Here is a 56,835-nt window from a genome sequence, read left to right as displayed (position 1 = left end):
ACGAACAGGTGCTTCCCGTCCCCGGTGCGGGAAAGCCTGCGCATCCGCAGGGCTTTGCCGTCGACGGTCATCGGGCCTCCTTCCGCGGCACGGCCGAGATGTGCTCGAACACATCGGAAGTCTGCTCGGGCTGATCTTCGGAAATCAAATACCAACCGGTGATAACTCGGCGGTTATCGGTTTTTGAGAATATCGCCAGGTGGTGTTCGGGTGATTCTTGATCGCTCTCTCAGGTTCCCGTGCCATATTTTGCGCACCGTAGCGGCGAAAGGAGCAGCGGTGACTTCCGAGGTTCGGGTCGCGCTCGCCTACCACGGCGGCCGCGGGCACACCGCGCGGCTGGCGGAGGCGGTGGAAACCGGCGCCAAGGCGGTCGAAGGCGTCCTGGTGGACCCGGTCGACGTCGGCCGGATCGCCCGCGAGGACTGGTTCCGGCTCGACGACGCCGACGCGATCGTCTTCGGCGCGCCCACTTACATGGGGACGGCGTCGGCGGCGTTCCACACCTTCGCCGAAGCCACCAGCCGGCGCTGGTTCACCGGTCGCTGGACCGGGAAGCTCGCCGCCGGGTTCACGAACTCGGGGTCCAAGGCGGGCGACAAATCGAGCACTTTGTCCTATTTCGCCACTTTGGCCGCGCAGCACGGGATGCTGTGGGTCAGCCTGGGCCTGCTGCCCGGCTGGAACTCCGCCAAGGGCGGCCCGGACGACCTCAACCGGCTGGGCTTCCACCTCGGCGCGGCCGCCCAGTCCAACCTCGACGAGCAGCCCGCCGCCATGCACGAATCCGATCTCGCGACGGCCGAGCACCTGGGGGGCCGCGTGGCCCGGTACGCGCTGCAGTTCGCCCGGGGCCGGGAGCACATGTCGTGACCGGCTCCTCCGCCGTCTCCGGCGGCGAGGCGACGCGGGTCGCGCGAGGGCGGCTGATGCTGCTCGTGGCGCTGGTTTCCCACACCCTGGTCCTGCTCGACAGCACGATCATGAACGTCGCCATCGACGTCCTGGCCGACCCGGTCCGCGGGGTCGGCGCCGGCACCGGGGAACTCGCCTGGGCGGTCAGCGCGTACCCGATGGTGTTCGCCGCGGTGACGCTGACCGGGGGCGCGCTCGCCGACCGGTTCGGTGCGTCCCGCGTGCTGCTGCCGGGACTCGCCCTGCTCGGCGCCGCGTCGGTGGCGGCGGCGCTGTCCGCGAACGGCGTGGCCCTGATCGCGGCCCGCGCCGTGATGGGCGCGGGGGGCGGGCTGATCGCGCCGGCGACGCTGACCCTCGTCACCGCCGGGCTCCCGCCCGCGCGGCGGGCCAGGGCCGTGGCCCTGTGGTCGTCCGCGGCCGGGGTGGCCGTCGCGATCGGGCCGGTGCTCGGCGGGCTGCTGCTGGTCCACTTCGCCTGGCCGGCCGTCTTCCTGGTGAACGTCCCGCTCGTGCTGGTTCTGCTGCTGCTGGGCGCGTTCCTGCCGGCGCTCCCGGTGCCCGGCCGGCTGCGGCCGCTCGACCTCCCGGGCGCGGCGCTGTCCGGGCTCGGGCTCGCGGCGCTGGTCGGCGGGATCGTCCAATGTGGACGCGAAGTCACCGGGCCCGCGTTGCTCGCGCTGGCCGTGGGGGTCGCGCTGCTCGCGGTGTTCGTGGTGCACCAGCTGCGCGCCCGGCACCCGGCGTTCGACGTCCGGCTGCTGCTGAAACGCGGGTTCGGCACCGGCATCCTGGGGTTGCTGCTGAGTTTCGCCGGGCTCGCCGGGCAGTTGTTCTACTGCGCGTTCTACCTCCAGGGCGTGCACCGCCTGACCCCCGGTGAAGCCGGGTTCGTCATGTTCGCGGCGGCGGTCGGCATCGTGACGGGCAACCGCGTGTGTTCGGCCGCGGTGGAGCGGTTCGGCGCCCGCGCGACCGTCTCGACCGGTCTCGTCGCCGCGTCGCTGACCTACGCCGCCTACCTGTTCTTCGACGAGCACACGGCCATCGCGCCCGTCGTCGCCGTGTTGTTCGTCCAGGGGTTCGGCACCGGGCTCGCGTTCGCCCCGCTGACCTCGGGACTGGTCGGCGGGCTGCCGGACGACCGCGCCGGCGCCGGGGCGGCGCTGGCCACCGTCACCCGGCCGCTCGGCAGCACCATCGGCGTCGCCGTGCTCGGCACCGTGCTGACGCTGGCCTACCGCACGTCGATCGCCCCCGCGCTGAGCGGCGTGGCGGGCCCGGCCGCCGAGCAGGCGCGCGGCTCGGCCGAGGGCGCCAGGGCGGCCGCGGCGGCCCTGTCCCGCCCGGACCTCACCGCGGCGGCGGACGCGGCGTACGTCCACGCCATGCACGTCACGGCCGGGTGGGCGACCGCGGTCTCCCTCGCCGGCTGCGCCGTCGTCGCCCCGGGCCTGCGCCGGATCGGGCGGCGATGGACCTGACCCTGCGGCACCTCGCGCTCGTGGTGGCGGTCGCCGACGCGGGCGGCATCCGGCGCGCGGCGATGGCCATCGGGGTCGCCCAGCCGGGCGTGACCGCGCAGCTGAAACGCATCGAACAGGACCTCGGCGCGAAGCTGTTCGAGCGCCGCGCGGGCGGGGTGGTGCCGACGCCGCTCGGCACGCAGTTCATCGCCGAGGCCCGGGACCTGCTGGCCCGCTTCGACGAGCTCGTCGCCAGCGCCCGCGCGCTCGGCCGCGGTGTCGACCCGAGCACGACGGTGCGCATCGGCGCCACCGACAGCAGGCACCTCCCGCGGATCACGACCGCGCTGGCGGAGCTGCTCCCGGGCTGCGACCACGAAACCCGCGTGGGCGGCGAAGCCGAAGAGCTGCTCACGGCGGCCGAAGAAGGCCGGCTCGACGTCGTCGTGCTCACCGAGCACGCGCACCGGCCCCGGCCGCGGCTGGGCGGCCTCCTCGACCACGATCTGGGCCGCGAGCCGCTCTTCGTGGCGCTGGCCGCCGGGCACCGGCTGGCCCGGCGGCGCTCGGTCGTGCTCTCCGACCTGGTGGGGGAGGCCTGGGCGGCGCCGGTCGAACAGTCCGCGGACGAGTGGCGCAGCCTGGAGGAGGCCTGTTCGCGGGCCGGGTTCAGCCCGCGGTTGCGGCACCGCGGGCTCGACCGCGCGAGCACCGAGACGCTGGTCCGGCTCGGCCGCGCCGTGGCGGTCCTGTCACCGCACGAGCCGCCCGGGGACGGGGTGGTCCTGGTGCGGCTGGCCGATCCGGGGTTGTGGCGCGGGACGCGGCTGCTCTGGCTGCCGGACTCCCCGCTCGCGACGGTGGCGGCGCGGCTGCCGGCCGCGCTGCGCCCGGGCGCGGAACCGGCCGCGGCCGCCGGTTGACCCTCATGTCGGGAACGGACCGGCCATGAGGAGGTATGGAAAGTTTCCGGTTTGTGCTAGTAGTTGAAAGTAGAACAACATCCTGGGGTGCACGGCCGCGACGAGGAGGGCGGGCCCCGCCCTCCGTGGCGCTCCGGGATCGGCACCCGCCTCCGGCGGGGCCTCGGAGCCGAGGAGGAATTCCATGGGCGTCCGTCCCGGCCCTGCGTCCGTGCTCGAGCAGCGGCCGCCGAACACGGTGATCCGCGTGCTGCTGATCACCGGTGACCCGGAGGTCGCGGCTCGGCTCGACGACACGCTCGGCGCCGCGGACTGCGCGGTGGAACGGGCCACCGACGCCCGGGGCGGGCTGGACCGGGCGCTGTCGAGGGAGTTCGACGTCATCGTGCTGGACTGGCAGCTCCAGTCCGGACGTGGTCTGGACCTCATGAAGAGGATGCGCCGGGCGCGGGTGCTGACCCCGGTGATCATGCTGACGGCGGACGGCCAGGTCCGCGACCGCGTGGGGTGCCTGCAGGCGGGCGCGGACGACTGCGTGGACAGCCTGACCGAGGCCGAGGAGCTGCTGGCGCGGCTCCGCGCGTTGCACCGGCGGAGCCCGTACCGCACGGGAACGGTGCACCTGGGAGCGGCACGGGTCGACGTGGCCCGCCGGGTGGTGATCCGCGAGGACGGAACCCGCGTGAGCCTGACGGGGCAGGAGTGCGCGGTGATCGCGGTGCTGGGCGCCGAGCCGGGCCGCGTGGTCTCCCGGGCCCGCCTGCACGCGCTCGTCTTCCCGGACCGGCAGTCGAAGTCTATTGTGGACACCTACGTCTACCACCTGCGCCGGAAGCTGGGCCGCGAAGTGGTCAGCACGGTCCACAGCGTCGGGTACCGCCTGGGCCACGTCCCGTTCGGCTGAGACGTCGCCCGGCCGGCCGCGGCGCCGGCGGAACCGTGGTTCCGCCGGCGCCGTCCCCGGTCGGCCGTCAGTAGTGGTAGCACCGGCCCGGGACGTCGTTCGAGGTGAACCGCATCGCGTTGCGGGTGTTCTTGCCGTAGCCGCCGTCCGGGGTGGTGCCGATGTTCGACTGCACGCCCTTGAGGGCGGCCTCCGTCCTCGGCCCGAAACTGCCGTCGACGGAGAGGTTGCCCACCAGCTCGGACGAGTAGGGACTCGCCAGGTGAACGGTCGGGTAGCAGGTCTTCAGCGTGTACTGCAGGCCTCGCACGACCGCGGAGTTGGCCGCCTGGGTCCTGCTGATGAGACAGGTGACGTCCCCGCTGCCGGTCGCCGGCACGGAGAGGTTGTTGCCCCCACGGTTCACGTTGACCATGGTGGTGCACAGCGGTGTCGCCGCGGACGCGACGCCGGACGGCACCAGCGTGAGCGCCATCGCGGCGAGCAGCGTGGTGACGCCCGCCGCGATCTTTCCGAACACACCGGATCGGTTGGTCATGAGCTTTTCCTCCCTCAGTTGAACACGCTCGCCGCGCCCGGGCAGACGTTCAGCCAGTGCGTGGTGTCCTGCACGAGTGCGTTGTCGTGGTCCCGGATCGCCTGGCGGTGCAGCTGGTCGACGAAGGTGCGCATGTCGTGCCCGGTGATCGGGCCCGCCTGACCGTCGCGGCCAAGGCCCTCCCCGGACTGGTAGGTCCGGACGCCTTCCCTCGTCGACGGGCCGAATTCGCCGTCCTCGCCGCTCCCGCCGACGCTGATCCCGGCGTAGGTGTGCACGACGTGCTGCGCGCACCGGACCGCGGTGCCCGTGTCGCCGTAGTCGACCTGGCCGTTGTGGTTGTCGTCGCCCGCCAGTGCCACCGTCGTCGCCACCCCCAGTGACGCGACGACCGCGGCCGCGATCGTGGTGCCGCGGGCGATCGTTCTCCGAATCATGTCGTTTCCTCCCCTTTTTCGGTTGGTCACGATCCGTTGGTCAGCGCACCGCCGCCACCACCGCCGCCCCCCGTTTTGAGGCAGCTCAGGAAGTAGGAGCCGTAGAGGCCGGCGATCACCTTGGTCTTGGCGACGAGACGGCTGCTGTTGCTCAGAATCCCCACTTCGATGCCGTTCGCGGCATCGTGGACCCGGCAGGTGGTCGTTCCGCCGTCCGGCGCGAAAACCGTCATCTTGACGGCGTGTTGCGAGCTGTTCGCCGGAATCGCCCTCGTCGAGCAGCCGATTCCGGACGCGGGGATGGTGCAGCTGGTGGTCTCGGCCGCCGCCGGTCCGGCGCCGAGCACCAGCCCGAGCAGAACGGTCGCTCCGGTGAAGACGACGGCCAGTGGTTTCCTTGCCCCGCAGGACATTCCTTGACTCCTCTCTTCGGTGACCCGTGAGCTGGGAGTCTGCTCCGGTCACCTTGACGGCGGCTTGACACGGGCGTGCCGGGAGCGGGCATCATGCGGCGGGGAGGAAGATGGATTTCCGGTTGCTGGGCCCTCTGCGCGTCCGCAGGGGGACCGAGGAGCTCGATCTGGGGCGCCGTGCCCAACGCCTGGTGCTCGGCGTGCTGCTGCTCGAAGCCGGCGAACCGGTGTCCTTCGCCCGGCTGGAAGACGTTCTCTGGGGTGACTCCCTGCCGCCGAACGGCCGGGCGATGGTGCAGACCCACGTCTCGCGCCTGCGCCGCCTGCTCGACCCCCGGCGGGACGGCCGGGGCGACTGCCGGATCGTGACGCTGGGGCCGGCCTACCTCCTGGAGACCGACGCCGAAACCATCGACGTCCACCGGTTCCGCGCGACGGCGGCCCGCGGGCTGGCGTCGGCCGACCCCGAGGAGAAGGCGGGCCTGCTCCGCGCCGCGCTCGACCTCTGGCGTGGCCCGCTCCTCGCCGACGTGATCGACGAGGAGCTCCGGTACCGGCTCGGCGCCGGGCTGGACGAACTGCGCCTGACGGCCTGGGAGGCACTGGCGGAGGCCGATCTGGCCGCCGGGCGGCATCGCCAGGCGACGGCCACCCTGGCCGACCTGGTGGCCCGGTACCCGACCCGCGAGTCGCTGGTCTCCTCGCTCATGCTCGCCCTCTACCGGGACGGCCGGGGCGCGGAAGCGCTCACCGTCTACCACGACACGCGCACGGCGCTCGCCGACCGGCTCGGCGCGGACCCCAGTTCGCCCCTGCAGCAGCTGTATCACGCCATCCTGCGGGCGGACCCCGGCCTGGTCGTGGCCGGGCGCCCGAACTCCGCGGAACGGGTGGTGCCGCGGCAGCTGCCCGCGGCGGCGCGGCCGTTCGTCGGGCGCGCCGGCGAACTCGCGGCGCTCGACGACGCCTTCGGGGCCCACCGCGCGTCGGTCGTCGTGCTGGCCGGCATGGCCGGCGCCGGCAAGACCGCACTGGCCCTGGACTGGGCGCACCGCAGGCGGGACAGCTTCCCGGACGGCCAGCTCTACCTGAACCTCAACGGTTTCGCCGACCTGCCGGCGACCTCGCCGTCCGACGCGCTGGCGCGGTTCCTCGGCGCCCTCGGTGTTCCCGTCGCGGACCTGCCGAAGTCGGCGGACGAGGCCGGGGCGTTGTTCCGCACGCTCGTGGCGGACCGGCGCATGCTGGTGGTCCTCGACGACGCCGCGAGCGCGGACCAGGTGCGTTCGCTGCTCCCCGGTGGCCGGGAGTGCTTCACGCTGGTGACCAGCCGGGGAACCCTGAACGGGCTCGTCGCCGTCGACGGTGCGCGGCGGATCACGGTGGGCTCGCTCGGCACGCACGAGTCGTGCGTGCTGCTGAGTGAGATCGCCGGTGCCGGCCGGGTCGCGGCCGGGCACCCGGCCGCGCTCGAGATCACCCGGTTGTGCGCCCGGTTACCCCTCGCCGTGCGGATCGCCGGGGCCACGCTGGCCGAGAACGGCAAGCTGTCCGTCACCGGGTACGCCGCCGAACTGGGGACGGACCGCAGGCTCGCCGCGTTGCAGGTGGCCGACGACCCCGACGCGGCCGTGCGGGTGGCGCTGGACCGGTCCTACGCCAACCTGCGTCCGCCGGTGCGCCGGCTCCACGCGTTGCTCGGTCTTTCGCCGGGGCCGGACATCTCCCTGCCGGCCGTCGCCGCCCTCGCCGGGCTGCCGCGGCCGCCCGCCGCGCAGCGGCTGGCCCAGCTCACCGACGCGCACCTCGTGGTCGGCTCCGGCGCCGGGCGCTACGCGATGCACGACCTCGTCCGGCTCTATGCCCGCGAGCGGGCCGTCACCCACGTGACGAGGGCGGACCGGGACGCCGCCGCCGTCCGCGTCCTGACCTGGTACCGGGACGCCGCGAACGCGGCGGATCGGGTCCTCCGCCCCCGCGAGCGGCCCAACTTCGAGTCGGCCACCCGGCCCATCGCGCCGGCCGACGAGGCGGCCGCGCTGGACTGGCTCGGGCGGGAGGAGAAGAACCTCGTCGCCGCCGTGACCTTCGCCGAGCGGGACCACCCCGGACTCGCCTGGCAGATCGCCGCGGCCCTGTACGGGTGGCTGTACCGCCGCTATCCCCGCACCGGCTGGATCGAGCTCTACCGGCGCGCCGCCGACGCCGCCGTGCGCGCCGGCGACCCCGCCGGGGAAGCCCTCATCGTCGGCCGGCTCGCCATCGCGCACGGTCTGCTCGGGCAGGTGGACGACGCCGTGGCCGCGTGCCGGCGAGCCTACGAACTGCGCCGGTCCCTCGGCGACCGGCTGGGCGCGGCCACCGCCCTGCTGAACCTGGCCGCGGTCCACCTCAACGACCGGCGCCCCGGGGAAGCGATCCGGGTCCTGCACCAGGCGACCGGCGAAGCGCGGGGAGCGGCGGACTGCGGCCACTTCACCACGATGGTCCACAGCAACCTGGCCGAGGCCTACCAGCTCGCCGGCCGGCCCGACGAGGCGCGACAGTACTTCCGGCGCGCCCTGGAGGCCGGCAGCCGGGACACCAACCCGCGCGACCAGGCCCAGATCCTGATCGACTTCGCCGCGTTCAGCGCCGAGCGCGACAACCTGAGGTCGGCCCTCGACCTCGCCGAGCGCGGCAGAGACCTCGCCACGGCCACCGGTGACGAGGTGCTGGTCGCGGAAGCACGGGAACAGCTGGGCTCGGTCCACCTGGCCCTCGCCGAAACCGGCCCGGCCCTCGAACACCTCTACGCCGCACTGGCCACCTACGACCGGCTCGGGCACCGCGGAGCCGCCGAACTCCGTGACCACATCACGAAAATCCATTCGACAACCCCGCACGACCCGTGACCCCGGAGCCGTCAGCCCACTTCGAGCCGGACGCCCCAGGTGCTGAGGACGACGCTGATCGGGGCGTAGACGAGCGTGTTGTAGCAGTGCGGCACGGAAATGTCGGGGTTGGTGGCGCCGCACGTGACGGCCCCGGCCCCGGCGAGGATGACGCCGCGGGCCTGCACCCCGCCGGTCACCGTGGCGAAGACGGCTCCGCCGCTGTCCCCGCCGGCGACCATGACCGTGCCCGCGGCCGCCTTCGCCTCGATGTAGAAGTTGCCGCTGGCGCCCGGTGACGTGACGGTGTCGTCGGTGACCTTGCCGCAGTGCTGGCCCGAGGTGGCGCCGGACGTGCAGACGGTGTTGTCGACGTAGTTGCGCGCCCAGCCCTTCACCAGCGCCAGCGTCGCGCTGTTCCAGCCGCCGGTGTAGATCCGCGGGGTGGTGGCGGGAGAGGCGGACGGGTCGATCAGCTGCGAGTCGATGTCGGCGATACCGCTGACCGAAGCCCCGCCGGGCGCGATGACCTGCCCGGCGCCGTCGGTCACCACGGCGTTGGCGCTTTCGTCGCAGTGGTGCGCGCTGAGCAACCGGCCGGCCGAGCCGGACAGCACCGCGAAGGCGGTGGAGCAGGCCGAACCGGCCTGGTAGACACGGATGCCGCCCTTCCACGGCGGCGTGTCGTTGTACCGCGCGGCGGTTTTTTCCGCTGGTGCCCGGGTTTCGAAGGTGACGCTGGTCCCCGCGACGGTGGCGGCGGCACTCCGGTCCGTGGCGCTCAAGGGTGCGAACGTCCCGGGCACGCGAGCCCGGACCCCGGAGCCGTCCGCGTTGACGGCCACGGAGTGCAGCCCGATCCGCCGCCCGAGCGAGCTGTCGGCCAGCCGCCGCGCGGCGGCCATGGCTTCCACCCGGGAGTACCGGGCCCCTTCGACCAGCCGGACCGAGACCCCCAGCGGCCGACCGGCAACGTAAGCACGAGCGGCCTCGGGCGCGACGCCCTTCCAGTGAACGGTGACGACGCGCTGGTCTTCGTCGACGGCGAGACCGGCCAGCCCGGTCTTCGCACCGAGGTCGTCGAGCTGCCCGGCGACGACGTTGACGGCCTCGTTCGAGGGCAACTGCGCCGGCGCACCCGCCGATCCGGCTGCTTCGGCGGCTCCTGCCGCTCCGGGAGCGACGATGACGAGCAGCAGGCTGACGGCCGCACCGACCTTGCCGCGCAGCTTCCACGGGCGCGGTCCGGCGTTCCGAGTCGTTGGCATGACGGGACTTCCTCCCCGAAGGCGCCACCTCGACGGCAACGCACGGTCAGCCAGTGTGCCGCTCGCGGCCCGGCCCGGCCAGGGCCGACGGAGAAGACCCGTGGCGGTTTCCGGTTTTGGCCAGTGGCCGGGGGAGTGCCGGCCACCAGCCGGTTCACGTCACTCGACCAACACCGAGTCGAGGTGTGCGCCCAGATCTCCGCCGGGGTCAGGGCGACCTCCAGGTCGCTCTGCAGCTTGCGGGTCAACGCCACGGCGAGCGGGGAATCCAAGCCGACTCCGGTGAACTTCGCGTGGGCGGGCACCGCGGACGGCTCGGTGCCCAGCAGGGCCGCCAGGGCGTGGACCACCGCTTCGCCCGGCACCTGCGTGCTCGCCGGACCCGGCTTTTCGGCGCGGACCCGTGACGCGGGCGAAGCTCCGGTGACCGCGGCGGGCCAGCTGTCCAGCTCGGCCGGCAGGGGCGCCGACCACGCGTGCGGGAACGCCCGGAACAGCAGATCCGGCTGGGCGGTCGAAGACGCCGGTGTTGATCCGCTGGTGCCGGTGGCCGCGTCGTCGCCCCGGAAAGGGTGATGTGCGCAAGGAAACCCGTTGCCCGCCCGCGATCGGAGCTACGGTGATCGGGACTTCGCCGTGCCCGGCCAACGAGACGGCGGATCGCGAAGAGTTTTCGCGCATCGCATTCTGCCTGCGGGGACCATTTCCGGTGCCGCGGAAACCGGTGGAGACGGGGCGCCGCCGAGGTACCCGTTCACGTGAACGTGGGCGCCGGGCGGCGCTCAGGCATAGTCGTTACGACTCAAGGCCCCCCGGCTCGGCGGTGCGTCAGGCGCTGCCCGGGTGCCACGGTCCGGCGGGCCCCGACGGCGGGTACGGCGTGCCGTTCGGAACCTGGCGCTTGCCCGCGGCGAGCTTGACGAAACCGACAACCGCGTTGGCGATGAGCGCGACGAGCAGGAACGGGATCGCGGCCAGCTGGCTCACCCGGAACCCCGTCGCTTCCGAGATCAGCTGCCCGATCACCGGCGCGGCCACCAGGGCGAGCACGGCGAGCCCGGCGGTCACCCCGGCGACGACACCGCGTCCTTCACGGAGCTTCCGGATCAGCGCGGCCGTCGCCCCGGCCGCCGCGCCGGTGCCGAGCCCCTCGAGGGCCCGGCCGACCATCAGGAGCCCACCGGCGTCGGCGAAGGCGGCCAGCAGGACGCCGAGGAACAGGAAGCCGAGCGCGGGGATGGTCACCGCGATGGGGAAGCGGGCGCCGAGCAGGAGCCCGACGGGCAGGGCGAGCGCCGTCCCGGCCAGGTAGGAGACCAGGAGCAGGCTCTGGCCGGACAGGTGGAGGGCGCGCTGGACGTCCGACATGCCGTCGAACCGGTAGACCACGGTCAGCATGAACAGCCCGATCAGCGCGGCGAACCCCGGTCCGAACACGTGCCACCAGACAGGCGCGGCACCAGGACGAGTGACAGGCGGCGGCGACGGCGTCACGTACATGCGGTCACCGTATCGCCTCGCGGAACGGCCCGTCCGGCGTTCGTGGCGTCAACTCGCGCTTTCGTCCCGGAAACCGCGCCGGTTTGCCTTCTTCGCCCGGTTTCCGCACGTGGACATCGAGCACCAGCGGCGGGTGCCCGGCCGGCTGCTGTCGACGAACAACGCTCCGCAGCCGGTGCAGGTGCGGATCGGGTGGGCGCCGCCGAGGGTTTCGATGGCGTTCACCGCGATCAAGGCCAGGGCCGCGGGCACCGGCCGGTCGGCCGGGAACGCCCAGGTGGTCCGGCCGCGGTCCAGGACCCGGGTCGCGCGGCTGCGGGCGGCCCACCGGTTCAACGTCGCTTCGTCGCGCCCGTCGGGGACCGTGCCCGCGGCGACGGCGAGGCCCGCGCGGTGAATCGCCTCGCGCAGCTCGCGGGCCTGCGCCGAGATCCCGGGTTCGCCGGCCGGGGGAGTGCCGGTGAGCAGACCCGTGACTTCGAGCCACCGCAGCAGCTCGGGGTCCGTGGCGATCCGGTCCACCGGCCGCACCGTGGCGGTGAAGGCGAAACAGAGGGGGAGCGAAGCGCGGACCGTCAGTGGGCGGCCTTCCGGCCGTGGACGAACCAGACCGCTTCGACCGGGACGTCGCCCCGGTTGGTCAGGCGGTGCGGCGTCGTGGAGTCGAACGCGATCGAGTCGCCCGCGTGCAGCTCGTAGGTCTCGAACGCGAGCGCGACCTCGAGCGTGCCGCTGATGATGTAGCCGTACTCGATGCCGGAGTGGCGGGTCAGCTTTTCGTCGGGGACGGAGCTGCCGCCCACCTCGTAGCGCACGCGGAGGAAGTCGACGGAACTGTCGTGGATCGGGGACAGCTGCTCCCAGACGACCCCGGTGTCCAGCACCAGCTGACGGCGTTCGCCGGGACGCAGCATCGGGCTCGCCTGGTCCGACTGCTCCTCGCTGAGTTTCGCCAAGGCGCCGTGGAAACTGTGCTTTTCCGGGGCGGCCACCGGCGCCGCGGCGGCCCCGGCGCTGTTGAACAGCTCGTCGATGGAGACGTTGAGAGCACTGCACATCGCGTACAACGTCGCCACCGACGGCTGCGACTTGTTGTTTTCGATCTGGGAGACGAACGCGGCGGAGACGCCGAGGTCGCGCGCGAACTGCCGCAGCGACAGCCCGGCCGCCTGCCGCCGGACCCGCAGCTGTTCACCGATGTTGGCGGCCACCGGGTGGTCCGCCTCCGCCCCGTTCTTCCCCGTCACGCCGTGCTCCTCACCCCGTCGGTCTGTGCTGTTCACTGTAGCTTGACGCGGTCCGGGGTCAAGCCGCCGGGCCGCCGGTGAGCCGGTCCCGGACGAACTCCAGCTCGCGGACCACGTAGTCGGTGATGTCGCCCGTCTTGAGGTCTTCGGGCAGCACGTCCCACGTGTAGGTCTCGATCTCCAGGTGCGACGACTGCGGCCGCGCCCGGTGCCGGTCCAGCGCCTGTTCGACGGCGAACCGCGTGGTGCGGAACGGGCCCAGGTCGTCCAGGAAGACCGGGACGTGGAAGTGGGTGCGCCACTCGCGCGCCCCGCCGGGCTCCCGCTGCCACGCGGCGATCGCGTCGGTGAGGTTGAGGTACCGCTTCAGGGTGCCGTCGCGCAGCTCCGACGTCTGGCTCAGGTAGATGGTGTGGGTGAAGCGTTCGAGCTCGCGGACGACGTCGCCGGTCACCTCGGGCACCCAGAGCGCGGCGGCCTGCTGGAGCTTGAAGATCGGCACGCCGGCCTCGGCGAGCAGGTCGAGGGAGGCCGGGATGTCGTCGAACTCGACGGCCTGGTGGCCGATGTCGAAGACGATCCCGACGTGCCGGCGCAACGCCCCGTACGCGTCCGCCAGCGGCAGGTCCGCGAGCTCGGCGAGCGTCTCGGCGCCGGTGCGGGAGTACAGCCGCGAAGTGAAGTAGCGGACGGTCTCCTCGATGGTCTCGAGGAAGCAGAACGGTTCCGGCTCGAGGGCGAGCTTCACGCGGCGCCCGGTGCGGCGCTCGAGCCGGACGAGGTGGGCGACCACCCGCAGGACGTTGCGGGTGAACAGGTCCACGTAGGGTTCGCCGGTGACCTTGGGCCGGTACGCCAGCGGCACCGTCTGGATCGTCGGCTCGACCCCGTCCGCGGCGAGGTCGGCGAGGACGTCGGCCACCCGTGTCGTGTAGGTGACGCGTTCCTCCGTGCTCCAGTCCGGCTCGTACACGTCCTCCATCACCGAGCGGCCCTTGAACGGCCCGTGCGGGAACGCGTTCACCGTGTAGACGTACAAGTCGTTCTCGGCCAGGTACCGCTTCACCTTCTCCCGCGCGGCGACGTCGCCCGCGAGCTGGTCGGCGGAGGCGCCGGACAGGCGCAGCGACACCCCGAACGGCGCGTCCGGCGACACCCGGCGCTTCACCTCCGGCAGGTAGGCCGCGAGGCTGGTGCTCATCTCGTCCCACGTGTCGCCGGGATGGACGAGCGTCGAATACGTCAGGTGGCCCAGACGGGAACCGAGGTCCATGGGACTCCTCCCAGGTCGTTTGCTGGCAGTGAACAGTCCGTCCGAGGTGCCTGTCAAGCTTAAAAGAGTCTTGACCTCGCGGTTTCGGAAATTTCGAAGCTCGGTCTTGACTCCGGGAGGTCCGCACAGTTCACTGTCGCTGTACAACGGCGTCGGACGGGGTTAACCCTGGCGACCAGACGCCCGTCCGCGCCCGGCTCCCGGCTGCGCGGGCCTCGGTCAGCACGAGGAGAAGAGCATGCGCGCCGCGGTTTTCCACGACAAGCACGACATCCGGGTCGAGGACGTGCCCGAACCCGCCGGGGTCGGGCCGCACGAGGTGCGCGTCCGGCCGGCCCTGTGCGGGATCTGCGGCACCGACCTGCACGAGTACGCCGCCGGGCCGATCGTCATCCCCACCAGCCCGCACCCGCTCTCGCACGCGGCCGCCCCTCAGGTCCTCGGGCACGAGTTCTCCGGGCAGGTACTGGAAGTCGGCGCCGAGGTCACCGGCATCCGGGCCGGCGACCGGGTCGCGGTGATGCCGCTGATCTACTGTGGACAGTGCTACTACTGCCGGCGCGGGCTCAACCACCTCTGCCCGGAGATGGCGTGCACCGGGCTCAGCTGGCACGGCGGCGGGATCAGCGAGCAGGTCGTGGTCCCGGACTACCAGATCGCCGTGCTGCCCGAGTCGGTCACCGACGTGCAGGGCGCGCTGGTCGAGCCGGCCGCGGTCGCCGCGTACGGCGTCGACCGCACCGGTTTCCGGCCCGGGGACACCATCCTCGTCACCGGCGCCGGGCCGATCGGCGCGCTGGCCGCGCTGTACGCGCACGCGGCCGGGGCGGCGCAGGTGATCGTGAGCGAGCCCAACGCGCGGCGGCGGGCCCTGCTCGACGCCTTCGGCATCGCCACCGTCCTCGACCCGCTGGCCGAGGACGTGCCGGAGGTGGTCCGCGCCCTCACCGGCGGGGTGGGCGCCGACGTCGCGGCCGAGTGCTCGGGCTCGGAGGCCGGGCTCGGCGCGGCGCTGGCCGGCCTCCGGTCGCACGGCACGGCGACCCAGGTGGGCCTGCACGTCCGGCCCGCGACGATCGATCCGATGGCCTTGTCCCAGCGGGACCTGAGCCTGGTCGGCACCTGGTGCTACCCGGTCTACGACTTCCCGCGCATCATCGCGCTCGTCGGCACCGGCCGCTTCCCGGTCGAACGGGTGCTGACCGAGGTGATCGACGTCGCCGACGTGGTGCCGCGCGGGTTCGACCGGTTGCTCGACCCCGACGGCGACGCCCAGAAGCTGCTGGTCAAGGTCGGCTGAACCCGCCGCGGGAAGACGTCCCGCGGCCAACCAATCCCGAGTGTCCACCCCGGATCCACTGTGGACACGATTCGTCCTGCCCGCGAACCGGTGCGAGCGAGCACCCGAGGAGCACTGCGATGAGCGACCCGACAGGGGTTTCCGTAATGGTCACCGAGCCACCCCCGGCTCCGGGCACCGCGAAGCCGTCCGGACGGCCCGGCCTGTTCCGGCGGACGACGCCGGTGCGCGCCTCGCGCGGACTGGTCACTATCCTGGTCGCGACCGCGCTGCTGTTCCTCGTCAGCCTGGTGCTGCAGCCGGAAAGCCTCGGCCGCAGCTCGCTGCAGGGCATGCTGCCCTTCGCGGCCGTGCTCGCCGTGGTCGCGCTCGGGCAGACGCTGGTCGTGCAGCAGGCCGGGATCGACCTGTCGGTGCCGGGCACGGTGTCCCTCAGCGTCATCATCGTGACCCACTACCCCAACGGGGACAACGGGAAGCTGTTCCCGGCGATCCTGCTCGCCTACGTCGCGGCGCTGGCCGCGGGACTGCTCAACGGGCTCGTCGTCAGCCGGCTGGGCATGTCCGCGATCGTGACGTCGCTGGGGACGAACGCGCTGCTCTACGCCGTGGTGCTGGGGGTGTCCGGCGGATCGCCGGCGAGCACCACGGCCGCGCTGCACGCGATGGCCACCGGCCGGTTCCTCGGCCTGCCGTACTCCGTCTGGTTCGCCGCGGTGCTCGTCGCGGTGACCGGGTTCGGGATGAAGCGCATGGTGGCCGGGCGCCGGTTCGAGGCGGTCGGCGACAACCCGGCCGCCGCCGGTCTGGCGGGGCTTCGCGTGCGGCGCCACCAGCTCGGCGCGTACGTGGGCGCGTCGCTGCTGTACGGCACCGCGGGCATCCTGCTCGCCGGGGTCGTGACGACGCCGGGGGCGTTCCAGGGCGACTCGCTGCTGCTGCCGTCGGTCGCGGCCGTGGTGCTCGGCGGGACGTCGCTGCTCGGGGGGAAGGGCAGCCCGGTCGCGAGCGCGGTCGCGGCGCTGTTCCTGAGCCAGCTCGACCAGTTCGTGCTGACCCTCGGGGTCAGCCCGGCGACGAACAACATCGTCCAGGCGGTCGCGCTCGGCGCGGGCGTCGCCGTCTACACCGTCGACTGGTCCGTCGTGCGCGGGTGGTTCCACCGCGCGCCGGCGGCCCGGACCCAGCCCTAGAAAGGTTTCCCATGGCTCCCTCGTACTTCCGCAGGACAGTGCTGTCCTGCGCGGCCGCGGCCACCCTCGTCGCCGGCGGCTGCGCGGTCGGCGAAGACGGCTCCGGCGGCAGCCCGGCCGGCCGGCCCGCGAGCGCGAACGGGCCGTCGTGGTGCGGCTCGAAGCAGGTCTCGCTCGGCCTGGCCGACGGCTTCGGCGACAACAACTGGCGCAAGGTGACCACCGCCGAGGCCAAGGCCGAGGTCGCGAAGTGCCCGAGCGTCACGTCGTTCACCTACACCGACGGCCAGGGCAACACCCAGAAGGCGATCTCCGACATCCAGGGCCTGGTGGCCAAGGGGACCCAGGCGATCGTGGTGTTCCCGGACGCGGGCCAGGCCGTGCTGCCCGCCCTGCGCAGCGCGCACAAGGCCGGCGTGGTGACCGTCCCGTACCGGGTCGACCCCGGCGGCACGCCCGGCCAGGACTACGACACGTTCGTCAGCACCAACTTCGAGCAGGCCGGCGTGCTGTGGGCCAAGTGGCTGGTGAAGGCCCTGAACGGCAAGGGGAAGGTGCTCAACCTCGGCGGCCCGCCCGCGAACTCGCAGAGCCTCGACGAGTACAAGGGCATGCAGAGCGTGCTCAAGGACCACCCGGACATCCAGTTCGTCGGCACCACGCCGTACGAGGTGACCAACTGGGACGCCGCGCAGACGCAGAAGGTGATCACCGCCGCGCTGGCGAAGAACCCGGAGATCGACGCCATCACCACCGACTTCGGCGCCGCCCTGGCCAGCTCGTTCTCCGCGTTCGCCCAGGCCGGGCGGAAGATCCCGGCGATCGCCACCGAGGACGCCAACCAGCTCGCCTGCAACTGGCAGCAGCAGAAGGACGCCGGCAACGCGTTCCCGCTGTTCACCGTCTCCTCGCAGAACGCCATGTCCCGGCTGGCGATCCAGGTCGCGGTCGCCAAGGCCACCGGTGGCGTGGCGCCGCAGGGCACCGTCTACCCGCAGTCGCCGTTCGAGGACTCGATCACCGGCCAGCCGCACCCGGTCACCTGCGACAAGGAGCTCCCGTCGGACGCCTTCGTGTCCAGTTCCCTGTCCAAGGCCGACCAGATCGCCGCCCTGAAGTAGAGGAAGCAGACCATGACCGAGGTTCCGGCGCTGAGCCTCTCCGGCGTCTCCAAGCACTACGGGCCCGTCCGGGCGCTCTCCGGCGTGTCGCTCGACGTCTTCGGCGGACGCGTGCACGCGCTGCTGGGCGAGAACGGCGCGGGCAAGTCGACGCTGATGGGCATCGCCTCCGGCGCCACCCGGCCCGACGAAGGCCGGATCACCGTCGACGGCGAACCGGTCCCCGTCCTGACCGCCGACCAGGCGAGCCGGCTCGGCATCGCGATCGTGCACCAGCACCCGGCCGTGCTGGCCGACATGACGGTCGCGGAGAACATCCGGCTCGCCGTGCCGGCGTCGCGGATGCCGGCGGGCGATCCGAAGGCGTGGATGCTCGACCTGCTGCGCCGGGTCGGCTCCGACCTGCGGCTGCAGGATCGGGTGGACGACCTCGGCGTGGCGCAGAAGCAGCTGCTGGAGCTGGCGAAGGCCATCGCGCTGGAGCCGAAGGTGCTGATCCTCGACGAGCCGACCGCGCCGCTCGGCCCCGAGCAGACGGAGATCCTCTTCGACCAGGTGCGCCGGGCGACCGCCCGCGGGACGGCGGTCGTCTACATCACCCACCGGCTGGCCGAGGTGCGGGAGATCGCCGACGAGGTGACCGTGCTGCGCGACGGCCGGGCGCGCGGCCACGCGAACGTCGCCGACCTCACCGACGACGAGATGCTCCGCATGATCGTCGGCCGGGAACTGGCGTCGACGTTCCCCGCCAAGCACCCCGATCCGGCGGGCGCGAAGGTCGCCCTGGAGGTCGACGGCCTGTCCGGTGACGGTTTCCACGACGCGCGGCTCGTCGCGCACCACGGGGAGATCGTCGGGCTCGCGGGCATCGCCGGCAACGGCCAGAGCGAGTTCCTCCGCGCGCTCGCGGGCCTGCGGCAGGCCACCGGGCGGATCGAGCTCGACGGCGAGCGGCTGCGCGGCCGCGCCCTGGTCGGGGCGACGGCGTACATGCCGGCCGACCGGCACGCCGACGGCCTGCTGCCCGCGATGTCGGTCCGGGAGAACGCCGCGGTCGGCGCGCTGCCGTCGTTCGCCCGCGCGGGAGTGGTCGCCGGCGGGCGGGAACGCGCTCGCGTGGCCGCCGAGCTGGCGAAGCTGTCGGTGAAGACGGCGTCGCCGGAGGCGAACGTGATGGCGCTCTCCGGCGGCAACCAGCAGAAGGTGGTGATGGCGCGCGCCCTGCTCGCCGCACCGCGGCTGCTGCTGGCCGACGAGCCGACCCAGGGCGTCGACGTCGGCGCCCGCTCTGAGATCTACACGATCATGCGCGACGTGGCCGCCTCGGGCGTGCCGGTGGTCGTCGTGTCCTCCGACGCGAAGGAGCTGGAAGGGCTCTGCGACCGCGTCGTGGTGTTCTCCCGCGGCCACGTCGTCGCCGAGCTGACCGGAGAGGACGTCACGGAGGAGAAGATCACCGGCGCGGTCGTCAACGCCACGACCCACCGCCAGGAGGCTCCTCCCGCGAAGGCGGCGAAGGCGACGCGGCTGCGTGACCTCGCCAAGGGTGACTACGCCCCCAGCCTGGTGCTGGCGCTGGTGATCCTCGCGCTGGGCGCGTACACCTTCGCGCACAACGTCCGGTTCCTCGCGCCGTTCAACGTCACCTCGCTGCTGACCCTGCTCACCGCGCTCGCGTTCCTCAGCCTGGGCCAGACGATCGCCATCATGACCGGCGGGATCGATCTCTCGGTCGGCCCGCTCGCCGGGCTCCTGGTGGTCATCGCCTCGTTCTTCGTGACCGACGGCCGGTCGCCGGGCGTGATCGTGCTGGCGTTCGTGATCATGCTCGCCGTGGCCGGGGTGTCCGGGCTGCTGAACGGCGTGCTCGTCCGCTTCGGCGGGTTCACCGCGGTGGCCGCGACCTTGACCCTCTACATCGGACTGCAGGGGATCTCCCTGCTGCTGCGGCCCTTCCAGGGCGGGTTCATCAGCTCCTCGGTCACCGGCGTGATCACGGCGTCCGTCGGGTTCGTGCCGATCGCGTTCGTCGTGGCGGTCGTGGTCGCCGTCGCCCTGGAGCTGGCGCTGCGTTTCACGCGGTGGGGCCGGGAGCTGCGCGCGGCCGGCTCGAACGAGGGATCGGCTCGCCGGCTCGGGCTGAAGGTCGACCGGATCCACGTGCTCGCCTACGTCGGCTGCGCGGTGCTCACGTTCTTCGGCGCGCTGCTGCTGATGGCCCAGATCGGGGTCGGCGACCCGACCCAGGGGGTGAGCTACACGCTCTCCAGCATCACCGCCGTCGTGCTCGGCGGGGCCAGCCTGGCCGGCGGGCGCGGGTCGTTCATCGGGACGCTGCTGGGCGCCACGCTCATCCAGGAGGTCCTCAACGCGACGACGTTCCTGAACCTGAACCAGAGCTGGCAGTACTTCTTCCAGGGCGTCCTGATCCTCATCGCGGCCGCGATCTACACCCGGGTGCGCCGGAGCACCCCCGCCCTCACCTGAACCGAAAAGGAAAAGAGAACGTGAGCGAATCAGCACTCGTCGTCGGGGTCACCGGGATCGCCGGGGCCGCGGTGGCAGCCCGGCTGGCCGAACGCGGCTGGGCGGTCACCGGGGTCTCCCGGAGCCCGTCCGGCCTCGCCGGGGTCCGGTCGGTCCGGGTGGATCTCCAGGACCCGGCCGCGCTGCAGGCGGCACTCGCGGACGTCGCGCCGACGCACGTGTTCCTCACCGCGTGGTCCCGCCGCCCGACCGAGGCGGAGAACATCGAGGTCAACGCGGGCATCGTGCGCGACGTCCTGGCGGCGGCCGGCGGCAGTGCCCGGCACGTCGCCCTGATGACCGGGCTCAAGCACTACCTCGGCCCGTTCGAGGCGTACGCGGCCGGCGTCACGCCGGACACGCCGTTCCACGAGGACGAGGCCCGGCTGGACGTGCCGAACTTCTACTACGCCCAGGAGGACGAGCTCTTCGCGGCCGCCGCGCGGCACGGCTTCACCTGGAGCGTGCACCGGGCGCACACCGTGATCGGGCACGCCGTGGGCAACGCCATGAACATGGGCATGACCCTCGCCGTCTACGCGGAGATCTGCCGGGAGACCGGCCGCGAGTTCCGGTTCCCCGGCTCGGAGACCCAGTGGAACGGGCTCACCGACATGACCGACGCGGGCCTGCTGGCCGAGCAGATGGTCTGGGCCGCGACCACCGACACCGCGCGGAACGAGGCGTTCAACATCGCCAACGGCGACGTCTTCCGCTGGCGGTGGATGTGGCCGCGGATCGCCGCGCTGCTCGGCGTGACCCCGGCCGGGTTCGACGGCAAGCCGGCGCCGCTGGAGCGGCAGATGCTCGACGCGGGCCCGGTGTGGCGCCGGATCGCCGAGCGGCACGGGCTGCGCGAGGCGGAGGTCGGCCGGGTCGCGTCCTGGTGGCACACCGACAGCGACCTCGGCCGGCCCGTCGAATGCTTGACCGACATGAGCAAGAGCCGCAAGGCGGGCTTCACCGGCTACACCAGCACATTGGACTCCTTCGCGCGGCTGTTCGAGACACTGCGGGCGGAGCGGATCATCCCGGCCGGAGTGCGGTCGTGACCGGCCGGCTGACCGGCCGGACGGTCCTGGTGACCGGCGCGGGCCGCGGGATCGGCGCCGCCCTCGCGCGCGGGATGGCTCGCGAGGGCGCCGCGCTCGTCGTCACCGACCGGGACGAACCCGACGCCGCCTCCGTGGCCGAGTCCATTCGCGACAGCGGGGCCCGCGCCGTCCACGCGCGGGTCGACGTCACCGACCGCGACGAGGTCCGTGCCGCGGTCGCGCTCGCCGCGGCGGAGTTCGGCCACCTGGACGCGTACTTCAACAACGCCGGGTTCAACGAACCGGAGAAGTTCCTCGACATCACCGAGCCGGTGTGGGACCGGATCCTCCGGGTGAACGCCTTCGGGGTCGTCGTGGGCAGCCAGGAGGCCGCGCGCCAGTTCATCCGGCAGGGCACCGGCGGCAAGATCGTGAACACCGCCTCCATCGCCGGCCGGCAGGGTTTCCCGAGCTTCGCGCCCTACTGCGCGAGCAAGGCCGCGGTGATCTCGCTGACCCAGGCGGGCGCGCGGGCCCTGGCGGAGCACCGCATCACCGTCAACGCGTTCGCGCCCGGGGTGGTGCGGACCCCGTTGTGGGACAAGCTCGACCGCGACCTCGAGCGGATCGGCGAAGGCGGCTCCGGGTTCGACGCGATGGCCGGCGACATCATCCTCGGCCGCCCGGCCGAACCCGAGGACCTCGTCCCCGCGGCCGTGTTCCTCGCCGGCCCGGACTCCGACTACATCACCGGGCAGGTGATCCCCGTCGAGGGCGGGATGGTCCTCGTCTGAGCGGGTCCGCACCCCTCATCGACCCCGGCGGTTTCCGCCGCAGGAAAGGAAAGCACATGCCGATCGCCACCTTCGGGACGAACGCCGTCGACTGGGAGAACCGGATCGACCTCGACCGCCTGCGCACGCAGCGGCTGCAGCGCCTGCGCGAGCAGCTCGACAAGTCGAGCCTCGGCGCCGTCCTCGCGTTCGACTTCACGAACATCCGCTACATGTCGGCCACCCACATCGGCACCTGGGCGATGGACAAGCTCATCCGGTTCGCGCTGCTGACCCGCGCCACCGACCCGATCGTGTGGGACTTCGGTTCGGCGGCCAAGCACCACCAGCTGTACAACCCGTGGCTGGCCACCACGACCGCGGAGGCCGACGCCGACCCGCACGCGCCGCACCACGGCGCCGTCCGGCCTCGCACCGAGTCCGGGGCGCGGGCCGGGATCTCGACCCTGCGCGGGGCGTTCCACCCCGACGCCGGCATCGCCGACGCCGTGGCGGCGAAGATCAAGCGCGAGCTGGAGAAGTTCGGCCTGCTGGGCGAACCGCTCGGCGTCGACGTGATCGAGCTGCCGATCCTGGCCGCCCTGCAGCGCGCGGGCGTGACCGTCACCGACGGGCAGCAGGTCTTCATGGAGGCCCGCCGGGTCAAGACGGCCGACGAGATCTCGCTGCTCACCCAGGCCTGTTCCATGGTCGACGCGGCCTACGACGACCTGTACCGGTTCCTGCGGCCCGGTGTCCGGGAGAACGAGTGCGTGGGACTCGTGTCGAAGTCGCTCTACGACCTCGGTTCGGAGTACGTCGAAGGGGTCAACGCGATTTCCGGTGAACGCTGCTCGCCGCACCCGCACGTCTTCTCCGACCGGCTGATCCGCCCCGGCGACCCCGCGTTCTTCGACATCCTGCACAGCTACCAGGGCTACCGCACCTGCTACTACCGCACGTTCGCGGTCGGCTCGGCCAGCAGCGCCCAGCGCGACGCCTACGTCCGGGCGCGTGAATACATGGACCGCGCCATCGCGCTCGTCCGCCCGGGGGCCACGACCGCGGACATCGTGTCGGTGTGGCCGACCGCCCGGGAGTTCGGCTTCCCGGACGAGGAGGCCGCGTTCGGCCTGCAGTACGGCCACGGCGTCGGGCTGTCGATCTGGGAGAAGCCGATCTTCTCCCGCCTCGTCTCGCTGGAGCACCCGGAGACCCTCGAAGTCGGGAACGTCTTCGCGCTCGAGACGTACTGGCCCTCGGCCGACGGCATCGGCGCGGCCCGGATCGAGGAGGAGCTCGTGGTGACCCCGGACGGCTGCGAGGTGATCACCAAGTTCCCGGCCGAGGAGCTGCTGGTCGCCGGGCCGCGGTACATCGCCGTGAACGGCGTGCTGCCGACCGCCCGGGAAGCGCAGTCGCACCTGAACACGGCCGCCGGCCGCGGGGAGGTCATCGCATGATCCTGCCGCTGCAGCAACACCCCTACGGCGAGCACCCCGTGGTGCTCCCGCCGCTGGAGAACCGCGAACTCGACCACGCGGCCGTGCCGCCGGACACCCGCCGCGCGCTGTACCGGCGGCTGCAGGAGCTGCGCCAGTTCGAAAAGCGCGCCTACGACCTGTTCATGCGCAACCTGGTCAAGGGCACGAGCCACCTGTCACTGGGCATGGAGGCGATTTCGGCCGGCTTCGGCGAGGTGATGCGGGCCGACGACTACACGTTCGCCACCTACCGCGGCCACGCCCACACGCTGTCCCGTGGCGTCCCGATGGCCCCGGTGCTCGCCGAGCTGATGGGCCGCTCAAGCGGCCTGCTCGGCGGCAAGGGCGGTTCGATGCACCTCACCAGCGTCGAGCACGGCATGCTCGGGTCGTACGCGATCATCGGCGCGCACCTGGTGATCGCCAACGGCGCGGCCCTGTCGGCGCAGCTGCGCGGCAGCGGCCAGGTGGCGGTGTGCTTCTTCGGGGACGGCACCACGAACATCGGCGCCTTCCACGAAGCGCTGAACTTCGCCGCGGTGTACGCGCTGCCGATCGTGTTCGTCTGCGAGAACAACCTCTACATGGAGTACACCGCGATCGCCGACATCACCGCCGTGGCGCGGCCCGCGGCCGACCGCGCGGCGGCCTACGGGCTCGAGGCCCGCACGGTGGACGGCAACGACGTCGACGCCGTCTATCTCGCCGCCCGCGAGGCGCTCGCCCACGCGCGGTCGGGCGAAGGCCCGTGCCTGCTGGAGGCGACCACCTACCGCCACGGCGGGCACTCGCGGGCCGACCCGGGGAAGTACCGGCCGGACAAGGAGGTGCAGGCGTGGCTCGAGTACGACCCGATCGGCGTCTACCGCGGCCGTCTCGCCCGCCTCGGCGTTCCGGAGTCCGAACTGGACGCGATCGACGCGGAGGTGGCCGCCGTGGTCGACGAGGCGACCGAGGTCGCGCAGAACGGTGCCGAGCCCGACGGCTCGGCGGCACTGACGGACGTGTGGGCCGACGGAGGATCGTCATGGCGGAACTGACCTACCGCGCGGCCGTCGCCCGCGGCATCGCGCAGGAGATGCGCCGCGACGAGCGGGTGCTGCTCCTGGGTGAAGACGTCGCCGGCGCGGGCGGCGTCTTCAAGACCACGCCCGGCCTGCTGGAGGAGTTCGGGCCGCGGCGGGTGATCGACACCCCGATCGCCGAGCAGGCCATCCTCGGTGCCGCGATGGGCGCGGCGATGACGGGGCTGCGGCCGGTCGCCGAGATCATGTTCTCCGACTTCTTCGCCGTCGCCTGGGACATCGTGGTGAACCAGATCGCGAAGACGCGGTACATGACCAACGGCCAGGTGACCCTGCCGCTGGTGATCAAGACCGGCAACGGCGGCAACCTGCGGTTCGGCGCGCAGCACTCGCAGTCGATCGAGAACTGGGCGATGGCGGTCCCCGGCCTGAAGGTCGTCACGCCGTCGAACCCGCGTGACGTCGTCGGGCTGATGGCCGCGGCGGTGCGCTCGGAGGACCCGGTGCTGTTCTTCGAGCACAAGGGCATGTACGCGAGCAAGGGCGAGGTGCCCGACGGCGAGATCGTCGACAGCCTCGGCACCAGCGTGGTGCGGCGGGCCGGCTCGGACGCCACCGTGGTCGCGCTGGGCCTCATGGTGCCCCGGGCGGTCGAAGCCGCCGACGCCCTGGCCGCCGAGGGGATCGACCTCGAGGTGATCGACGTGCGCTCGCTCGTCCCGCTGGACACCCGCACGATCCTCGGCTCGGTGGCGCGCACCGGCCGGTTGTTCACGGTCGAGGAGAACCCCCAGCTGCTCGGCTGGGGCGCGGAAATCGTGTCACTGGCGGCCGACGAGGTCTTCTGGGACCTCGACGCGCCCCCGGTCCGCATCACCTCCCCGCACGTGCCGCTGCCGTCGGCGGCGTCGCTGGAGGACTCGGTGATCCCCAGCGTCGACCGCATCGTGCAGACGATCCGCAAGAGGCTCGGATGACCGTGACGACGCCCTACCCCCGGCCCGCCACCCCGCGCGGCGGCCCGTGGTCCCCGGCCGTGCGGCGGCTGCTGCACGAGCGCCGCGCCGACCCCGCCCGGTTCGACATCGGCCCGCACCGGCTCACCGCGCGCATCCTGACCGCCTTGCTGGACGCGCAGCCCGCGGCCGAGCCCGCCGTGGCGGCGCCGACGGTCGTGCACGAGGTCGCGGCCGTCGTCCCCGACGTGGCGCCGGACCGCTTGGCGGCGCTGCTCGACGCCGCCGTGGCGCGGGTCTGGTCCGACGCCGGGATCAGGTCCCGGCCACGGCTCGTGGCCGGCTCGGTGCCGGGCGTCCGGACCGTCCCGGCCGCGGCGCCCGGCGAGGTCGTGCTCGCCGCCGGCGTGCCCGCCCTCGACGTCGTGCCCGTGCGCCTCGCCGACGGCGAACCGGCGCTGGCGTGGCGGACCCGGGTGCCGCTCACGCTGGCCGCGCCCGCCGGCCTCGCCGGTGGCGACCTGCTGCGGGCGGTCGCGGACCGGCTGGCCGAAGCACCCGACGAAAGGGGAGTTCGACGATGAAAGCCCTGAGGTTCACCGCCGCGGACACCCTGTCCGTCGACAACCTCGAGGTGCCGCGGATCGCCGCCGACGAGGTGCTCGTCGCGGCCCGGTCGGTCGGCATCTGCCACTCCGACATCGAGTTGCTCGAAGGTCGCTACATCATCCCGTTCAGCTACCCGATCATCCCCGGCCACGAGTGGTCGGGCGAGATCGTCGAGACCGGTGCCGCGGTGACGGACCTGGCCGTGGGCGACCGCGTCGTGGGCGAGTGCGTGATCGGCGACGACCACTTCGGCTTCTCGCTCAGCGGGGCCGCCGCGGAGTTCTTCGTGGCCAAGCCCGCCTGGCTGCACCGGCTGCCCGACTCCTTGTCCTTCACCGACGGTGCGCTCGTCGAACCGTTCAGCTGCGGGTACAACGCCCTCGTCAAAGCGGGCAACGTCAACGCGAGCGACACCGTGGTGGTGTTCGGGGCCGGGCCGATCGGCCTCGGCGTCACGGCCGGCGCCGCGGCCCTGGGCGCGCGCACCATCACGGTCGAGCCGGCGGCCGGACGCGCTGAGGCGGCGCGGAAGCTGGGCGCCGAACTGGTCCTCGACCCGGCCGTGGCCCCGATCGCCGAGCAGGTGGCCGAGGCCACCGGCGGCACGGGCGGCACCGTGGTGGTCGAGGCGACCGGCCGGACGGCGGTGATGGCCGACGCGCTCGAGGTCGCCGCCCACCGGGCCCGGGTCGTCTACGTCGGCATCGACGTCGGGGGCAGCGCGCCGGCGAAGCTGGGCCTGCTGCAGTCCAAGGAACTGAGCGTGCGGGGCATCGCCGGGTCACCCGGGGTCTGGCCGGACACGCTGAGGTTCATGAACCGCGCCGGCATCGACCTCTCCGACCTGGTGACCAGCCGGTTCCCGATCGACCGCGCGGCCGAGGCGATCACCGCCTCCCGCGACACGGCGAAGAACATCAAGGTGCACCTCGAGTTCGGGGCGGCCCGATGACCGGGACCATGCGCGCGGCCGTCTACCACGGCCGCCGGGACGTCCGGATCGAAGAAGTGCCCGTGCCGCGGGCTCGCGACGGCGAGGTGCTGCTCGCCGTCCGGCGCAGCGGGATCTGCGGATCGGACGCCACCGAGTGGGCCGCCGGCCCGAAGATGGTGCCGCTCACCCGGCGCCACCCCGGCAGCGGGCACCTCGGCCCGATGGTCATCGGCCACGAGTTCGTCGGAGAGGTCGTCGAGAGCGCGGGCGGGTTCGCGGCGGGTGAGCTGGTGGCCTCCGGTGCGGGTGTCTCCTGTGGACAGTGCGGCCGCTGCCGGGAGGGCCGCACCAACCTGTGCCGCGGGTACTACACGCTGGGGCTGAACGCGCCGGGCGGGCTCGCCGAGTACGTCGCGGTGCCGGCGGCCACTCTCCGGCGGATCCCGGCGGGGGTGTCCCTCGACCACGCCGGGCTGGCCCAGCCGCTCGCGGTCGGCCTGCACGCGGCGCGGAGGGCGGGCGTCCGGCCCGGGGACTCCGTGGTCGTCATCGGCGCCGGTGCCATCGGGTCGTTCGTCCTCGCCGGGTTGCGGCACCTGGGCGACACCGAAGTCACGGTGATCGACTTCGCCGGGGACAAGCTGGAGCGCGCCAAGCGGCTCGGAGCGGCGCGCACGGTCGACGCCGCCGACGACGTCGTCGAGGCGGTGCGCGGCGCCGACGTGGTGATCGAGGCGAGCGGCGCGCCCGGGCAGTTCGAGAACGCGGTCCGGATGGTCACCGACGGCGGCCGGGTCCTGGCCGTCGGGCTGCCCAAGCAGGCGCCGTCGGTCGACCTGTTCGGCCTGGTCCTGCGGGAGATCACGGTCGAGTCCACCGTCGCGCACGTGTGCGGCGAGGACCTGAGCCCAGCGCTGGACATCCTCGCCGCCGGAGTGCTCGGCGGCGAGCTGCTCGACTCCGTGATCGGGCTGGACGAGCTCACCGATCGCGGTCTCGCCCGGCTGGCCGCCGGGGGAGTGGACGGCAAGGTCCTCATCGATCCGGGGAGGCGCTCGTGAAGGTCGCTGTGCTGGGTCTGGGCGCCATGGGCTCCCAGCTGCTGCTGCGCCTGATCGACCAGGGCGTGGACGTCACCGGCTGGAACCGCGACCCCCGGCGGGCGGAGCGGGCCGGGATCGCCGGGCGGTACGTCGGGGCCTCGGCCCGGGAGGCCGTGACCGGGGCCCAGGTGGTGATCACCATGCTCGCCGACGGCCCGGCCGTGCGCGCGGTCCTCGGCGACGTCGCCGACGTGCTCGGCGAGGGCACGCTGGTGCTCGACATGAGCACGTCCGGCCCCGGGATCTCCCGTGAGATCGCGGAAACGCTGGCCGGGCGCCGGATCCGGTTCGCCGAGGCACCCGTGTCGGGCTCGGTCGGCGCGGCCCGGGGCGGGACGTTGACGGTGCTGTTCGGGGGCGCCGCGGAAGACCTCTCCGCGGCCGAACCGGTCCTGCGCCACCTGGGCAGGAAGACGATCCCGCTCGGACCCGTGGGCGCCGCGTCGACGTTCAAGCTCTGCCTCAACGCGCTGCTGCACACCTTCAACGCCACCCTCGGCGAGGTGCTGGGTGCCGCGACGCGCGCGGGCATCGACCTGCGGACGGCGTACGACACGATCGGCGAATCCGTGATCGCCGCGCCGTACGTGCACTACAAGCGGGACGCCTTCCTCGCGGACGGCATGCCCCCGGTGGCCTTCGCCGTCGACCTGGTGCGCAAGGACCTGGAGCTGTTCCTCGCCGCGGTCGCCGACCCGGGACGCGACGCCCCGACGGTCGGGACCGCCGCCGGGGTCGTCCGGCGTGCCCAGGAGGCGGGTCTCGGCCAGGAGGACATGGCCACCCTCGCGCGGCTGTACCGGCCGTGACGCCGTGCGATCCGTCTTGCCGCCGGCCGGGCGCCGGACATCCGGTGCCCGGCCGGCGGCGGCCCGCCCGGGGCCGGTCAGGCCTGGTCGACGGCGTGGGCGGCTCGGTAGGCGAACGCGATGATCGGCCCGAGGGTCGCGCCACCCGCCCAGTAGGCGCGCCCCGACGCGGAAGCCACGCAGTTGCCCACACCGTAGAGGCCGGGGATCGGGGCGCCGAGGTCGTCCAGCACCCGCCCGTCCGGATCGGTGCGCGGGCCGCCCTTGGTGTCCAGGGTGCCGCCCGTGACCAGCGCGGCGTAGTACGGCCCGGAGGTGCTGATCGGCCACATGGTCGGGTTGGCGCGGCCGGGCTCGTCCTTCACCGGGCCGTTGAACACCAGCTGGATCGCGGTCTCGCCGCGGGCGAAGTCCTCGTCTTTCCCTTTCGCTGCGAACGTGTTGAACCGGTCGATCGTCCCCGGCAGGTTCGCGGCGAAGTCGTCGGCGAGGGTGAAGCCGCCGGTTTCCGCGGCGAGGGACGCGAGCCGCTCGCGGATCTTCGCGGTGAGTTCGCCGAGGGTCGGTGCCGTGAGCACGTGCGTGTCGTCGACGCCCGGCGGGACGATCAGGCGGCCGTACTCGCCGCTGGCGGAGTGGTCCTGGCTGCGCTGGTCCCAGAGCTGGACGAGCACCAGGTTCGGGTAGCTCCCGGTGGCCGGGTCCCAGTGGAAGAACGTCCGTGCGGCCTCGTTGTAGGGCAGCTTCTCGTTGGTCACGCGTTCGCCGTGCCGGTTCACGAAGATCATCGAGTCGCCGGCCACCGAGAACATGCCGACCAGGTCGGGCCGCCCGACCTTCTCCAGCGGCACCGGGCACATCCAGGCGTGGTTCATGGTGCCGAGCTGGGTGCCCAGCGTCGAGGCGATGCGCAGGAAGTCGCCCTCGTTGGTGATCGCCGCGCACCCCGGGTAGGCCGGGACGCCGAGGTGCTCGCGACGCAGCCGGTCGTCGTGGGTGAAGCCGCCGGTCGCGAAGACGACGCCCTTGCGCGCGAGCACCCGCACGGTGTCCCCGGCCGCGGTCGTGGCCTCGACCCCGGCGACGCGGCCGCCGTCGAGGACGAGCCGCTGGACCCGGTGTCCCGTGCGCACGTCGACGCCGTCGCGCGCGGCCGCTCCGGACATCTGCTCGACCGCGCGCACCCCGCCGTCGGACATCGATTCCCGAGCGTCCGCGGGCACCAGCACGCGGCCGGTCGGCGCCTTGTCCTCCGGCAGCTCCGACCAGTAGTCCGGCACGTCCGGGCAGTGCCGGTAGGTCAGCGCCCCGCGGTCGGCGAGCAGCTCGGCGGCGGGGCTCGCGCTGGTGTGGATGGCGCGCACCATGGCGGCTTCCCACTCGGTCAGCCCGGCCGTCGGGCTGCCCGGGTCGTACCGGGTCGGCTGGGAGAGGCGCGCGACGTAGCGGAGGAAGTCCTCGAACCGGTCCTCGATGCCGAGGGCGCGCATGGGCTCGTTGTCCGGCACCCAGTACCAGAACGCGGCCTTGCGGGCCGTGCCGCCGAGCTCGGGCGCCTTCTCCAGCAGGACCACGTCGTTGCCGAGCCAGCGGCTGAACAACGCCGTGGGCAGGCCGCCCCCGCCACCGCCGACCACGACCACGTCGGTTTCGACGTCCGCGGACGTGAGCGGCGCGGGCCGGGCACTCTCCCGGCGGGCTACGGAATCTGTCGTCATGCCCTCACCTTGACGAGTCCGCACCCCGCGCGGTTGTCTCACAATGAGACAGCGGGGAGCAGTCCGGTGACCACAATGGAGTGACCACGGATGAGCTACGAGATCGACACGCGGGACGGCGTCGCCCGCCTTCGGCACGCCAGGGAACGCTTCCTGACCGACCGGCGCCTGCCGGCGGACCTGCCCGCGTGGTTGTCCGCGGCGTGGCGCCGGTCGTGTTTCGCCGAACTGGACGTCACCCGAGACCACGTGCCCGCCGTTCCCGTCTCGCTGGAGACCCCGCTGGTCCGCGCCGCGACCCCGGTGCTGGCCCCGCTCGCCGAAGACCTCGCCGGGCTCGGTGCCGCGCTGGTGCTCAGCGACCGGCACGCCCGCGTCGTCGGCTGCTGGGCCGGCCGGGACGCCGTCGGCGCCCACCTCGCCCGCATCGGCACCCGGCTGGGGACGGACCTGTCGGAGCGCTCCACCGGGACCAACGGGATCAGCCACGTCCTGGACACGGGCGGCCCGTGCGTGGTCGGCGGGCCCGAGCACCTCTTCGAGCTGTACCAGGACACCGTGTGCGCGGGCGCCCCCGTCACCGACCCGGTCACCCGGAAGATCACCGGCGCGGTCGCCGTGGTGTGCGGGCTCGATGCGCCGCTGCGGGTGCTGCGCGCGATCACGACCACGGCGACGGGGGCGATCGAGCGCGAGCTGGTGCACGCCGCGTCGGCGCACGAGCACCGCCTGCTCGAGGCCTACCTGCGAGCCGGGCCCGGCCGGTACCCGGTCGCCGTGCTGGACGGCCGGACCAGGCTCGTCAGCGACGCCGCCGCCGGGCTGCTGCGGCCCCGCGACCTCGACACCCTGGAGTCCTGGGCGCTCGAGGCGGCGAGGGACGGCGCGCTGCCGACCACCGAACTGACCTTCGACCACGGGGTGAAGGTCCACCTCCACCCGGCGGTACCGGGGGACAGCCGGGGCGTGCTGGTCGTCGTCGACCCGCCCCGGCCGCGTGCGGGACGCCGGAGTGCCCGGCTGTCGCTCTTCGCGGACGCGGGACTGTCCGGCAGCTCGCCCGCCTGGCGCTCGCTGGAGCGGTCCGTGGCGCGGGCCGGCGTCCGGCCGGTGCTGCTGCTCGGCGAACCGGGCGTGGGCAAGACCGAAATCGCCCGGGCGGTGCTCGGCGACCCCCTCGTCCTCGACGCGGCGGACGTCGACAGCTGGCTGGAGGAGGTCGCGAAGGCGCTCGTACGACCTGCGGTGCTGCTGCGTCACGTCGAACGCCTGCGTCGCAGCCTCGCCGCGCGGCTCGCCGCTCTCCTCACCGAGGCGCATCCCGCGCGGGTGATCGCGACGTGCACCACCGGCACCCGGCCGGCCAGCGCGGAGGCGCTGCGCACCGGCTGGTCGCCGGTCGAGATCCTGGTGCCCGGCCTGCGCGAGCGGACGGCCGACATCCCCGAACTGGCGCGGCGGTTCGGTGGCGTCCACCTCACGCAGGACGCGCGCGCGACCCTGCAGCGCCACGACTGGCCGGGCAACCTCACCGAGTTGAAGGCCGTGATCGCGGCGGCGGCCGCGGAGGCCGCCGGACCGACCGTCAGCGCGCATCACCTGCCGGGACGGCTGCGCTCGTCACCGGCGCACCCGCGCCTGACCCGGCTGGAAAAGGCCGAGCGCCTGGCCATCTCCGAGGCGTTGCGCACGGCCGACGGCAACCGCGTCCAGGCGGCGGCCCTCCTCGGCATCGGCCGCGCGACGCTCTACCGCAAGCTGCGGCGCTACGGGCTCGGCTGACCCGCGACCGGCATCGTCGTGTAGGCGATCTCCCGCCCCACGCGTTCCCAGAGCACGTCGGGGCAGTTCAGGCCCTCGGCGGAAAGCCGCCGCTTGACGACCTTGAACGTCGACGTCCGCGGCAGTTCCCGGACCGTGCGCACGTACCTCGGCACCTGTTTCGGTCCGAGATCAGGCTGGTCGGCGAGGAAACGGCCGAACCCCGCGGGGTCCAGTGGAGTGCCGTCGGTGACGATGGCGGCCATCACCCGGTCCCCGGTCACCGGGTCGGGCACCGCGTAGACGGCGGTGTCGGTGATCGCGGGGTGGCGCAGGAGGATGCGTTCGATCGGTGCGGTGCCGAGGTTTTCCCCGTCGACGCGGAGCCAGTCGCCGAGCCGCCCGGCGAAGTAGCAGAACCCCTCGGCGTCGGCGTAGGCGAGGTCGCCGGTGTGGAACCGGCCGTCGCGCAGCCGTTCCGCGTCGGCTTCGGGGTCGCGGTAGTACCCGGCGAACCAGCCGGCGCCGGTCGTGTTGACCAGTTCGCCGACGGCTTCCCCGGCGTTGACCAGGTGGCCTTCGGCGTCGAACTCGGCCGGCGGGCACCGGCGGCCGGTGTGCGGGTGCAGGATGGCCACGTCTTCGGCCGGCTTGCCGAGCGAGCCGGGCGGGGTGTCGTCGGTGCGGGCGAACCCCACGCCGCCTTCGGTGGAGCCGAACGCGTCGACAACCTTGCAGCCGAAGCGTTTCTCGAACGCGGCCAGGTCGGCGCTCGCTCCTTCGTTGCCGTAGACGAGGCGCAGGGGGTTGTCCGCGTCGTCCGGGCGCGGGGGCGTGGCGACCACATAGGACAGTGGCTTGCCGACGTAGTTGGCGTAGGTCACGCCGAACTTCCGCACGTCGGGCAGGAAGCCGGAGGCGGAGAACCGGCGGCGCAGGGCGATGCCCGCGCCCGCCGCGAGCCCGACCGCCCAGCCGGCCATGATGGCGTTGGAGTGGAACATCGGCATCGCGACGTACACGGTGTCCGATGTGGACAACCCGAAGCGCTGGGCGAGCATCGCGCCGGGAAAGGCGATCTTCCCGTGGGTGCAGCGCACGGCCTTCGGGTCGCCGCTGGTGCCGGAGGTGAAGATCAGCATGAGCAGGTCGTCCGCCGACGCGGGGACGGGATCGATCGGCTCGTTCGCCGGCGGCCACGATTCCAGGTCCCGCACGTCGAGGTCCAGTCCCGCCAGCAGGGGCCGGTACTTCCGCTCGGCGAGCACGAACTGGCAGTCGGCGAGCCGGACGTCCCGCGCGAGGGCTTCACCGCGCCGGGTGGGATTGAGCCCGACCAGCACCGCGCCGGCGAACGCGCAGGCGCCCAGGAGGATCGAGAACGCCGGTGTGTTGTCGGCCAGGACGCCGACATGCGGTGGCTTGTCCCAGTTCAACGTCTCGCGGAGGTCGGCCGCGCGGCACGCCGAAGCCCGGACGTGCTCGGCCCAGGAGTAGGTCTCGTCCTCGAACAGCAGGCCGGGACGCTCGTCCTCGGCGCGGGCCAGCAGCAGCTCGGTCACCGTCGGGACGCTCATCCACGCACCTCCAGCGCCGGGCAGAAGTGAAACACGTTCTAGTTCTACCACGGTGACCGCGACGGTGGCCACCGGCCGCTTGTTACGGCTTCCGGACTCTCGGCGACTTACAGCTTGACCGCCGCGTCGATGCGGGAAAGGCAGGCCGGACCATGGTCAGTGAAAAAATTACCGTCGCGTCGGATCCGGGCCGGCCGGGCAAACGCGATTTCCCGTCGACCGCCCCCGATTCGGTGACCACGCACAAAGCCCGGAGCGCCTGGTTCCAGGCGCGGGAAGCCTGGCCGCAGCGCGAGGCACCGGTCGAGCTGCTGGTGCGCGCCCGGGCGGAAGCCCGGGTGCCCGAGGAGGCGGCGACCGAGTGGAAGGCGGTCGGGCCGTCCGACATCGGGGGCCGGATGACCAGCGTCGTGTGCCACCCGCATGATCCGGACCGGCTGTGGGCGGGCGCGGCCGGCGGCGGCGTCTGGCGCAGCTCCGACGGCGGCAGGACCTGGTCGACCCGGTGGCACGGCGAGCCGTCGCTGAACATCGGCTCGCTCGCCGTCGACGCGCGGAATCCCGACGTCCTGTACTGCGGAACCGGGGAGGCGAACCTGTCGGCCGACTCGCACGCCGGCGTCGGGGTGTTCCAGTCCCTCGACGCGGGGGACACCTGGCAGCTGCTCGCCCCGTCGGACACCACCGGCCTGCCGAGGCGAATCGGCGCGCTGGCCGTCGACCCGTTCGACTCCCGGCACCTGGTCGCCGGCGGCGTCAGCCACGTCCGAGGCGAGGCCGCCGGTCTGTTCACCTCGACCGACGGCGGCCTGACCTGGACGCGTCAGCCGCTCGTCGGCGCGGCGCCGTACTGGTGCCACGCCGTGCGTTTCCACCCCGCGCAGCAGGGGCTGATCTTCGTGACGATCTCGGCGAACGGCTCGCCCAACGGGATCTGGCGGTCCGGCGACGGCGGGGGCAGCTGGCAGCACCTGGCCGGCGGCCTGCCCGACCCGGACCTCGCCGGCCGCACGTCGCTCGCCCTGGCGCCGTCGAATCCCCAGGTGGTCTACGCCCTGGTCGAAAGCGGCGGCAAGGTGCTCGACGTGTACCGCAGCGACAACCTGGGCGACGGGTGGAAGGCCGTCGGCGGCCCCCACTTCGCGGACGAGCGGCAGATGTCCTACGGCAACACGATCGTCGTCCACCCGGAGAACGCCGACTGGGTGCTCTGCGGCGGGGTGGACCTGCACCGGACGACCGACGCCGGCGGGAAGTGGGAGCAGGTGACCCACTGGAACGCCGAACGGGGCACCGCGCAGTACGCGCACGCCGACCACCACGCGCTGGCCATGCCCGCCGGGCGGCCCGGCCTGGTCTACGACCTCAACGACGGTGGCATGGACGTCAGCGCGGACGGCGGGACCACCTGGGAGAACCGGAGCAACGGGCTGGCCACCAACATGTTCTACGACCTCGAGGTGGCCGCGGACACCGGCGGCTTCATCGCCGGCGGGGCCCAGGACAACGGCACCCTCGCCACGCTCGACGGCACGGCCGACGGCTACTTCGAGCTCACCGGCGGCGACGGCGGCTGGGTGGTGATCGACCGCGCCGACGCGAACCACCTGTTCACCACCGCGCAGCACATGCTCGTGTTCCGGCACCGCTCGAGCGACGGCTGGAAGCGGGTGTCACCGCCGGAGGACGACCCGGTCAAGCCGTGGATGGTGTTCGTGGCGATGGATCCCGCCACCGGCACGACGCTGTTCACCGGCTCGAACCGGGTGTGGCGGACCACCGACGACGGCGACACCTGGAGCCCGGTGTCGCCGGTGCTCGACGGCAGCGACATCACCACGATCGACATCGCCCGGGCGGACAGCAGGCGGGTCTACGTCGGCACCGAGAACGGCGGCGTGTTCCGCACCGCCGACGGCGGCGCCACGTGGAGCGGAAACCTGGCGAGCACCGTGCTGCCCGGCCGGACCGTCACCCGGGTGGCCAGCCGCGCCGACAACGCGGACGTGGTCTGCGCGACGGTCGCCAACTTCGGCAACCGGCACGTCTTCCGCTCCGCGGACGGCGGGCTGACCTGGGCCGACATCGACCGCGGCGACCTGCCGGACGCGCCGCTGCTGTCCCTGGTCCTGCCCGCGGCCCACCCGGGCCGGATCTACGTCTGCGGCGACGCCGGCGTCTTCCGGTCCGACGACGAGGGCGCGACCTGGTCGAACCTGACCGGCACGCTGCCGAACGTGACGGTCGTCGACCTCGTCTACCACGAACACGACCGCACGCTGACCGCCGCGACCTACGGCCGGAGCATCTGGCAGTCGCCCGTCGACTGAAGTCAGCCGTCGTGCCGGTCGCCGAACCACTTCGCCCGTTCCGCGATCACGTCCGGGCCCTCGCCCACCCGGGGGCCCGGCGTGATCCTCGGGCGGGTGCCGGCGATCCGGAACAGCGGAAAGGAATCCACCGGCGCCGTTCCGACGTCGACCCGGCCCGCGTCGGCGGTCAGGCCCGCCGGGGCCGCGCCCTCGGGCACGGCCACCCGCACGGCCGCCGGCGGCTCGCCGACGACGTCGAGCAACCCCGCGACGACCGCGCTCTCCACGGGGTCGACGAACAGCACCTGCCGCACGGCGGGGGACAGACCGGTCGCGGACAACGGCTCGCGGCCCTCGGCCAGCCGTTCGGCGGGCAGCAGGATCGCGCGTTCCCCCGACGGCGTCCGCAGCCGCCGGGCCTCGACACCGGCCGCGCGCGCGGCCGCGTCGGCGAGCTCGAGCGGTCCGGGCTTCCGCCCGGCGGGCTCGAACGTCTCGACCGGTGCCCACTGAGGACCGGCTGCCATCGCACCTCCCAGGCGGTCGAGCGGACGCTCACGACGCCCGGGAACACCGTAACGCCCCGCGCGGGGTACCGGCCGGGTGTCCGTCAGCCCTCCGTGGCGCGCGTCCACATGCGTTCGAACTCCGCCGCGTCGATCACGGCCGGGGTCAGCGCACCCTGAACGGCGATCTCGTCGAACGACGGGAGCGGTACCTCGCTGAGCCCGGTGCGGCCGGTCGAGCGCCAGTCGTCGGCGTAGTACAGCGTGCCGTCGGGGAAGACCTCGACCTTGCGGACCTCCCAGCGGTCGTCGTCGAGTTCGCTGTAGATGTCCACCGGGGCGTCGGCGGCCTCGTGCCGCCAGCGCACGTGCAGGTAGTCCATGTCGGGTCTCCGGTTCAGCGTTGCCGCGGCGGTCGCGGGCGGGCCGCGTCGCCCCAGTCTTCCTGGCCCATGCTGCTGCCGAGGTGGGGCCCCGGCGGGTTCGGGCCGTGGCTGACGTGCGCGTCGCCGATCTCGACCGGCCGGGGGTTCGGGTGGTTCGTCGGCTGGTCGTTGTGGTGCACCACGTAGACGTCCGGCCGGTGGTCGGACTGCGAGATCGTGTACCCCTGGCTCTCCAGCGCGGACGGGCTGACCTCGATGTGGTGCGTGAAGCTCGCCCCGGAGCCCGGGTTGAGCACCAGCGCCTGGGACAGCCCTTCCTGCGACAGCTGCCCGGGCGCGATGTTGGTGAAGTAGCCACCCGATCCGTACCGGGCGTGCGAGCCGACCAGCGGGTTGTCGGGCGTGCCGTGGGTCCACGCCGAGGGCCGCACGTGGCCGCTGCCCATGATGCCGTTCATGCCGGCTTCGTTGGTGTAGTGGAAAAGGCTGCCGTTCGGGTTGTCCGGCGTGTGCGGCACCGTCGCGTGCGGGGTCGTCGGCAGCGGGTTGTCGTAGTACGGCGGGGGTGGCCGGTTGCCGGTGCGCGGTGGCCGGCTCGGCCCGCTGGTGTTGCCGTTGCCGCCACGGCCGTTGCCGCGGTTGTTCCCGCCGCCACCGCGGTTACCGCCGCCGCCTCGGTTGCCGCCGCCGGAGCCGGACGCGGCGTCGGCGCACGGCGTGAGACCCGAGGGGTCGATCCACGCCAGCGGGTTGGCCACGTACGCCTGCGGGTTCGGCCCGCCGGCCAAGCCCAGCGGGTCGACGCTGAGGTAGCGCGCGGTGCCCGGGTCGTAGTAGCGGTGGTAGTTGTAGTGCAGCCCGGTTTCGGCGTCGAAGTACTGCCCGGGGAACCGCAGCGGGGTCACGTCCGGCGTGGTGGCCAGCGGCCGGCCCCAGATCGACTGCGGCTGCTGGCGGGCGATCACGCCGTCGAGCCGCACCAGTTCCGTCGGCGTGCCGACGACGTCGGTGATGATCGCGTAGTACTGCTGGTCGAGCACCTGCCGGAAGCCGTCCGGGCCGAGCAGCCGCTCGATCTGCACCAGCGGGAGCTCGCTGCCGGGCTCGACGTCCCAGCTCAGCAGCCGCCGTTGCCGGGTCGCGGTCAGCCGGTGCTCCTCGGCCAGTGCCGCGCCGTCCCAGGTGAAGTCGGTCTGCTCGGCGACCGTGCCGTCGGCCGCGAGCCGCTGCTTCGCGACCCGCCTGCCCAGCGGGTCGTAGCGGTAGCGCCAGCGCTGCCCGTCGGGTGTCGTGACGCCGGTGAGCCGGTCCTCGGCGTTCCAGGTGAAGCGCCAGACCTGCGGCCGTCCGTCGAGCCCGGGCGCGGTGCGCTCGACGAGCCTGCCCTGCCGGTCGTGGGTGTAGCGGGCGGCGCCGGCGCCGGTGATCCGCGTGCCCGCGTACGTCCGGGGCCCGGCGAGCGCGTCGGGGACGGCGCCCGCCTGGACGCCGGTCACGTTGCCGGTGCTGTCGTAGCTGTAGCGCTCGGCGTGCGCGGGGCCGGTGACCGCGCTGATCCGGCCCACCGGGTCGAGCTCGAACGACCGCGTCCCGGCCGCGGCGTCGTGCGTCGCGACGAGCAGGCCGTCTTCGCGGTAGTCGTAGGCCCGCCGGTGCACCAGTGCGCCGCCGGGGCCCGCCACGGTCTGCGCGGCGAGCCGGCCCGCGGAGTCCCAGTGCCGGCGCAGGTCCGCGACGCCCCATTCGCGCTGGACCTCACGGCCGGCCGCGTCGCGGCGCAGGCTCATCATCTGCCCGCCGACCCGCAACCCGACCGGCGCGTCGGCCGCGTCGTAGGCCCACTCGCTGACCAGCCCCGACGGCAGCGTGCGCCGGGTCCGCCTGCCGAGCACGTCGTACTCCGACCGCACGGTGCGGCCGTTGCAGGATTCGGTCAGCACCCGCCCGAGCGCGTCGTAGGTGAAGGTGACGTCGGCGTCGGCGTTGACCGCGCGCAGGAGCCGGCCCGCCGCGTCGTAGGTCCAGCGGGTCACCTCCGCGCCGGCGCGCTGCTCCACCACCCGGCCGAGCGCGTCGCGGGTGAACTCGAGCGTCTCGCCGGCGCCGTTCGTGCGGCTGGTCAGGTTCCCCGCCGCGTCGTAGCCGTAGCGCAGCACCCGCCCGTCGAAGTCGGTCTCCTCGACCAGGTTCCCCGCCGCGTCGTGGGTGTACTCCCACCGGCGCCCCTGCTCGTTGCGGACCGAGACGAGCCGCAGCTCGGTGTCGTGCGTGAACTCCATCCGGCTGCCGTCCGGCGCGATCCGCGCGGACGGCAGGTCGAACCCCCCGACCTCGTGCAGCGTCCGCGCACCGGTGGCGTCCCGGTGCTCGCGCAGGTTGCCCTCGCCGTCGTAGGCCCAGTGCTCGGTGCCGCCGCCGGGGCGGGTCATGCGCAGCGGACGGCCTTCGACGGTCCAGGCGTAGCGGGTGGTCTCCCCGGCCGGGCCGGTTTCCGCGACCAGGCGGCCGAAGGCGTCGTACTCGAACGTCCGCACCGCGCCGGTGGGCCCGGTGATCGACTGGGTCAGGCCCCGCGCGTCGGAGACGATGGTGGTCCGCCCGCCGGCCGGGTCGACGATCGTGGCGAGGTTCCCCGCGCCGTCGTAGCCGTAGGTCGTGCGGGCGCCCGCCGGGTCGACCGACGCGACGAGCTCACCGCGCTCGCCGTACTCCCGCGTCGTGCGCGCCCCGTCGACGTCCACGGTGAGGACGGGCCGGTGCCGCTCGTCGTACCGCGCGGAGTCGCCGGTGCCGTCGGGGTAACCGACCGCGACCAGGTCGCCCGCCTCGTCGTGGGTGTAGGTCGTGGTGCCGCCGAGCTCGTCGGTGCGGGCCAGCAGCCGGTGGTGCCGGTCCCACTCGTAGCGGACCTCGTGGCCGAGCGGGTCGACCTCGCGGCTGACCTGCCCCCACTCGGTGAAGTGGTAGGTGATGACCGCGCCGAGCGAGTTCGTCGCGCGGGTGACGCGCGCGGCGGTGTCGTAGTCGAAGGTGTAGTCGAGGTACCCGCCGTCGCCTTCGGTGCGGACACAGCGGCCGGCGTGGTCGTAGTGGTAGCGGTAGGAGACGCCGTTGCGGTCCTCCCAGGAGGTGATCCGCCCGTCGGCGTCGTAGCCGAAGCGCAGCGGCCGGCCGGAGGAGTTGACCACCTCGACGAGGCGGCGGGCGTCGTCGTAGCGGTAGCGGACCAGCGGGAGGCCGGCCGGGGTGCCGTCCGGCAGCCGGGCGCCGCCGGCCAGGCTGAGCCCGGTGACCAGGCCGCCGGTGGACTCGACGGCGAGCAGGTACCCGCCGGAGTGCCCGATGGTCCGCAGGACGCCGTTTTCGTCGCGGTGGAAGTCGATGCGGGGGCCGGAGCCGCGCAGCACGGCGGTCACCGGCAGCTCCGGACCGCCGGTCGGCGCGAAGAGCAGGGTCTGCGACAGCTCGGGCATGGTGACGGTGAAGCCGCCGTCCGCGGTGCGGGCCAGCGGCCAGCGCGGCCCGAACTCGGGCAGCACCGAGCCGGTGGCGCCGGGCAGCGGGTAGGTCATCAGCGCGCCGTCCTCGGCGGCGAAGCTGACTCCCTCGTCGTCGATCTCCAGCCGCTGGTCCAGGGTGGACGCCCAGGTCGGGCCGAACGACCGGCCGCAGCGGTAGTCCGACAGGTGCGTGCGCGAGACGATCAGCGGGAGCGCGGCGCGCAGCTCGACGTCGGTCTGGGGGAGGAACATCCGCCCGCTCGCCACGTCGATCGGGTCACCGCAGTCGGGCAGGTCGCGGGTGGGCGTGGAGTTGTGCGGCGGGTTGCCGTTGCCGTCCCGGATGCCGCCCTTCGCGCCCGACGTCGTGGTGGAGTCCGACGCGCCCTTGCCCGGCGGCGGCGTGCTGCCCGGGGTGTGGTTCGGCGCGTTGTCCGGCGTCTTGGGCGGTGGGTCGCTCTTCGGCGGGGTGTGGTCCCCGGAGGGCGTGGTGGAGTCGCCACCCTTCGGGGGCGGCGAGTGGTCACCGGACGGAGTCGTCGAGTCACCGCCGTGGGGCTTCGGGGCCTTCGGCGTGCCGTCGATGGGGCCGACCTTCGGCGGCGCGGACACCTTGCCGCCGGTCTTGAGGTTCTTCAGCGCCTTCGCGGCGTCGGAGAACAGGTCCCCGGCGCGCTTCAGCAGCGGGACCAGCGCCTTCAGCGCCGTGACCAGCCGCTTCACCAGATCGGCGATCTTGGAGGCGGTCTTCGCCACCGCGCCGATCACCTGCGGCACCACCCAGGTGAGCCCGATGCCGAGGGTGAACACGACCTGCAGGGCCCAGCTGATCAGGTGCCCGATCAGCTCGGCGATGATGTCGCGCACCAGGGCCCGCACCGCGGCCACGACCTCACCCGCGGTCTTCACGCCGCTCGAGGCGCCTTCGCAGCCCTTCTGGGCGGAGCCCAGCAACGCCACCGCGTCCTGGGTCCGCTGCCGGTACGCGTCCGCCGCCGGCCCGGTCCACGACTGCAGGTCGGTCCGCACCATGTCGCCCAGATCCGTGCCCACGGCCTGCAGCTCGCCCGCGATGTTCTTCCACGTCTCGGACTGGGCCGCGATCTCGTCCGCGTTGCCGGTCAGGCCGTCGAGCGCCTGCTTCAGCGGCCCGACGTGCTCCATCAGCCACGCCACCCCGGCGGCCAGGATCGCGCCGAACGGGTCCATCGCCATGGACAGGGCATCCAGCGCGGTGCCCACCGCCCCCATGGCGACCGACGCCCAGTCCCCGCTCTCGATGGCCGACTTGAGGTCGTTCGCGCTCTCCAGCAGCGAAATACCCGTGTAGGGCTTGGTGGAGTCCTGGGCCTGCGCAACGAGCGGGTTGGTCACCCGATCATGCTATCCGGCCCCCGCCCGGGCCGGTCCCGGTCCCGGCCGAACCGCGATCTTCGCCAAGGGGTCTTTTGGTCCGAATCGGACAGAGGCGGAGAAACCGCCGGGACCCGGGAAACCGGCGTCGGCCTGTTCTCCACTGTGGACGGTCACGGCCGCCGTCAGTGCCGGCGGCCCAGTGCCTCGCGTTTGACGAACCCGATCACCCCGGTCGCGACGAACAGCACGGCGCCGACGATGATCAGCCAGAACAGCCCCTTGATCACGATGCCGAGCACGACGAGCACGGCCCAGATCACGAGCAGACCGATGAGAAGTCCCATGACGGTTCCCTTCCGAAAGTTCAGGAGGGATACCCGGCACGCGGGTGTTCTACCCGCCGAAGTCACCCGATCGAGCGCGGCCCGCCACCACGCCCCTCACGGGAGGGTCTCGGCGGTGACCGTTGCCTCCGACGTGCGACGATCTGCGGGGAACCCGGATCGGACGAAGGAGCCCCCGACCTTGCCCTCGGTGCACGCGCTGTGGTCCCCGGGCCGGGGTCTGCTGCTCTGGGCGGAGCACGACCGGGGCCCGGCGGGCACGTCGAGCCGTTCCGCGCGGATCGCGCTTCCGCATCCGTTCGCGGTCTCGAGCGCGAAGCTGACCGCTCTGCACCCCGGAAAGCCCACCTCGGCGACGTTGCTGCTGCCGTCGCGGGCGAACCGGCCGCTCGCCTCCGCCGAGTTCGCGGCGGGCGGCAGACGGCGTGGCTCGGCGCCGACGTTGCGGCCGTGGTCGGTGCCGGCGCTGGTCGTGGACGCGACCGAGCTGGACGACCTCGACGACTCGGCGTCCTACGGTTCTTCGGTCGCCTACCTGCGCGCGGTGGCCCGGCTGGCCGCGGATCTGGTGGGGCGCGGGCGGGTGCTGCCGACGCTGGTCCGCCAGGGCGACGCGGCGGAGGCCCGCTGGCGCCCGGTGCTGCAGGGCGTGGATTTCGTCGCGTTCGACGCCCTGGTCGCGGCCATGCCGCCGGTCGGGCGGGCCGAGCAGCTCGCGCCGCTCACCGGGGCCTCGCCGCGCGTGCTCGTCACCGATGCCCTGCACACCCTGGTCGACGCGGCGGTCCGGGACCGGCTGGCGCGGGCGGATCCGCCCGTCGACCTGCGCGGGGGCCGGGGCGCGGCCGGGGTGTGGCTGTCCGCCCTGCAGGACGGCGACCCCCGCGTCGAGCTGCCGCTGAGCGAACTCGGCGTCCTCGCCGACGCCGTCGCGAAGTGGGACGAGGTCGCCGACACCGACGTCGTCGACGGCCGGGCGTGTTTCCGGCTGGCCGAGGCCGGCACCCTGCGTCGGCCGGCCGAGGACGACCCCGACGACCAGACCGGTGACGGCACCAAGTGGCAGCTGCAGTTCCTCCTGCGGGCGACGGCCGATCCGAGCCTGCTGCTGTCGGCGGGGCAGATCTGGTCGGGCGAGGCGACCGGGCTGGTCCGGGATCCGAAGGGGCTGTTCGTCGCCGAACTGGGCCGGGCCGCGCTGGTGGAACCGATGCTGGCGCCGGCGTTGCGCCGGACCCAGCCGTCCGAGTACGACCTGACCGTCGAGGAAGCCGAACGGTTCCTCACCGCGGGCGCCACCCGGCTGGTCGAAGCCGGATTCGAAGTGCAGCTGCCTGCCACCTGGGACGGCAGGCGCCGGCTCGGGCTCCGCCTGTCCGTCCGCAGCACGCCCGCCGAGCAGGTCGTCGCCCGCAGCCGGGTCGGCCGCGACGAGCTGGCCGCGTTCCGCTGGTCGGTCGCGGTCGGCGACGACGAGATCGGCGAAGAGGAGCTGGCCAGGCTCGTGGCGGCGAAGACGCCGCTGGTGCGGCTGCGGGGCCGGTGGATCAGCGTCGACGCCGACCGGCTCCGCGCCGGTCTCGAGTTCCTGCGCCGCGACCCGCACCGGCAGACCCACCGCCCCAGCGCGGCCGAGCTGCTGGAGCTCGTCCACCTCGCGCGGGAGACGCCGCTCCCGGTCACCGACGTCAGCGCCGAGGGCTGGGTCGGGGACGTCCTGGCCGGGCGGGTCCACCAGGCGCTGCAGCCGGTCGCGTTGCCGCCGTCGTTCCGGGCCACGCTGCGCCCCTACCAGCAGCGGGGGGTCGCCTGGCTGGCGTTCATGTCGGCGCTGGGCCTCGGTGCGTGCCTGGCCGACGACATGGGCCTCGGCAAGACCGTCCAGACGCTGGCGCTCGAGGCCGTCGAGCGGGCGGACGACGACAGCCGGCCGACGTTGGTGCTGTGCCCGATGTCGCTGGTCGGCATGTGGCAGCGGGAGGCGGCGACCTTCGCCCCGGGCCTGCGCGTCCACGCCCACCACGGCAGCGCCCGCGCGCACGGGGACGCGCTCGCCGAGCGGGTCGCCGCGGCCGACCTCGTCGTCACGACCTACGCGACCGCCGCCCGGGACGCCGACGAGCTCGAGACGTTCACCTGGCGGCGTCTGGTGCTCGACGAGGCCCACGCCATCAAGAACGCCGACACCGCGACGGCCAAGGCGGTGCGGCGGTTCACGGCCGGGCACCGGCTCGCGCTGACCGGCACCCCGGTGGAAAACCGGCTGGCGGACCTGTGGTCGGTGCTGGACCTGCTCAACCCCGGGCTGCTCGGCGGCCGGTTCGAGTTCCGGCAGCGGTTCGCGGCCCCGATCGAGCGCAGCGGCGACACCGCCACGGCTGCCGCTCTCCGCCGGCTCACGCAGCCGTACCTGCTGCGCCGGGTGAAGACCGACCCCGCGATCGTGCCCGAGCTGCCGGAAAAGATCGAAATCCGGCAGGAATACCGGCTCACTCGCGAACAGGGCACGCTGTACAGCGCGATCGTCGACGAGATGATGAAGAAGATCGAGAACAGCCACGGCATCAAACGCCGTGGCAACATCCTCGCCGCGATCACGAAGCTCAAGCAGGTCTGCAACCACCCCGCGCACCTGCTGCACGACGGTTCCCCGATCGGGCGCCGCTCCGGAAAAGTCATCCGCCTCGAAGAGATCCTGGCGGAAATCCTGGCGTCGGGGGATCGGGTGCTGTGCTTCACGCAGTACACCGAATTCGGCCACCTGCTCGTTCCCCATCTCTCGGACCGGCTCGGCGCCGAAGTCGCGTTCCTGCACGGCGGCCTGGCCAAAGGGGCGCGGGACGCGATCGTGGAACGCTTCCAGTCCGGCGACGGGCCGCGGATCCTCCTGCTGTCGCTCAAGGCGGGCGGCTCCGGGCTCACGCTGACGGCCGCCAGCCAGGTCCTGCACCTGGACCGCTGGTGGAACCCGGCCGTGGAGAACCAGGCCACCGACCGGGCGTTCCGGATCGGGCAGGGGCGCACCGTCCAGGTCCGGAAGTTCGTCTGCCCGGGCACCATCGAGGAACGCATCGACACCCTGATCACCAAGAAGCGCGCGCTCGCGGGAATGGTCGTCGGCGAGGGCGAAAGCTGGCTCACCGAACTGTCCACGGACGCGCTGCGCGGGGTGCTCGCCCTGGGGGAGGAGGCGATCGATGACTGAGCCACTCCCGTGGTGGCCGACCCGGTTCATCCGCGCGTCGACGGCGATCGGCGTCCTCCTGCCCGCGAAGGGCCAGGGGAGTGTCGTGTCCCTGGAGGTCGGTGCCGGGCGTGTCGACGCCTCGGTACAGGACAGCCGCCTTTACCAGGTGAGAATCGGCCTGACGGCGTTCGGAAAGACGGACTGGGCGGCGATCACCCATGCGCTCGCGGCGAAGGCGTCGACCACGGTCCTGCTGCTCAGCGGCGAGCTGCCCCGCGACGTCGAAGAGACCTTCAAAGCGGTCCGGCTGCCGTTGTTCCCGTCGTCGGCGCGGGAGGTGTCCCTGGACTGCACCTGCCCGGCCGACGAAGTGCCGTGCGGCCACCTGAACGCCGTGTTTACCGCGCTCGTGGCGCGGGTCGGCGAGGATCCGTTCACCATTTTGGCTCTGCGGGGGAGAGACCGTGAAGCGCTGCTCGAGGAGCTGAAGAACCGCCTCATCGCCGCCGAGCCGTTCGATCCCGACGACAGTTCCCCGGCCCTGACCGAAGTAATGAACACGTTCTTCGACTGCGGCCCAGCCCCCGGCCTGAACGGCGCGCCGCCATTACACACGCCGCGAACACCGTTCGACGCAGTGCTGGCCCAGGCCCCACCATTCACCATCACGGCGGACGGCGAAGAAGTCGCGGAACTCCTCCGCCCGGCGTACGAGGCCCTCGCCGACTGAGCAAGGGAGGGCACAGCCCGATCTCCACCCGGAACGCCACGATGGATCGGTCCTTTCCCGCCGGCACCCCGAGCGTCGACAGCACCGCGTCCCGTGCGTCACCGAACGGGGATGGCGGCGCGGTGAGACAAACAGCGGCCCAGGCCGAAGGGCCCGGACCGCTGTCTTCCGTACGGGCCGCCGCTTCGTCAGCCGACCAGAACGTCTTGCCGTGCCGGAGTGTCGCTCCCCGCGACGTCGGCCTCGTCGGCGAACGAGGCAAAGGTGAACCGGATGCTTCCCGCGGCCGGTGACGGCGTGATGATGCCCGCGGTGTCCGGCCGGTCCAGGCGGGCGAGGAGCCGGGCGAGCTCTTCCGGCGCCCCGACCGGTTCGGCCGGGGTCTGGGCGAGCGTGCGGTGGAGGATGCCGATGTCCCAGCCACTCCCGCCCGTGCCGCTGCCCGCGGGGAGGGCGACGGTGGCGTCCAGCAGCCACCGCGACGTCTTGCCGGGAAGCGACGGCGTGGCGTGCGAGGTCAGGCCGACAACCTGGTCGGCGCGCAGGAGGCCGTCGCTGAGGGTGCGGATCCAGACTTTGTTCAGCCCCATGGGTTTCCTCCGTTCGTCAGGAGCGGCGGGGATCGTCGTCAGAAGTCCATGTCGCTGGCGGGCGCCGGGTTCTTGTCCTCGGGCTTGTCCGCGACGACGGCTTCGGTGGTCAGGAACAGCGCCGCGATGGAAGCGGCGTTCTGCAGCGCGGAGCGGGTGACCTTCGCCGGGTCGATGACGCCGGCCGCGACGAGGTCTTCGTAGGTCCCGGTCAGGGCGTTGAGGCCGTGGCCGGCGGGGAGGCTCTTCACCTTGTCGGCGACGACGCCGCCCTCGAGGCCGGCGTTGATCGCGATCTGCTTGAGCGGGGCCTCGACGGCCACCTTGACGATGTTCGCGCCGAGCGCTTCGTCCCCGGACAGGCCGAGCCCGTCGAGCGCCTCACGGGCGGCCTGGATCAGGGCCACGCCACCACCGGCGACGATGCCCTCTTCCACGGCGGCCTTCGCGTTGCGCACCGCGTCCTCGATGCGGTGCTTGCGCTCCTTGAGCTCGACCTCGGTCGCGGCGCCAGCCTTGATGACGGCCACGCCGCCGGCCAGCTTCGCGAGCCGCTCCTGCAGCTTCTCGCGGTCGTAGTCCGAGTCCGAGTTCTCGATCTCGGCGCGGATCTGGTTGACGCGACCCTGGATCTGGTCGGCGTCGCCCGCACCCTCGACGATGGTCGTCTCGTCCTTGGTGATGACGGCCTTGCGGGCCTTGCCCAGCAGGGACAGGTCCGCGTTCTCCAGCTTGAGGCCGACGTCCTCGGAGATGACCTGGCCACCGGTCAGGATCGCGATGTCCTGCAGGATCGCCTTGCGGCGGTCACCGAAGCCCGGCGCCTTGACGGCGACGGACTTGAAGGTGCCGCGCATCTTGTTGACGATCAGGGTGGCCAGCGCCTCGCCCTCGACGTCCTCGGCGATGATCAGCAGCGGCTTGCCGGACTGGATGACCTTCTCCAGCAGCGGCAGCACGTCCTTCACGCCGGAGATCTTTCCCTGGTGCAGCAGCACGTACGGGTCTTCCAGCTCGGCTTCCTGACGCTCCGGGTCGGTCACGAAGTAACCGGAGATGTAGCCCTTGTCGAAGCGCATGCCCTCGGTGAGCTCCAGCTCCATCCCGAAGGTGTTGCTCTCCTCGACGGTGATCACGCCGTCGCGGCCGACCCTGTCCATCGCTTCGGCGATCAGCTCACCGATGGTGCGGTCGGCGGCCGAGATCGACGCGGTCGCCGCGATCTGGTCCTTGTTCTGCAGCTCGACCGCCGACTTCAGCACCTGCTCGGCCACCACGTCGGTGGCCTTCTCGATCCCGCGCTTGAGCGCGATGGGGTTCGCGCCCGCCGCGACGTTGCGCAGGCCCTCCCGGACCAGCGCCTGGGCCAGCACGGTCGCGGTCGTCGTGCCGTCGCCGGCGACGTCGTCGGTCTTCTTGGCGACCTCCTTGACCAGCTCCGCCCCGATCTTCTCCCACGGGTCTTCGAGCTCGATCTCCTTGGCGATGGAGACCCCGTCGTTGGTGATCGTGGGCGCACCCCACTTCTTCTCCAGCACCACGTTGCGGCCCCGCGGGCCCAGCGTGACCTTCACCGTGTCGGCGAGGCTGTTCATGCCGCGCTCGAGACCGCGGCGGGCGTCCTCGTCGAACGCGATCATCTTCGCCATCGTGGCCGTCCTCCACATCCGAACACGCACGTCGGCACCGGACCGGCACCCCTCCAGCCCGTTAGCACTCAACGGAGAAGAGTGCCAAATCCGATTTAGCACTCGTCACGGCGTCGCCGCAACCATCACCGGGGTGAAAGACGCGAGTGCCTTCAGTCCTCGAGCCGGCAGTCGTCGGCACCGTTCTCGTCTCGATGAGCGGTCCGGGCGACGCGCTCCAGCAACGTCCGCAGCTGCTGTTCTTCGGCGGGGTCCAGATCGGCCAGCGGCTGTGCCTCCGCCCTGCCCAGCCGCTCCCGGGCCGGGTCAGCAGGCCTTCGGCTTCGAGGTCGTCGAGGAGGTAGGTCCTCACGGTCTTGTTGAGCGTGAGCTGCCGGGCGAGCGCGAGCTGGGAGCGGGCGGCCTCGAGACGACGGCCATCAACACCAGGTAGCCCCGGGGCCACCGGGCAGCGCGGCGACGGAGCTGGTGGCGTCCGGCGAACGCGCCCGACACCACCCGGCCGCCGGCTTCCTCTTCTCCGGCGTCTTCAAGCTCGTTCAGCCGCGCGAGAAGTACGTCGCGGCGCAGCCTTGGGCCGAGAACGCGCCGCGCTGGGCGCCGCACGCGATCGGCGTGCTGGAGATCCTGGGCGCCGTCGGCCGGGGTCGCGCCGGTTCTGGTCCCGTTCGCCGCGACCGGCCTGGCTCTGGTGATGGCCGGCGCCGTGGTGCTGCACCTGCGGCGGGGGGGCCCGCGCTGGCGCCGAGCGGGGTGCTGCCCACGGCCACCGGCATGAACTGGCTCCCCGGGGTGCAGCCCGTCGAGGCGGGCGCCGCGCCGATCGTCCGGGCCGCGCGGTTCACCGCGGCGGATCCCACCGGCACCTTCCTCGACGCGACCGGAGTTTCTCCGTGGTGAACGAGTATCCGTGGTCAACCTCGGAGCGCCACGAAGATCCCGGCCGCGAACCGGGACTCCTCATCTCGGCCCGTCTTCTGTCATGTGCCGGATGGACTCCCCGCCCTTGCGGTGGTCCGCCCGCCCGGACTGGGTCTCGAGCACGCTTTCGAGCTTGCGGATGGCGCCGTGGCAAGCCTCGTCCACCGAGCCCGCGTGGTGGGTGACCGCGACCGTCGGCCTGCCTTCCGGGCGTGCCTCGATCACGCACCGCCGGTCCACGCTCGCCGCACCCGTCGAGACCTCGTCACTCAGGTGGACTTCCAGGCGTGTGATGTGGCCGCTGAACCGCGACAGCGTCGACTGGAGTTCGGCCTCGAGCCGCTGGATCAGTTCTTCGCTGCCGTGGACGTTCTTGTCCGTGCTGATCTGGATCTGCACGCTTTGTCCCTTCGAAGGCCGGTCCGGCTCGCCGCCGTGTTCAGGTGAGCCTGCTTGCCCGGGGACGGGGGCGCCAGACGACACGCTCCCGCAGCCTGCTCGCTCCTCGGCCGGCATCGCAGTGGCGTCAGACCGTCGTGACCTTGCTCTTGTCGTAGAACCTCACTTCCCCGGTGGCGGGGAAATGGACGCCGACGCAGTAAACGTGGGCGTTGCCGGAGCCGAAGCTTTTGCCCTCGTCGACAACCAAGCCGGTATCTTCACGGTCGAGGACCTTCACCCGCCGCGGCTCTTGTCGTTCTTCGTTTGCGAACTGCATGTCGTCTCCTGTTCGAAGAGCCGTGCGTGGGCGGTTGCACACTACGTGATCCCCGCGCCCCCGCGGAACAACGTCGGCCGGGAATCCCCGCCCGGCGGTGTGACACCCCGGGCCGCTGGTGGCGGTCTTCAGTTCGGGGGTGCGGAGCTTGACCGCTCGGCCGGATCCGGATCGAGCGAGGTCGGGCTGCCCCGTCGACCATGGCGCGTACGGACGCGTCGGTCGTGTCGGTCCGGATGGCGAGCACCTCGCCGTAGGGCTGGCGGCGGCTGCGTCCAGCCGTTGACGGTCGCGGGCGGCCAGCGCCCCTCCGCCAAGAGTCCGGGCGACCGCGAGCCCGATCCCGTGCGATCCGCCGGGTGCACCGCGAAGACAGAGATCCGTGGTCAGCCTTTCGAGCGTCGGGAAATTCCGGAGGGAGGATGTCATCGACGCCACCGCGGAGGCATCCGCGCGATGCAGGCCGGCCAGGATTCCCGGACCGCCGCCGGAGTGTCCACAGTGCACTTGCCGATCAGGCCGCGAGCCCGGCCGAGCCCGGACCCGCGATCCGGACGAAGGGCAGCTCGTAGGTGAGGCCGTTCTTCAACGGGGAACGCCAAATCGTGCGGTGGGGGACCAGATAAGCAGAATCGGCTCCGCTTCTGCGGCACGAGTACGACTCGCGAGAAGCGTGGTCTACAAAGGAGGATGGCCGAGCGATGATCATCACCGGGCGGTCAATCGTTCCGGTCTGCGACCGTGAGACCCCGGCGATGGTGCACCTGGTTGTCGATGTGCTCGAGGAGCCGCGGCTGGGTCGGCCCGCGGGAGGTAACCCGGCACCCTTGCCGCCCCGGTCCAACGGACAGGACGGCGGACCGCCCGGCGTAGCCCGTGTGCCGCGATAAGGCTGCCGATAACGCCGTAGCGCCGCCTTCAACGCGGCCACGCCGCACACCTCGTCCGGCTGCGGTGTTGCGGCGATAGTGGTTACGTCATTGCGTGAAGACCACGAAGAACCCGCTGCATGAAGTCGATGCTGGGACGATCGCCGGGGGCCAGCTGCGTGTCTTGGACGACTACCAGACCACGATCGGCGAGGTCGGACACCAGGACCCGTGCGACGCCCAGGGGAATTCGTCGATACGCGGCGATTTCCGCGACCGATTGCGACGAGCGGCACAGGAGGCAGATCGCGGCCTCTTCGCGGGAGCAGGCGTGCTCCGGAGTACGGCCTCGCTCGGTTGCCGCAATGAGCGTTTCGACGGGGAGCGTACGCGTGGGCCGCGTACGGCCATGGGTGCGGAAGTATGGACGGACAAGATCGGCCGTGCCCGGGTCGAGCCCTAACGCCGGCTCCACATCGGCTCCTCACTGGCAATTGTCGACTGCCGGAAATATTTGTCGGTCGATCAATCGTCAGCAATCGACCGAACGGGTAAAGAGCTGGTAACAGTCGGTGGCTTCGCCCGCTTGGCCGGTCGGGGTGTTTGCTGTGGCTGTCCAGCGTGGCGTTGAGCTGCTCGTCGCGGAAGAACGCGCTACGGGCGACGTCGCCGTCGTCGGACAAGCGGAATTCCAAGATCCCGTGGAGCCGGACACTGAGTCGTGCTCGGTGTTAGGCCAGTAGGGCGGTCCGGGCGGCGATACTGGTCGCCAGGGTGCATCCAGCACTCGAGCGCAGGCATCGCGCTCAAGCCCGGCCGGGCACAGACGAGCTGCTTCGCCGAGCCGACCGGGAAGCAGGTGAACCGGTTCACCCCGACCTGCCTCAGCAGGTCGAGTACTCGGGCGTTGCGCCTCTACGAGATGGGGCCGGGGGAGGCCGGGTTCGTGCTGTGCCTGATGGCCGTCTACACCGGCGCCCGATGGGGTGAACTTGTCGGACAGCGGCGGCACGAGCACGACTCCGAGAAACGCGGGATCGAGATCCGGACACCGGTGAAGGAGGTTGGCGGGAAGGTCTACAAAGGAGGCCGGAAGATCGATGATCATCACGCGGACGGCAAGAACCGTCCGCGACCCGCCGCGGGAACACCCGGCCGAAGAAGGGGCGGACCAAACCGCCTGCAGGAACTCGGTTCGTGGCGCTGCCACCGGGGATCGCGGTGCTGTACGAGGAGCTGATGGACTGCTACCGGGAACCCGGCGCGGGTCCCATCGCCAGCTGAACGACTGAAGCCCTGCCCCTCCGAGGAGGGACAGGGCTTCAGACCTGCAGTTTCAGGTGGTGCGCGATACTGGGATTGAACCAGTGACCTCTTCCGTGTCAGGGAAGCGCTCTCCCGCTGAGCTAATCGCGCGAGGTGGAGACGGGATTCGAACCCGTGTACACGGCTTTGCAGGCCGTTGCCTCGCCTCTCGGCCACTCCACCGTGCCAGGCCTCGAGAGCCTACCGAGCGGATGACGGGATTCGAACCCGCGACCCTCACCTTGGCAAGGTGATGCGCTACCAGCTGCGCTACATCCGCACTCCTCAGCTCCGGGAGGTTGTTCCCCGTCGCCGTGGTGTGTGAAAACCATATCGGACCCCGAAAACGGCGGTGACACCGGGGTGTCACTCCGCCGTTGCGTGCCCGTCATCAGGCCAAATCGTGGGGGATGAGGTGGGTGAGCGCGTCGTCGACGTCGACCCACAGGTGCTCGTTGCCCGGGAGGACGACGTCGTACGTGCGGTCGAGGAAGTCGGCCAGCTCCTGGGCGGACGCCTCGAACATGGCGTGCCCGGACGGCGAGTTCAGCTCGATCAGCACGGACTCGGGGTCTTCGACGGAGGGCCGGATGCGAACGTCGCCGTCGCCCGCGTCGGCCAGGAGGCCGTCCGCGAGGAGGTCACGTGCGTACACCCACTCGACCCAGCCGGCGCGGCCGGTGCGGAAGGCGGCGACAACCGCGTACGGGTCGCGTGTGTCGTAGCGCAGCTCCACCTTGACCGGAACCGCGGGAGTCCGCGGCGCCAGCAGGTCGAAGACCGCCGTCGAGCGGAGCGTCACGTGATCGTTGCGCATCGTCCTACCCTTCGTCTCCCTTCCCGGCCCGGCCCGGCCGAGGGCATCACCACTAGGACGCATCAGGAGGCCGATTCCGTCGCGGGTGCGCCGCAGATCACCCGTCCGGGCTCATCGGCCCCCGTCTGTCGCCCGTGATCACCCACGGCGCGCAGCTGACCGGCGCGCCCCGTGGGGCCCACGCGTCCATACTGCGCGGTTTAGTCGCCAGGCGATAGCACCGTCGCACGGATGTCGAACGTGGCGTCAGGCGGCCCCCGGTCGCCACAACCCCGGCTAGCTCGGGGTTGTTCGTTCCGTACTCGCCGGTAAGCGGAGTGTGGTCGGCCAGGACCACCCGTTTGCAGGCGTCCTGAAGTCGTACGCTAGAGTTCTTCACAACACCGCGTGGGGGGCGATTAGCTCAGCGGGAGAGCGCTTCGTTCACACCGAAGAGGTCACTGGTTCGATCCCAGTATCGCCCACGCGAGAGTCGAGAGCCCTGTTCGCCGAAAGCGCGAACGGGGCTCTCGCTTTGTGTCGGCCGGGGCCGGACCCCCAGGTCGAGCCCGCATTCGCCCAAAGCCTCCCGGTCGGGCCGAACCGGAGTGAACGATCCGTTCGGATCATCCGTATGAGCTGGTGAGAGCAGTTCGCGCCCGGGCCGCCGGTGCCCGCTGAACCTGCTTCCGAAACCTGCCGCCGCGGCGGTCTTCTGTCGAACGGTGCCCCGCGGGAGGTCCGCATGTGATCCTCGGCACTCGACGCCGGTCCCGGACGGCCGGACCGCCGCCGCGTGACCGGTGGGCACCCGGATCCCCGACGGCGCCCGGAGCGCACTGGTCCGCCCGGGACGGGTGAACCTGTGACGGAAACCCGGGCGCGTGACGACGTGGCGACGAACGTCACGACCCGTCCGGCCGACGACCCCGCGACGGGCGCCGCGAGCCGTTCAGGTCCACTGTGGACCACCCCGGTCCCGCAGTGTCCACAGTAGATCTCCGGACCTCCGTTCGGCCGTTTGGCCGAGCTTGGTCCACCCGAGTGCGGGTAGGGCACTCTTTGGTTACATTCCGTGGTTTTTCCGGGGATACGCCCTATTACGCATCGTCATCATCTTGTTATCTTGTGGCCATTTTCTGGCGGGGAAGACGGCCGGCATGTGGCTGGAAATCCTTGTAACGATGCCGAGAGAGTCGCCGATACCTTGCCGTGTGAAGCCTCTGCGGGCGCTGCGCGAGGACCGAGTTGTGGTGACTCTCCGGAATCACAAACGGTGACGCTGCGTGCCTGCGAGATCAACCCGATCGTTGTCCCGGGAGGTCAGATGGAAGAGTCGGTGCGGCCTTCGTACACGGTGAGCCAGCCACCGCCGCACATCGACCTCCAGGCCATTCCCCGTCCCGTCAAGCGGGACGAGCACCCGGTGGGCGAACCGGCGGGAACGCCGTCCCCCAAGGCGTTGCCGGCGGCCTGGGAAGCCCGATACAGAGCCTGGGTCATCGGCAGCGACGTCTTCATCACGCTGCTGGTGATCGCGATCAGCGCGTTCGTCATCGATCGCGTTGCCCCGCACGACATGCACGCCTTCGGCACGATGCTCGCGGTGTTCGTCTCCCTCCCGGCCAGCCGGGCGTGGAGCCCGCGGGTGCTCGGCGAAGGCGCGGAGGAGTACCGGACCCTCGGCCGCGGCTTCATCACCGCGGCCGTTCTCGTCGCACTGGGCGGCCTGCTGTTCGGCGCGCTCGAGGTGCAGGTCTGGGTGTTCGTCGTCGTCCCGGCCATCGCGCTCGTCGCCTTCCCGCAGCGGTACCTGCTGCGCCAGGTGCTGCACCGCAAGCGCGCCAAGGGACTGTGCCTGCTGCCGGTGATGGCGGCGGGCAGCCCGGAGACCGTCGCCGACCTGGTCGCGCGCACGCGGTCCGAGGTGCACGTCGGCTGGCGCGTCGAGGCGGCCTGCACGTTCACCGGGCACGGCGCCGACCGCGACAGCGGCGAGATCGACGGCGTCCCGGTCGTCGGCAGGCTGGAGGAGCTGTCCCGGCACGTGCGGCGCGGCGGCTACCGGGTCGTGGCGATCACCGCCGACCAGTACTGGACGCCGAAGCGGCTGCAGCGGCTGGCCTGGGACATGGAGGGCACCGGCGCGGAGATGGTCGTGGCGCCCGTGCTGATGGAGGTCGCCGGCCCCCGGCTCAACGTCACCGGCGTGCTCGGCATGCCGCTGCTGCGCGTCACCGCGCCGATGTTCACCGGCGGCCGCCGGGTGGTGAAGGAGATCGTCGACCGCTTCGGCTCGGCGCTGCTGCTGACGCTGCTTTCCCCGCTGCTGCTGGCGATCGCCGTCGCGATCAAGCTGAACGACCGCGGCCCGGTGATCTACCGCCAGCGCCGCGTCGGCCGCGACGGCGCCACGTTCACCATGTTCAAGTTCCGCACGATGGTCACCAACGCCGACGCGATCAAGCAGACCCTGGCGGCGGACAACGAAGGCGCAGGCCCGCTCTTCAAGATGAAGCGCGACCCGCGTATCACCCGGGTGGGTGGTTTCCTGCGCCGGTATTCGCTCGACGAGGTGCCGCAGCTGTTCAACGTCGTGTCGGGGAAGATGTCGCTCGTCGGCCCGCGGCCGCCGCTACCCGAGGAGACCGCGCAGTACGCGCCGGACGCCCGGCGCCGGCTGCTGGTGAAGCCGGGCCTGACCGGGCTGTGGCAGGTCAGCGGGCGCAGCGACCTCACGTGGGCGGAGAGCATCCGGCTCGACCTGCGCTACGTCGAGGACTGGTCGCTCGCCCTGGACCTGGTGATCCTCTGGAAGACCTTCCGCGCGGTGATGGGCGGGCAGGGCGCCTACTGACCCGTCTCCACCGCGCCGCGCACACGGCCGCCGATCCCCGCCGCAGGGGTCGGCGGCCGTGGTCGTTCCCGGCCCGGCGAAGGGGTGACGCCCAGAGGGGTCGGCTGGCGAGCTGGGGGAGTCGGCTCGTGCCTGGAGGGTCGGGTCGCGGGCCTGGGGAGTCGGCTGGCGTGCCGGGGGAGTCGGCTGGCGTGCCTGGAGGGTCGGTGGGCGTGCCGGGGGAGTCGGCTCGCGGGCCTGGAGGGTCGGCTGGCGGGCCGGGGGAGTCGGCTCGCGTACCCGGAGGGGTGGGCGCCGTGCCTGGAGGGTCGGGTCGCGTACCTGGCGAGTCGCCTGGACCCGGCTGTGGGTCAGCTCACCGCCGCGGAGAAGTTGAGCGCGAAATAGTTCAACGCTCAACCTGGTTGCACGGGGTACCGACCCAACGGAAGGAATGCCGCCCCATGACCACCTTTGCCGAGCAGACCGAGGCCCTTCAGCTCCCCGCGGACGTCCAGAACCTGCTGTTCCGCGAGGCGCGCACGGCCAACAGTTTCAGCTCCGAGCCGGTGACCGAGGAGCAGGTCCGCGCGATCTACGACCTCGTCAAGTGGGCCCCGACGTCGATGAACACCCAGCCGCTGCGCGCGCTGGTGCTGCGCACCGCCGAGGCGAAGGCCCGCCTGCTCCCGCACATGTCCCCGGGCAACCGGGACAAGACCGAAGCCGCCCCGCTGACCGTCGTGCTCGCCGCGGACGTCGACTTCCACGAAAACATCCCGCAGGTCTTCCCGCACAACCCGGGGGTCAAGGACAACTTCTCCGACGAGGAGGGCCGGCTCGAGTTCGCCAAGCTGAACTCGCTGCTGCAGGTCGGCTACTTCATCATCGGCGTGCGCGCCGCCGGGCTCGCCGCGGGCCCGATGACCGGCTTCGACGCCGCCGGGGTCGACCAGGAGTTCTTCGCCGGCAAGCAGTGGCGCTCGCTGGTCGTCGTGAACGTCGGCAAGCCGGGCGAGAACCCGTGGTTCGACCGCCTGCCGCGGCTGGACTTCGACCAGGTCGTCGAGACCCTCTGAGCCGATCGGACCGGCCGCTCCCGCACCCGGGGGCGGCCGGTCCGGCGTTCGCGGACGCGCGTGAGGTGCCC

The 56,835-nt window shown here is 72.3% G+C and carries 47 protein-coding genes, 4 tRNA genes and 2 pseudogenes (1 of these 53 only partly in view); 28 read left to right on the top strand and 25 right to left on the bottom strand.

Annotated features, from left to right (window positions below; translation table 11 throughout):
• A protein-coding gene (locus ACH54P_RS08010; protein WP_489911698.1) for a 2-amino-3,7-dideoxy-D-threo-hept-6-ulosonate synthase crosses the window boundary here: on the bottom strand, nt 1-71 show its beginning. The gene continues 739 nt to the left of window position 1, outside the view; the window shows 71 of its 810 coding nt (coding positions 1-71); the start codon lies at nt 69-71; its stop codon lies off the left edge, out of view.
• Nucleotides 72-279: 208 nt separating this feature from the next.
• Here ACH54P_RS08010 and ACH54P_RS08005 point away from each other — a divergent pair, with 208 nt between their 5' ends.
• The 4 genes from ACH54P_RS08005 to ACH54P_RS07990 all read left to right on the top strand — a co-directional run bounded on the left by ACH54P_RS08005 (nt 280) and on the right by ACH54P_RS07990 (nt 4,208).
• Nucleotides 280-873, top strand: a complete 594-nt coding sequence (locus ACH54P_RS08005; RefSeq protein WP_489911697.1) for a flavodoxin family protein — start codon at nt 280-282, stop codon at nt 871-873.
• A complete protein-coding gene (locus ACH54P_RS08000; protein WP_489911696.1) occupies nt 870-2,399 on the top strand; it encodes an MFS transporter in 1,530 nt (509 codons plus the stop codon). The genes ACH54P_RS08005 and ACH54P_RS08000 overlap by 4 nt, the downstream gene beginning before the upstream one ends.
• Nucleotides 2,390-3,304 carry a LysR family transcriptional regulator gene (locus ACH54P_RS07995; RefSeq protein WP_489911695.1) on the top strand — a complete coding sequence of 305 codons (915 nt, stop codon included), beginning with the start codon at nt 2,390-2,392 and terminating at the stop codon, nt 3,302-3,304. The genes ACH54P_RS08000 and ACH54P_RS07995 overlap by 10 nt, the downstream gene beginning before the upstream one ends.
• Nucleotides 3,305-3,488: 184 nt before the next feature.
• Nucleotides 3,489-4,208 carry a response regulator transcription factor gene (locus ACH54P_RS07990; protein WP_489911694.1) on the top strand — a complete coding sequence of 240 codons (720 nt, stop codon included), beginning with the start codon at nt 3,489-3,491 and terminating at the stop codon, nt 4,206-4,208.
• 67 nt (nt 4,209-4,275) lie between these two features.
• Here the strand turns inward: ACH54P_RS07990 and ACH54P_RS07985 are convergent, their stop codons facing one another.
• The 3 genes from ACH54P_RS07985 to ACH54P_RS07975 are packed head-to-tail and all read right to left on the bottom strand — an operon-like array spanning nt 4,276 to nt 5,530.
• Complete coding sequence (locus ACH54P_RS07985; RefSeq protein WP_489911693.1) at nt 4,276-4,746, bottom strand: peptidoglycan-binding domain-containing protein; 471 nt, start codon at nt 4,744-4,746, stop codon at nt 4,276-4,278.
• A gap of 14 nt (nt 4,747-4,760) precedes the next feature.
• The gene (locus tag ACH54P_RS07980) at nt 4,761-5,183 is read right to left on the bottom strand and encodes a peptidoglycan-binding domain-containing protein (protein WP_489911692.1); all 423 of its coding nucleotides are present in this window, start codon (nt 5,181-5,183) and stop codon (nt 4,761-4,763) included.
• 26 nt (nt 5,184-5,209) lie between these two features.
• Complete coding sequence (locus ACH54P_RS07975; protein ID WP_489911691.1) at nt 5,210-5,530, bottom strand: hypothetical protein; 321 nt, start codon at nt 5,528-5,530, stop codon at nt 5,210-5,212.
• A gap of 176 nt (nt 5,531-5,706) precedes the next feature.
• Here ACH54P_RS07975 and ACH54P_RS07970 point away from each other — a divergent pair, with 176 nt between their 5' ends.
• Nucleotides 5,707-8,490: an AfsR/SARP family transcriptional regulator gene (locus tag ACH54P_RS07970; protein WP_489911690.1), complete on the top strand. Its 2,784-nt coding sequence runs from the start codon at nt 5,707-5,709 to the stop codon at nt 8,488-8,490.
• Nucleotides 8,491-8,501: 11 nt separating this feature from the next.
• Here ACH54P_RS07970 and ACH54P_RS07965 read toward each other — a convergent pair whose 3' ends face one another.
• Nucleotides 8,502-9,737, bottom strand: a complete 1,236-nt coding sequence (locus tag ACH54P_RS07965) for a chymotrypsin family serine protease (protein WP_489917151.1) — start codon at nt 9,735-9,737, stop codon at nt 8,502-8,504.
• A 239-nt stretch (nt 9,738-9,976) separates the two neighbouring features.
• Nucleotides 9,977-10,042 (bottom strand): annotated as a pseudogene (locus ACH54P_RS07960) (hypothetical protein); the annotation flags it as partial.
• Here ACH54P_RS07960 and ACH54P_RS07955 point away from each other — a divergent pair.
• Nucleotides 10,020-10,313 carry a hypothetical protein gene (locus ACH54P_RS07955; protein WP_489917149.1) on the top strand — a complete coding sequence of 98 codons (294 nt, stop codon included), beginning with the start codon at nt 10,020-10,022 and terminating at the stop codon, nt 10,311-10,313. The pseudogene ACH54P_RS07960 and the gene ACH54P_RS07955 sit on opposite strands and share 23 nt — an antisense overlap.
• 252 nt (nt 10,314-10,565) lie before the next feature.
• Here the strand turns inward: ACH54P_RS07955 and ACH54P_RS07950 are convergent, their stop codons facing one another.
• From ACH54P_RS07950 to eboE, 4 genes are all read right to left on the bottom strand, one after another.
• Nucleotides 10,566-11,174, bottom strand: a complete 609-nt coding sequence (locus ACH54P_RS07950) for an MFS transporter (RefSeq protein WP_489911689.1) — start codon at nt 11,172-11,174, stop codon at nt 10,566-10,568.
• A gap of 111 nt (nt 11,175-11,285) precedes the next feature.
• A complete protein-coding gene (locus ACH54P_RS07945; RefSeq protein ID WP_489916353.1) occupies nt 11,286-11,816 on the bottom strand; it encodes a CGNR zinc finger domain-containing protein in 531 nt (176 codons plus the stop codon).
• The gene (locus ACH54P_RS07940; RefSeq protein WP_489911688.1) at nt 11,813-12,484 is read right to left on the bottom strand and encodes a helix-turn-helix domain-containing protein; all 672 of its coding nucleotides are present in this window, start codon (nt 12,482-12,484) and stop codon (nt 11,813-11,815) included. Before ACH54P_RS07940 ends, ACH54P_RS07945 begins: the two co-directional genes overlap by 4 nt.
• 58 nt (nt 12,485-12,542) lie before the next feature.
• The gene (eboE, locus tag ACH54P_RS07935) at nt 12,543-13,757 is read right to left on the bottom strand and encodes a metabolite traffic protein EboE (RefSeq protein WP_489911687.1); all 1,215 of its coding nucleotides are present in this window, start codon (nt 13,755-13,757) and stop codon (nt 12,543-12,545) included.
• Nucleotides 13,758-13,995: 238 nt separating this feature from the next.
• Between eboE and ACH54P_RS07930 the strand changes: the two genes are divergently transcribed.
• From ACH54P_RS07930 to ACH54P_RS07870, 13 genes are all read left to right on the top strand, one after another.
• Nucleotides 13,996-15,057: a 2,3-butanediol dehydrogenase gene (locus ACH54P_RS07930; RefSeq protein WP_489911686.1), complete on the top strand. Its 1,062-nt coding sequence runs from the start codon at nt 13,996-13,998 to the stop codon at nt 15,055-15,057.
• A 119-nt stretch (nt 15,058-15,176) separates the two neighbouring features.
• The gene (locus tag ACH54P_RS07925) at nt 15,177-16,250 is read left to right on the top strand and encodes an ABC transporter permease (protein WP_489911685.1); all 1,074 of its coding nucleotides are present in this window, start codon (nt 15,177-15,179) and stop codon (nt 16,248-16,250) included.
• An 11-nt stretch (nt 16,251-16,261) separates the two neighbouring features.
• Entirely contained in the window at nt 16,262-17,371 is a 1,110-nt protein-coding gene (locus ACH54P_RS07920; protein WP_489911684.1) for a substrate-binding domain-containing protein, read from the top strand.
• 12 nt (nt 17,372-17,383) lie between these two features.
• A complete protein-coding gene (locus tag ACH54P_RS07915; protein ID WP_489911683.1) occupies nt 17,384-19,858 on the top strand; it encodes an ATP-binding cassette domain-containing protein in 2,475 nt (824 codons plus the stop codon).
• 20 nt (nt 19,859-19,878) lie between these two features.
• Complete coding sequence (locus tag ACH54P_RS07910; protein ID WP_489911682.1) at nt 19,879-20,949, top strand: SDR family oxidoreductase; 1,071 nt, start codon at nt 19,879-19,881, stop codon at nt 20,947-20,949.
• Nucleotides 20,946-21,725, top strand: a complete 780-nt coding sequence (locus tag ACH54P_RS07905) for an SDR family NAD(P)-dependent oxidoreductase (protein WP_489911681.1) — start codon at nt 20,946-20,948, stop codon at nt 21,723-21,725. The genes ACH54P_RS07910 and ACH54P_RS07905 overlap by 4 nt, the downstream gene beginning before the upstream one ends.
• Before the next feature lie 56 nt (nt 21,726-21,781).
• Nucleotides 21,782-23,167, top strand: a complete 1,386-nt coding sequence (locus ACH54P_RS07900; RefSeq protein ID WP_489911680.1) for a M24 family metallopeptidase — start codon at nt 21,782-21,784, stop codon at nt 23,165-23,167.
• Nucleotides 23,164-24,228 (top strand): thiamine pyrophosphate-dependent dehydrogenase E1 component subunit alpha, encoded by a 1,065-nt coding sequence (locus tag ACH54P_RS07895; protein ID WP_489911679.1) that lies wholly within the window; start codon nt 23,164-23,166, stop codon nt 24,226-24,228. The genes ACH54P_RS07900 and ACH54P_RS07895 overlap by 4 nt, the downstream gene beginning before the upstream one ends.
• Nucleotides 24,216-25,190 (top strand): alpha-ketoacid dehydrogenase subunit beta, encoded by a 975-nt coding sequence (locus tag ACH54P_RS07890; protein ID WP_489911677.1) that lies wholly within the window; start codon nt 24,216-24,218, stop codon nt 25,188-25,190. The genes ACH54P_RS07895 and ACH54P_RS07890 overlap by 13 nt, the downstream gene beginning before the upstream one ends.
• The gene (locus ACH54P_RS07885) at nt 25,187-25,753 is read left to right on the top strand and encodes a hypothetical protein (RefSeq protein ID WP_489911676.1); all 567 of its coding nucleotides are present in this window, start codon (nt 25,187-25,189) and stop codon (nt 25,751-25,753) included. The genes ACH54P_RS07890 and ACH54P_RS07885 overlap by 4 nt, the downstream gene beginning before the upstream one ends.
• Nucleotides 25,750-26,730: a zinc-dependent alcohol dehydrogenase gene (locus ACH54P_RS07880; RefSeq protein ID WP_489911675.1), complete on the top strand. Its 981-nt coding sequence runs from the start codon at nt 25,750-25,752 to the stop codon at nt 26,728-26,730. The genes ACH54P_RS07885 and ACH54P_RS07880 overlap by 4 nt, the downstream gene beginning before the upstream one ends.
• A complete protein-coding gene (locus tag ACH54P_RS07875; RefSeq protein WP_489911674.1) occupies nt 26,727-27,773 on the top strand; it encodes a zinc-dependent alcohol dehydrogenase in 1,047 nt (348 codons plus the stop codon). Before ACH54P_RS07880 ends, ACH54P_RS07875 begins: the two co-directional genes overlap by 4 nt.
• Nucleotides 27,770-28,624 (top strand): NAD(P)-dependent oxidoreductase, encoded by an 855-nt coding sequence (locus ACH54P_RS07870; RefSeq protein WP_489911673.1) that lies wholly within the window; start codon nt 27,770-27,772, stop codon nt 28,622-28,624. The genes ACH54P_RS07875 and ACH54P_RS07870 overlap by 4 nt, the downstream gene beginning before the upstream one ends.
• Before the next feature lie 77 nt (nt 28,625-28,701).
• Here the strand turns inward: ACH54P_RS07870 and ACH54P_RS07865 are convergent, their stop codons facing one another.
• On the bottom strand, nt 28,702-30,342 hold the full coding sequence (locus ACH54P_RS07865; protein WP_489911672.1) for an FAD-dependent oxidoreductase: 1,641 nt from the start codon (nt 30,340-30,342) through the stop codon (nt 28,702-28,704).
• A 90-nt stretch (nt 30,343-30,432) separates the two neighbouring features.
• On the opposite strand from ACH54P_RS07865, the gene ACH54P_RS07860 reads away from it, so the two are divergent.
• Nucleotides 30,433-32,124, top strand: a complete 1,692-nt coding sequence (locus ACH54P_RS07860; RefSeq protein ID WP_489911671.1) for a sigma-54-dependent Fis family transcriptional regulator — start codon at nt 30,433-30,435, stop codon at nt 32,122-32,124.
• Here ACH54P_RS07860 and ACH54P_RS07855 read toward each other — a convergent pair.
• Nucleotides 32,109-33,680, bottom strand: a complete 1,572-nt coding sequence (locus ACH54P_RS07855; RefSeq protein ID WP_489911670.1) for a long-chain-fatty-acid--CoA ligase — start codon at nt 33,678-33,680, stop codon at nt 32,109-32,111. The genes ACH54P_RS07860 and ACH54P_RS07855 overlap by 16 nt on opposite strands.
• 233 nt (nt 33,681-33,913) lie before the next feature.
• Between ACH54P_RS07855 and ACH54P_RS07850 the strand changes: the two genes are divergently transcribed.
• Nucleotides 33,914-36,010 carry a WD40/YVTN/BNR-like repeat-containing protein gene (locus ACH54P_RS07850; RefSeq protein WP_489911669.1) on the top strand — a complete coding sequence of 699 codons (2,097 nt, stop codon included), beginning with the start codon at nt 33,914-33,916 and terminating at the stop codon, nt 36,008-36,010.
• Between the two features lie 2 nt (nt 36,011-36,012).
• Here ACH54P_RS07850 and ACH54P_RS07845 read toward each other — a convergent pair whose 3' ends face one another.
• The 4 genes from ACH54P_RS07845 to ACH54P_RS07830 all read right to left on the bottom strand — a co-directional run bounded on the left by ACH54P_RS07845 (nt 36,013) and on the right by ACH54P_RS07830 (nt 42,084).
• The gene (locus ACH54P_RS07845) at nt 36,013-36,519 is read right to left on the bottom strand and encodes a hypothetical protein (protein ID WP_489911668.1); all 507 of its coding nucleotides are present in this window, start codon (nt 36,517-36,519) and stop codon (nt 36,013-36,015) included.
• Nucleotides 36,520-36,602: 83 nt separating this feature from the next.
• Entirely contained in the window at nt 36,603-36,881 is a 279-nt protein-coding gene (locus tag ACH54P_RS07840; protein WP_489911667.1) for a DUF6881 domain-containing protein, read from the bottom strand.
• A 14-nt stretch (nt 36,882-36,895) separates the two neighbouring features.
• Complete coding sequence (locus ACH54P_RS07835; protein ID WP_489911666.1) at nt 36,896-41,758, bottom strand: RHS repeat-associated core domain-containing protein; 4,863 nt, start codon at nt 41,756-41,758, stop codon at nt 36,896-36,898.
• A 164-nt stretch (nt 41,759-41,922) separates the two neighbouring features.
• On the bottom strand, nt 41,923-42,084 hold the full coding sequence (locus ACH54P_RS07830) for a hypothetical protein (protein WP_489911665.1): 162 nt from the start codon (nt 42,082-42,084) through the stop codon (nt 41,923-41,925).
• A gap of 181 nt (nt 42,085-42,265) precedes the next feature.
• On the opposite strand from ACH54P_RS07830, the gene ACH54P_RS07825 reads away from it, so the two are divergent.
• On the top strand, nt 42,266-45,289 hold the full coding sequence (locus ACH54P_RS07825; RefSeq protein WP_489911664.1) for a DEAD/DEAH box helicase: 3,024 nt from the start codon (nt 42,266-42,268) through the stop codon (nt 45,287-45,289).
• On the top strand, nt 45,282-46,001 hold the full coding sequence (locus ACH54P_RS07820) for an SWIM zinc finger family protein (protein ID WP_489911663.1): 720 nt from the start codon (nt 45,282-45,284) through the stop codon (nt 45,999-46,001). Before ACH54P_RS07825 ends, ACH54P_RS07820 begins: the two co-directional genes overlap by 8 nt.
• 188 nt (nt 46,002-46,189) lie before the next feature.
• Here the strand turns inward: ACH54P_RS07820 and ACH54P_RS07815 are convergent, their stop codons facing one another.
• Together ACH54P_RS07815 and groL are read right to left on the bottom strand one after the other, a co-directional pair.
• Entirely contained in the window at nt 46,190-46,591 is a 402-nt protein-coding gene (locus tag ACH54P_RS07815) for a hypothetical protein (RefSeq protein ID WP_489911662.1), read from the bottom strand.
• Between the two features lie 38 nt (nt 46,592-46,629).
• Complete coding sequence (gene groL, locus ACH54P_RS07810) at nt 46,630-48,240, bottom strand: chaperonin GroEL (protein ID WP_489911660.1); 1,611 nt, start codon at nt 48,238-48,240, stop codon at nt 46,630-46,632.
• 468 nt (nt 48,241-48,708) lie between these two features.
• Here groL and ACH54P_RS07805 point away from each other — a divergent pair.
• Together ACH54P_RS07805 and ACH54P_RS07800 are read left to right on the top strand one after the other, a co-directional pair.
• Nucleotides 48,709-49,018, top strand: a pseudogene (locus tag ACH54P_RS07805) (DoxX family protein).
• The gene (locus tag ACH54P_RS07800; protein WP_489911659.1) at nt 49,015-49,140 is read left to right on the top strand and encodes a hypothetical protein; all 126 of its coding nucleotides are present in this window, start codon (nt 49,015-49,017) and stop codon (nt 49,138-49,140) included. The pseudogene ACH54P_RS07805 and the gene ACH54P_RS07800 overlap by 4 nt, the downstream one beginning before the upstream one ends.
• 60 nt (nt 49,141-49,200) lie before the next feature.
• Here ACH54P_RS07800 and ACH54P_RS07795 read toward each other — a convergent pair whose 3' ends face one another.
• From ACH54P_RS07795 to ACH54P_RS07765, 7 genes are all read right to left on the bottom strand, one after another.
• Complete coding sequence (locus ACH54P_RS07795) at nt 49,201-49,560, bottom strand: HPF/RaiA family ribosome-associated protein (protein ID WP_489911658.1); 360 nt, start codon at nt 49,558-49,560, stop codon at nt 49,201-49,203.
• A gap of 127 nt (nt 49,561-49,687) precedes the next feature.
• On the bottom strand, nt 49,688-49,879 hold the full coding sequence (locus tag ACH54P_RS07790; RefSeq protein WP_489911657.1) for a hypothetical protein: 192 nt from the start codon (nt 49,877-49,879) through the stop codon (nt 49,688-49,690).
• Nucleotides 49,880-50,851: 972 nt separating this feature from the next.
• Nucleotides 50,852-51,223 (bottom strand): DUF742 domain-containing protein, encoded by a 372-nt coding sequence (locus tag ACH54P_RS07785; protein WP_489911656.1) that lies wholly within the window; start codon nt 51,221-51,223, stop codon nt 50,852-50,854.
• Nucleotides 51,224-52,089: 866 nt separating this feature from the next.
• A tRNA-Val gene (locus tag ACH54P_RS07780) sits at nt 52,090-52,164 on the bottom strand.
• A 1-nt stretch (nt 52,165) separates the two neighbouring features.
• A tRNA-Cys gene (locus ACH54P_RS07775) sits at nt 52,166-52,236 on the bottom strand.
• 24 nt (nt 52,237-52,260) lie between these two features.
• Nucleotides 52,261-52,333 (bottom strand) — tRNA-Gly (locus tag ACH54P_RS07770).
• Nucleotides 52,334-52,444: 111 nt separating this feature from the next.
• Nucleotides 52,445-52,870: an SsgA family sporulation/cell division regulator gene (locus ACH54P_RS07765; RefSeq protein ID WP_033293569.1), complete on the bottom strand. Its 426-nt coding sequence runs from the start codon at nt 52,868-52,870 to the stop codon at nt 52,445-52,447.
• Nucleotides 52,871-53,262: 392 nt separating this feature from the next.
• On the opposite strand from ACH54P_RS07765, the gene ACH54P_RS07760 reads away from it, so the two are divergent.
• The 3 genes from ACH54P_RS07760 (at nt 53,263) to ACH54P_RS07750 (ending at nt 56,764) form a co-directional block, all read left to right on the top strand.
• Nucleotides 53,263-53,334, top strand: a tRNA-Val gene (locus tag ACH54P_RS07760).
• 842 nt (nt 53,335-54,176) lie between these two features.
• On the top strand, nt 54,177-55,706 hold the full coding sequence (locus ACH54P_RS07755; protein ID WP_489911655.1) for a sugar transferase: 1,530 nt from the start codon (nt 54,177-54,179) through the stop codon (nt 55,704-55,706).
• A gap of 443 nt (nt 55,707-56,149) precedes the next feature.
• Nucleotides 56,150-56,764: a malonic semialdehyde reductase gene (locus tag ACH54P_RS07750; protein ID WP_489911654.1), complete on the top strand. Its 615-nt coding sequence runs from the start codon at nt 56,150-56,152 to the stop codon at nt 56,762-56,764.
• Nucleotides 56,765-56,835 lie beyond the last annotated feature (71 nt).

This window comes from Amycolatopsis sp. N2S4-7 (assembly GCF_058119595.1).
The sequence above is the reverse complement of the archived record's forward strand: the minus strand, read 5'-3'. Positions and strand labels throughout refer to the sequence as shown.

Bases quoted from the DNA above. Each gene is read 5' to 3' on its own strand.
- ACH54P_RS07995 (WP_489911695.1), top strand. From the start codon at position 2,390: ATGGACCTGACCCTGCGGCACCTCGCGCTCGTGGTGGCGGTCGCCGAC.
- ACH54P_RS07990 (WP_489911694.1), top strand. From the start codon at position 3,489: ATGGGCGTCCGTCCCGGCCCTGCGTCCGTGCTCGAGCAGCGGCCGCCG.
- ACH54P_RS07985 (WP_489911693.1), bottom strand. From the start codon at position 4,746: ATGACCAACCGATCCGGTGTGTTCGGAAAGATCGCGGCGGGCGTCACC.
- ACH54P_RS07980 (WP_489911692.1), bottom strand. From the start codon at position 5,183: ATGATTCGGAGAACGATCGCCCGCGGCACCACGATCGCGGCCGCGGTC.
- ACH54P_RS07970 (WP_489911690.1), top strand. From the start codon at position 5,707: ATGGATTTCCGGTTGCTGGGCCCTCTGCGCGTCCGCAGGGGGACCGAG.
- ACH54P_RS07965 (WP_489917151.1), bottom strand. From the start codon at position 9,737: ATGCCAACGACTCGGAACGCCGGACCGCGCCCGTGGAAGCTGCGCGGC.
- eboE (WP_489911687.1), bottom strand. From the start codon at position 13,757: ATGGACCTCGGTTCCCGTCTGGGCCACCTGACGTATTCGACGCTCGTC.
- ACH54P_RS07930 (WP_489911686.1), top strand. From the start codon at position 13,996: ATGCGCGCCGCGGTTTTCCACGACAAGCACGACATCCGGGTCGAGGAC.
- ACH54P_RS07925 (WP_489911685.1), top strand. From the start codon at position 15,177: ATGAGCGACCCGACAGGGGTTTCCGTAATGGTCACCGAGCCACCCCCG.
- ACH54P_RS07920 (WP_489911684.1), top strand. From the start codon at position 16,262: ATGGCTCCCTCGTACTTCCGCAGGACAGTGCTGTCCTGCGCGGCCGCG.
- ACH54P_RS07915 (WP_489911683.1), top strand. From the start codon at position 17,384: ATGACCGAGGTTCCGGCGCTGAGCCTCTCCGGCGTCTCCAAGCACTAC.
- ACH54P_RS07900 (WP_489911680.1), top strand. From the start codon at position 21,782: ATGCCGATCGCCACCTTCGGGACGAACGCCGTCGACTGGGAGAACCGG.
- ACH54P_RS07895 (WP_489911679.1), top strand. From the start codon at position 23,164: ATGATCCTGCCGCTGCAGCAACACCCCTACGGCGAGCACCCCGTGGTG.
- ACH54P_RS07890 (WP_489911677.1), top strand. From the start codon at position 24,216: ATGGCGGAACTGACCTACCGCGCGGCCGTCGCCCGCGGCATCGCGCAG.
- ACH54P_RS07885 (WP_489911676.1), top strand. From the start codon at position 25,187: ATGACCGTGACGACGCCCTACCCCCGGCCCGCCACCCCGCGCGGCGGC.
- ACH54P_RS07880 (WP_489911675.1), top strand. From the start codon at position 25,750: ATGAAAGCCCTGAGGTTCACCGCCGCGGACACCCTGTCCGTCGACAAC.
- ACH54P_RS07875 (WP_489911674.1), top strand. From the start codon at position 26,727: ATGACCGGGACCATGCGCGCGGCCGTCTACCACGGCCGCCGGGACGTC.
- ACH54P_RS07865 (WP_489911672.1), bottom strand. From the start codon at position 30,342: ATGACGACAGATTCCGTAGCCCGCCGGGAGAGTGCCCGGCCCGCGCCG.
- ACH54P_RS07860 (WP_489911671.1), top strand. From the start codon at position 30,433: ATGAGCTACGAGATCGACACGCGGGACGGCGTCGCCCGCCTTCGGCAC.
- ACH54P_RS07855 (WP_489911670.1), bottom strand. From the start codon at position 33,680: ATGAGCGTCCCGACGGTGACCGAGCTGCTGCTGGCCCGCGCCGAGGAC.
- ACH54P_RS07845 (WP_489911668.1), bottom strand. From the start codon at position 36,519: ATGGCAGCCGGTCCTCAGTGGGCACCGGTCGAGACGTTCGAGCCCGCC.
- ACH54P_RS07840 (WP_489911667.1), bottom strand. From the start codon at position 36,881: ATGGACTACCTGCACGTGCGCTGGCGGCACGAGGCCGCCGACGCCCCG.
- ACH54P_RS07830 (WP_489911665.1), bottom strand. From the start codon at position 42,084: ATGGGACTTCTCATCGGTCTGCTCGTGATCTGGGCCGTGCTCGTCGTG.
- ACH54P_RS07820 (WP_489911663.1), top strand. From the start codon at position 45,282: ATGACTGAGCCACTCCCGTGGTGGCCGACCCGGTTCATCCGCGCGTCG.
- ACH54P_RS07815 (WP_489911662.1), bottom strand. From the start codon at position 46,591: ATGGGGCTGAACAAAGTCTGGATCCGCACCCTCAGCGACGGCCTCCTG.
- groL (WP_489911660.1), bottom strand. From the start codon at position 48,240: ATGGCGAAGATGATCGCGTTCGACGAGGACGCCCGCCGCGGTCTCGAG.
- ACH54P_RS07800 (WP_489911659.1), top strand. From the start codon at position 49,015: ATGAACTGGCTCCCCGGGGTGCAGCCCGTCGAGGCGGGCGCCGCGCCG.
- ACH54P_RS07790 (WP_489911657.1), bottom strand. From the start codon at position 49,879: ATGCAGTTCGCAAACGAAGAACGACAAGAGCCGCGGCGGGTGAAGGTC.
- ACH54P_RS07765 (WP_033293569.1), bottom strand. From the start codon at position 52,870: ATGCGCAACGATCACGTGACGCTCCGCTCGACGGCGGTCTTCGACCTG.
- ACH54P_RS07755 (WP_489911655.1), top strand. From the start codon at position 54,177: ATGGAAGAGTCGGTGCGGCCTTCGTACACGGTGAGCCAGCCACCGCCG.
- ACH54P_RS07750 (WP_489911654.1), top strand. From the start codon at position 56,150: ATGACCACCTTTGCCGAGCAGACCGAGGCCCTTCAGCTCCCCGCGGAC.